The sequence below is a fragment of the Pseudomonas sp. G11 genome, assembly GCF_029457515.1.
GTDB lineage: Bacteria > Pseudomonadota > Gammaproteobacteria > Pseudomonadales > Pseudomonadaceae > Aquipseudomonas > Aquipseudomonas gorinensis.
Map to the genome: position 1 here is coordinate 6,698,626 of NZ_CP120377.1, position 55,417 is coordinate 6,754,042.

Sequence of the window (55,417 nt, forward strand, 5' to 3'; positions counted from 1 at the left end):
GGCAAGCGCTATATCGACTTCGTCGGCGGCATCGGCGTGCTCAACCTCGGTCATTGCCATCCGGCGGTGGTAGAGGCCATTCGCGACCAGGCAACGCAGCTGACCCACTACGCCTTCAACGCCGCGCCCCATAGGCCCTACATTGAATTGATGGATCGACTGACGGCCTTCATTCCGGTGGACTACCCGGTCAGCGGCATGCTGACCAACAGCGGCGCAGAAGCGGCGGAGAATGCCTTGAAGATCGTCAGGGGCGCCACCGGCCGCAGCGCCGTCATCGCTTTTGACGGAGCCTTCCACGGGCGCACCCTGGCCACCTTGAACCTCAACGGCAAGGTCGCGCCTTACAAACAAAAGGTCGGTGTCTTGCCCGGCCCGGTGTATCACCTGCCCTACCCCAGCGCCGACAACGGTGTGACTTGCGCCGAAGCACTCAAGGCCATGGACCGTCTGTTCAGCGTGGAAATCGACGTCAACGACGTGGCCTGTTTCATTATCGAACCGGTGCAGGGCGAAGGCGGTTTCCTGGCCCTGGATATCGAGTTCGCCCAGGCCCTTCGGCGTTTTTGCGATGAGAAAAATATCCTGCTGATTGCCGATGAGATCCAGTCCGGCTTCGGTCGCACCGGCCAGCGCTTCGCCTTCTCGCGCCTGGGTATCGAACCGGACCTGATCCTGCTCGGCAAAAGCATCGCCGGCGGCGTGCCGCTGGGGGCAGTGGTCGGGCGCCAGGCGCTGATGGACAACCTGCCCAAGGGCGGCCTCGGCGGCACCTACTCCGGCAACCCGATCGCCTGTGCCGCGGCGCTGGCCACCCTTGAAGTCATGACGGACGCACATTTACAGGTGTGGGGTGCACAGCAGGAAGCCGCGATCATCAGCCGCTATGAGCGCTGGCGCGCGCAGCGCCTGTCACCCTACCTGGGCCGTCTGACCGGCGTCGGCGCGATGCGCGGCATCGAACTGGCGCAAGCCGACGGCACGCCTGCGCCCCAGCAACTGACACAGCTGCTGGGCCTGGCACGCGCCGCCGGCTTACTGCTGATGCCCAGCGGCAAATCGCGACACATCATCCGCCTGCTCGCACCGTTGACCATTGAGCCGGCAGTGCTGGAGGAAGGCCTGGATATCCTCCAGGCCTGCCTCAAGCAACTGGACTAGTCGGGCGCATCCGCCGGATTGCCACCGTTGGGCCAGTCCTTGACCTTGTCCGGGAAGCCCGGACGCGGTTGGCCCGAGCAGTATGCGGCCACGTCCACAGCGGCCTGGTCCGACAACCCGCCCTGCCCGAGCGGGAAGTTCTCATGGAGGCCATCGGCATAACCACTTTTCAGCCCCTGACAAATCTCCCTGTGGCGAGCGGGCTTGTCCCGCGTTGGGCTGCGAAGCAGCACCAAAACCAGCCTCTACAGAGTGTCTGATACACCGCGTTCTTCTTTACTGGGGCTGCTACGCAGCCCAACGCGGGACAAGCCCGCTCGCCACAGGCCCGCTTGCCACAACACCGCTCGCCACAACAGCCCTATCTGCCGGACGTTCAGCGTTGAGTCAAAGTTGTGTAGATACCTGCCCATCAGCCGGAACCTGCCTTGACCTGATCCCCTGCCCCCCTGAAAATGCGCGACGCTTTTTTGTTCCGCTTACTGAAGTAGTGAAATTTCAATGTCCGATTCCTACACCGCAGAATCCGCCGAAGAATCCGTAGTCGCCTTGCAATCCAAAGCTGAATACGAAAACGCCATCAATCTTTCACAGCACCTGCCTGCGGCCAAGATCATCAGCGAGATGGTGCTGGACGCGTTCCACACCTCCAAGGAAAGCGACCAGATCCGCGAACTGCGCGTGGCGATCCGCCAGGCTCACGATGCCTTCGACGACGACAAAGCCTACGACCTGATGGGCCAGCTCAAGCAACTCAAGGACGCCGAGGCCGCCGATAACGCCGCCCTGGAAAACCTGAGCAGCCAGTTCTCGATCAGCCGCATCCTGTCCAGCTTCAAGGACGACCCGGAGTTCCAGGAGCTGGTCTACGGACTGGCCCTCAAGGTGCTGAACCAGTCCCACCAGGCCATCAGCAACCCAAGCGCCGGCAAGGGCAAGGCCGCACGGCCCAAGAAAGAAGCCGAAGTGTTTGTGATCAGCAAGGACGGCATCAGCGTCACCCTGCCACTGCGCACGCCACGCTCCAAACTGAATGTCGACCGGGCCGCGTTCGAGTTCCTGGGCTTCAGCTTTGTGGGTGAAGGCGATGAGGCCGAACTGGAGGTTGAGAGCTTTGTGGATAACTCCGGCGCCGAACAGCCGCTGAGCCGCAAGAGCGTGATCACCGCATTGCAGCAGCAGACAGCGTTTGATGGGTACAGCATCGCGCAGCAGTAGTACCACTGAACCCAATGTGGGAATAAACCCCGTCCCACATTGGTTTTGTGCTGGGTTAAGCGCTGCGCTGGACCTGCGCCGCAAACACCTCACGAAACCGCGCCATCTCGCGCTTGCTCCCCACCGTGACGCGTACCCACTGCGGCCAGTTCTTCCACACCCGTCCAATCAGCACACCTTGCCCGGCCAGCTTCTCGATCACCTGCTCGGCCGGTTGCTTCACATCGATCATAAAGCAGTTGCTCTGGGACGCCGTGCAGGTGAACCCACGGGCCTTGAGCCAGGTAATGGTCTCCTCACGCAGTTGGGCATTGAGCGCCTTGCGTTGCGGCAACAGCTTGACGTCTTCCAGGCTGGCGCGCGCGCCGAGCAAGCCGGTGCCTGCCGGTACGTTGTCGCCGCCGAACACCGCGAGGCGCTCCAGCAGCGCCGGGGCACCGATTGCCAGGCCAACGCGGGCGCCGGCCATGCCGTAGATTTTCGAGAAGGTGCGCAACACCAGCAGGTCGTCGTGTTCCTTGACCCAACTCACGCAGCTGGGGGCGTCGGAGAAATCGATGTAGGCCTCATCCACCACCAACACACTGCCTTTGGGCTTGTCCGCCAGCGCCTGGCGGATGGCGTCGGTCGGGGTCATGGTGCCGGTCGGGTTGTTGGGATTACACACGTAGAGCATACCGGCCTGGGGATCGGCGGCGAGCATGGCGGGGATATCGTGGGCGTGCTCGGTATTGAGGTCCACCTCGCGCACCGGTGCCTTGCGCGACTCGGCCGCCTGGCGCGGCACCTCGTAGGACGGCGTGGCCATCACCAGGCCGCGGGTTTCACCGGTAAACGCCAGGACGGCATAGCGTAGCGCCGCCATGGAGCCGGAAAACACCGCGACCTGTTCTTCGGCAATCCCCTGCTGCTGGGCGAACAGCGCGGCCAGGCCGTACATGTGGCCGTAGGGATAGCGTCCGGCAGTGGCAATCGCCTCTCGCATCGCTTCGCGGGCAGCACCTGAAGGGCCGTAGGGGCTTTCGTTGTAGTTGAGCCGCACCTTGTCCGCCTTGGCCGGCGGCGGGCTGGCAACCGCCCAATCCAGGCGCCCCAACAAGGGCAGGGCCGCGCCCAGGGCGAGAAGGGAGCGACGACTGACGCTGACCATGGTGACAACTCCTTGTACGCGGGTAATGGATTCGCACGGCTCATACAGTGAGGTATGACGAGAAAGCCGCCAGCCGATTTAACCCGCGCCCAAGAAAAAGCCCCGCGCTTCTCACGAAGGCGGGGCTTGTTCACTGCTTGGAACCACTCAGGGCGCGTAGGTCAGCAACAACTCTCTCGGCACCTGGAAATCCAGGGACATCATCACGCTGAGCGCGGTGATGGTGAAGATCGAGAACACGAACAGCTTGCGTGCCCAGACGGTGTCGTCCACCGCCTTGTAGCCGGTCCAGGCCATGTACAACCAGTACATGCCCATGGCGGCGGCGACAGCGAGGTAGCTCATGCCGGCGTAGCCACTGAAGGTCAACATCAAGGTCGCCACGAGGAAGGCCAGGATGTAGAGCAGGATGTGTTTCTTGGCCACCTGGATGCCGCGCTTGACCGGAAGAACCGGAATCGACGCAGCCAGGTAGTCGTTGAAACGGAAGATCGCGATGGCATAGGAATGCGGCATCTGCCACAGGCTGAACATCACCAGCAGCACCAGCGCGGCCATGTCGAAGCTATTGGTCACAGCTACATAACCAATCACCGGCGGCATCGCCCCCGACAGACTGCCCACCAGCGTGCCGTGAACCGACTTGCGCTTGAGGTACAGGCTGTAGAGGCCGACGTAGATGACGAAGCCGATCACGGCAAACAGCGCCGCCAGCGGGTTGGCCACCTTGTACAACAACACCACGCCGGCAACACCCAGGACGGTCGCGAAGATCAGTGCCAGTTTCAGGGAGATAAGCCCCTGGACCAGCACGCGATTCTTGGTGCGTTCCATCTTGATATCGATGTCGCGGTCGATGCAGTTGTTGAACACACAACCGGAAGCTACCACCAGGGACGTACCGATCATTGCAGCCAGGAAGATGGCCAGATCGACATGTCCCTTGGAGGCCAGGAAGAAACCGCCTGCCACAGAAAGCACGTTACCGAAAATGATCCCCGGTTTGGTGATTTGGATAAAGTGCTTAAGCGACATCGGGTCTTACCTCACTTCGCCATCATGTAGGTGTGGATGCTGAACATGATCCACAGCGACAGACCAACCAGCAGAACGATCACCAGGCCTGCGAACACGAACGCAATCACGTTCTCACGCTGGGCCTCGGAGCGGTCCAGGTGCAGGAAGTACACCAGGTGAACCAGGACCTGAATGACCGCGAACGCCAGGACGATCATCAACGTGATCGACTTCGGCAGGGTTGGGTACATCACCAGGCCGAACGGGATCAGGGTCAGGATGACCGACAGGATGAAGCCGATAGCGTAAGACTTTACGCTGCCGTGGCTCGCATCATGGCTGTCATGGGAGTGTGCATTAGCCATTACAGAGTCCCCATCAAGTAGACGACGGTGAATACGCAGATCCAGACTACGTCCAGGAAGTGCCAGAACAGGCTCAGGCAGCTCAGGCGAGTCTTGTTGGTGTTGGTCAGGCCGTGCTTATTGACCTGATACATCATCACCGCCATCCACAGCAGGCCAGCCGAAACGTGCAGGCCGTGGGTGCCTACCAGCGTGAAGAACGCCGACAGGAAACCACTGCGGTGCGGGCCGTAGCCTTCGGAGATCAGCAGGTGGAACTCGTTGATCTCCATGCCGATGAAGCCCAGGCCGAACAGGAAGGTCAGTGCCAACCAGCTCAGTACGCCCTTCTTGTTGCCCTTGTAGAAGGCCAACATGGCGAAGCCGTAGGTGATCGAACTGAACAACAGCAAGGCGGTTTCGCCGAGCACGTAAGGCAGTTCGAAGATGTCGTGGCCCGACGGGCCACCCGCTACGTTGTTTACCAGTACCGCGTACACCGCGAAGATCGACGCAAACAAGATGCAGTCGGTCATCAGGTAGAGCCAGAAACCGAAGACGGTCATTGGCCCCGAGTCGTGGTGATGGTCATCGTGCCCATGGTCATCGACATGGGCGTGTCCAGCATTGGTCACTAAGTTCGACATGGTTTAAGCCTGTTCCAACGAGGTTTCGACACGGTTGGCCGGGATTTTCTTCTCGGCGACCAGACGAGCGTGCTGCTCGGCTTCGATGCGCTCGATCGTTTCGACCGGCACCATGTAGCCTTGATCATCACGTGCAGCGTGGACAATGAAGTAGCCGATGGTGCCCACCAGGCTCACGATTGCCAGCCACCAGATGTGCCAGATCATCGCGAAACCGAACACGGTCAACAGCGCGCCCATCACCACGCCAGTGGCGGTGTTGCTTGGCATGTGGATCGGTTCGTAGTGCTTAGGTTGCTGGTACGCAGTACCGTCTTCCTTGGCTTCGGTGAACGCATCGATGGTGGTCGCAGTAGGAATCACAGCGAAGTTGTAGAACGGTGGTGGCGACGAGGTCGACCATTCCAGGGTGTGGCCGTTCCATGGATCGCCCGACTCGCACATGTTCTGCTTGCGATCACGCACGCTGACATACAGCTGGATCAGCTGGCAGGCGATACCGACCGCGATCATCAGCGCACCGAACATGGCGACGTACAGGTACGGCACCCACTCAGGGTTGGTGGTGGCGTTCAGACGACGGGTCATGCCCATGAAGCCCAGTGCATAGAGCGGCATGAACGCGACGAAGAAGCCCGAGATCCAGAACCAGAATGCAGCCTTGCCCCAGCCTTCGTGCAGCTTGAAGCCGAACGCTTTCGGGAAGTAGAAGCTGAAGCCAGCGATGTAACCGAATACCGCACCGCCGATGATCACGTTGTGGAAGTGCGCGATCACGAACAGGCTGTTGTGCAGCACGAAGTCAGCACCCGGGATGGCCAGCAGTACGCCGGTCATGCCGCCGATGGCGAAGGTCACCATGAAGCCCAGGGTCCACAGAACCTGGCTGGTGATACGCAGACGGCCGTGGTAGATGGTGAACAGCCAGTTGAATAGCTTCACCCCCGTCGGGATGGAAATCAGCATCGTCGCCAGGCCGAAGAAGGCGTTGACGCTGGCCCCCGAACCCATGGTGAAGAAGTGGTGCAGCCACACCATGAAGCCCAGTACCGAGATCGCGCCAGAGGCGTAGACCATCGAGTGGTGACCGAACAGGCGCTTGCCGGTAAAGGTCGAGATCACTTCGGAGAAGATACCGAACGCTGGCAGGATCAGGATGTACACCTCAGGGTGACCCCATGCCCAGAACAGGTTCACGTACATCATTGGATTGCCACCAAGTTCATTGGTGAAAATGTGGAAATCCAGGTAACGGTCAAGCGACAGCAGCGCCATGGTAGCGGCCAGGATCGGGAACGAAGCCACGATCAGTACGTTTGCCCAGGTGCAGGTCCAGGTGAAGATCGGCATGTCCATCAGTTTCATGCCAGGGGCGCGCATTTTCAGGACGGTGGCCAGGAAGTTGACCCCCGTCAGCGTCGTCCCCAGTCCTGATAACTGTAGCGCCCAGATGTAGTAGTCCACACCCACGCCCGGACTGTACTGAATGCCCGACAATGGCGGATACGCAACCCAACCGGTCTTGGCGAATTCGCCAACGCCCAGGGAAACGTTGATCAGCACCACGCCGGAAACCAGCAGCCAGAAGCTCAGGGAGTTCAGGAACGGGTAGGCAACGTCACGCGCGCCGATCTGCAGCGGCACTGCAAGGTTCATCAGGCCGGTGAAGAATGGCATCGCCATGAAGATGATCATGATCACACCGTGAGCGGTGAAGATCTGGTCATAGTGTTCAGGTGGCAGGTAGCCAGGCGAACCCTCGGTGGCCATGGCCAACTGGGTACGCATCATGATGGCGTCGGCAAAACCACGCAGCAGCATGACCATGGCAACGATGATGTACATCACGCCGATTTTCTTGTGGTCGACCGACGTCAGCCACTCGGTCCACAGGTAGGTCCACTTCTTGAAATAAGTGATTGCTGCAAACAGTGCCAGACCACCCAGCGCGATCATGGCGATGGTAATCATCACAATCGGCTCGTGGAACGGGACCGCATCCCAACTTAATTTACCAAACATCGTTTACTCCTCTGCCCCAGCAGTTGAATGCGAGCCCGTGTCAGAACCTTCAACCGCAGCCACTTCTTTCTTCTCGTGCTTGACCGGCTTGCCTGGTTTCATGCCTTCGTACTTGTCGACGATCTTCTGAAACAGGTCAGGCGTGTAAGCGGAGTACAGCGCGACAGGGTTGTTCTGGCTTGGTTTGGCAAGGGCTTCGTATTCAGCTTGATCAAGCTGTTTAGGTGCGGCCTTGACTTCGGCTACCCAGGCGTCGAAATCTTCCTGGCTCGTCGAGATCGCTTTGAATTTCATGCCGGTGAAGCCAGCGCCGCTGTAGTTGGCGGAGATGCCTTCCATTTCAGCTTTCTGGTTGGCGATCAGGTGCAGCTTGGTCTGCATACCTGCCATCGCGTAGATCTGGCCGCCCAGGGCTGGGATGAAGAACGAGTTCATCACGGCGTCGGAGGTGATCTTGAAGTTCAGCGGGGTGTGCTCCGGGAACCGGATCTGGTTGACGGTGGCGATACCCAGGTCCGGGTAGATGAACAGCCACTTCCAATCCAGCGCGACCACTTCGATATTGATCGGCTTGGCGTCCGATTCCAGCGGACGGTATGGGTCCAGCGCATGGGTGGACTTGTAGGTCACATAACCCAGGGCAATGATGATGAGGATCGGGACCAACCACACCGCGATTTCGATCTTGGTGGAGTGCGACCACTTCGGCGCGTAGGTGGCGCTGGTGTTCGACGCGCGGTATTTCCAGGCGAAGGCGAAGGTCATGATGATCACGGGGACCACGACCAGCAGCATCAGCAGGGTGGCGGTGATGATCAGGTTTCGTTCATCCAGACCGACCTGTCCTTTTGGGTCGAGCAAGGTCCACTTGCAGCCTCCCAGCATTAACATCATGCCAAGCAGCGGCAAAAAGCCTAGTAATCGGGGGTACCTGTTTTTACTCATCTCACGACCTCTAAAGCAGCTTGCGCAATGCAGTTGGGTTTTGATCGCCAACACTTCACCCTGCCAAGGGTTGGCATTTCTCTTCGATTGAATAAGAGCCTGCCCGCGCGCCCTAATCGGACGTGTCACGGACCTGCGGTGAGTTCTTATTCGATTTCGTGGTTAAAGGCCTTGTTACAGACCAATTCCATTTGGTGCGGATAGTTGAAAGGCTGCCGGAACCTGGGGTCGCACAGAGCCATCCATCTGCCCCTCGACCGCTCCAATGCTCAAAGTTTGAACAGCACCGGACATTCAGTGCGGGCGATTGTAGTTAGCTAGCGATGTATAAACCATGTCTTATAAAGAAATAATTTTTATTGATTCCAGCAACAATCCTTCACCAATATCGCAAAGGTTCGCGATCTTATCGCGTTCGATTCTCAACAAAAACCACAAAAATTGCCGTGTTATTGGGCAAAGCGCCACACCCCTCCGCCTCCACAAAGGCCTGCAAATCGCATCCAAGTCCCCATAAAACAAGGCATTCACAGAGCCCTCAAAGGCTTGGACGGCGCGACATTCGTGGGGTCGCCCAGACGACGAACTGACAGCATAAATTGACCGCCTGGCGCAAATTTATGCGACGGTTCAACGCGTCAGAAATGTCCTGCGACAGCTTCTGTGTGACAACATGTCGCACGCTGCCCGCCGTCAAAATTGTCCGGCGTCACTGTCCTTTCACAAATCCCTACACACAAAAACGCCCCGGCCTTCTTTCAAAAGGACCGGGGCGTTTTGGTCGATAGGCTCAGGCTGCGCGCTTGCGGTTCCGGTATATGCCCAGGGGCACCAGGATTACCGTCAGCACGAACGCCACCAGCGCCCATTGCGCCAGGGACAGGCCAAGGATCGGCGGGTAAGGCGTGCTGCAGAAGCCGTCGACCTGGAAGCCCAGGGGGAAGACCTTGGCCAGGGGCAGGTCGTCGACGATCGGTTGCAGCACATCGACGCCACAGCTGACTTGCGGGAAAAATTGGGTGTACACATGATGGCCAGCCGCCGCCACCCCACCGAGGGCGCTGAGTACCACCAGGCCTTCAAACAGCGTGATCGCGCCCTTGGTGCGCATCGCCGCGCCGATAAACGCAAAAATCGCAATCAACAGCAAGGCGTAGCGTTGCAGGATACACAGCGGGCAAGGCGCCTCGCCCAACACCACTTGCATGTATAACGCGCCGCCGATCAGCGCCAGGCAGATGATGCCCAGCAACACCAGAAAGCGCCGCTCCCTGCCCAAACGCATTTCGTCACTCATCTCCGTATCCCTTTGCCTGATTGTGGTTGGCCTGATGGCCGCAAGTTTACACACAGAGAGTGGTTTAAACAGAGAGGGGTTAACGGGGGATTAATCGGGAGGAATGGAGAACTGAATGTGGGAGGGGGCAAGCCCCCTCCCACATCTTGAGCAGTGTTGCGCTGGAGATGTTATTCCAGGGCCGCCGCCGGGCCGAAGAATTCATAGCGGCTTTGTTGCTCAGGCACACCCAATGCCTTGAGGTGGCGCTTGATCGCCGCCATGAAGCCTTTAGGGCCGAGGAAGTAGGCATCCAGGTCGCGCTGCTCGGGCAACCACGCCGCCAGTTGCTCCTGGCTGAGCAGGCCGACCTTGTCCGCCGCCGGGCTCACGCCATCGTCCTCGTCATAACAGTAGAAGCGCTTGAGCTGCGGGTGCTTGACCGCCAAGGCGTCCACCCACTCCCGAAACGCATGCACCCCGCCGTTACGCGCGCAGTGGATAAAGTGCACCGGGCGCTCGGTGGCCAGGGCGGCCTCGAGCATGGGCAGCGTTGGCGTGATGCCCACCCCGCCACTGATAAGCACCAGTGGTTTATCACTGGCGGCCAGGGTGAACTCACCGGATGGCGGGAACAGGTCAAGGGTCGCCCCCACCTGCAACTGGTCGTGCAGGTAGTTGGACACCCGGCCACCGGCTTCGCGCTTGACGCTGATACGGTACTGGCCGGCATCGCTCAAGGCCGACAGGGAGTAATTGCGGCGCACTTCCTCGCCATCCAGGTGTAACGTCATGCCGATGTATTGGCCTGGCGCGGCCGCGAGAATCGGGGCGTTGTCCAGCGGCGCAAAATAGAACGACGTGATCTCGGCGCTCTCGTCCACGCGCTTGACCAGCTTGAACGGCCGCGCACCGCGCCAGCCGCCCGGCGCCTGGGCTTTCTCTTCGTAAATGGCCGCTTCGGCGCCAATCAGGATATCCGCCAACTGGCCGTACGCAGCGCCCCAGGCACTCATGACCTCAGGGGTGGCAATTTCGCTGCCCAGTATTTCGGAAATGGCACGCAGCAGGCACGCGCCAACAATCGGGTAGTGTTCCGGCAGGATCTGCAAAGCCACGTGCTTGTTGATGATCTTGGCAACCAGGTCGCCCAACTGATCCAACTGGTCGATATGCCGCGCGTACATCAATACGCCGTTGGCCAGAGCGCGAGGCTGGTCGCCGCTGGCCTGGTGGGCCTGGTTGAACAGCGGGCGAACCTGCGGGTACTCGGAGAGCATCATGCGGTAAAAATGGGTGATCAGCGCTTCGCCGCCGCTTTCCAGCAAGGGCACGGTAGATTTGACGATGGCACGGTCTTGGGCACTAAGCATGGAGCCTCCTGGGCTTCTTTACTGATTGCCATGGAGTACTCAGTATTCGTGCCAACTAATAAAACGTTTAAATTCAATAGCTTAAATTACACGTAGTCAGTATGACCTCCTACACCTTATAGTCATAAGGACTACAAGGAGTCATTATGACTGCGCAATCGCTGCTCACCACCCTGCTCCCCCTCGTCGCCGACCTGTCCCGCGAACTCCCCGAAGGCGAGCGTTACCGTCGCCTGTTGCAAGCCATGCGCGCCTTGCTGCCCTGCGACGCCGCCGCTCTGTTGCGCCTGGACGGTGAGTCGCTGGTACCGCTGGCGGTAGACGGCTTGAGCGCCGATACCCTGGGCCGACGCTTCAAGGTCAGCGAACACCCGCGTTTCGCCGTGCTGCTCGGCAGCCCCGGCCCGACGCGTTTCGACAGCGACAGCGAATTGCCCGACCCCTACGATGGCCTGGTGGACGGCCTGCACGGGCACCTCGAAGTTCACGACTGCATGGGCTGCCCGCTGTTTGTCGATGATCGCCCTTGGGGCCTGCTGACCCTGGACGCCCTCGACACGGAGCGCTTCGAGCGGGTCGAGCTCGACGCCCTGCAAGCCTTTGCCAGCCTCGCCGCCGCCACGGTCAACGTTGCCGAGCGCATCGAACGCCTGGCCCTGCGCGTGGAAGACGAACAGCAGCGCGCCGAAATCTACCGCCAGGCCAGCGGCCAGCAGCACAAGGAAATGATCGGTCAGAGCAAGACCCACAAGCGCCTGGTGGAAGAGATCAACCTGGTGGGCGGCAGTGACCTGACGGTGCTGATCACCGGCGAAACCGGGGTCGGCAAGGAGCTGGTGGCCCAGGCGATCCACGCGGCATCGTCCCGCGCCGACAAACCACTGATCAGCCTCAACTGTGCAGCACTGCCGGAAACCCTGGTGGAGAGCGAGCTGTTCGGCCATGTACGCGGCGCCTTTACCGGCGCATTGAACGAGCGCCGGGGCAAGTTCGAACTGGCCAACGGCGGCACCTTGTTCCTGGATGAAGTCGGCGAGTTGTCGCTGAGCGTGCAGGCCAAGTTGCTGCGCGTGCTGCAAAGCGGCCAGTTGCAGCGGCTGGGCTCGGACAAGGAACATCAAGTGGATGTGCGCCTGATCGCCGCCACCAACCGCGACCTGGCCGAAGAGGTCCGCAACGGCCGCTACCGCGCCGATTTCTACCACCGCCTGAGTGTGTACCCACTGCAAGTGCCAGCCCTGCGCGAGCGCGGGCGTGATGTGTTACTGCTGGCCGGCTTCTTCCTGGAGCAGAACCGCTCACGCATGGGCCTGGGCAGCTTGCGCCTGACCAGCGACGCCCAGGCGGCGTTGCTGGCTTATAACTGGCCGGGCAATGTCCGGGAGCTGGAACACTTGATCGGGCGCAGCGCGCTGAAGGCCCTGGGTAACTGTCGCGAGCGTCCGAAGATTTTGAGCCTGAGCGCCCAGGACCTGGACTTGCCAGGCGTCAGCGCGCCCCAGGTCGAAGCGCCAGCCGATGCCGCCCCCCTCGTCAGCGGCGACCTGCGCCAGGCCACCGAGCACTACCAGCGTCAAGTCATCAACGCCTGCCTGGAACGCCACCAGCACAATTGGGCCAGCGCCGCCCGTGAACTGGGGCTGGACCGCGCCAACCTCGGGCGAATGGCCAAGCGCCTTGGAATAAAATAGCCAGGTCAACGTTTATCAAATGCAAAATAACTTATTGATTAATAAGGATTAAAATCTTTATCAAACGACCGAACTGTGTGGCAAGCAAGCTGCTGTGGCGAGCGGGCTTGCCACAATGCCAGTCAGTGAAGGCTTTTTTTGTAGGAGCGAGCTTGCTCGCGAAGAACTCACAGGCGCCGCGTTCATTCAGGAAGCACGCATTATCGTTGACGTTTTTCGCGAGCAAGCTCGCTCCTACAGAAGGCAACGCACGCTTAACTGACTGGCATTCGGGCAAGCCCGCTCGCCACGTTAGCGGGACCGCCTACATTGTTAGACGGCGTTCGCCTTGAGGGCAGGGCTCACAGGCCTGGGCTTACGGAACACCAGCACATTCCCCAGCATCACCAGCACCAACCCCGCCAACGCCGGCAAGGTCCACTGATACCCCTCGGCAAAGGCCGACACATTCAGCGCCACCACCGGGAACAACACCGTGCAATACGCCGCACGCTCCGGCCCCATGCGCCCCACCAACGTGAGATAGGCGGTAAAGCCGATCACCGACCCTGGGATCACCAGGTACCACAACGCGCCGATATACCGCGCACTCCAGTCCATTTCGAACGGAATGCCGCGCACCAGGCAGTAGGTCGCCAGCATCAAAGAACCATACAACATGCCCCAGGCATTGGTGGTCAACGGCCTGAGCCCGGCCTTCTGTTGCAGGCTCGACAGCATATTGCCGGCCGAGAAACACATCGTGCCGAGCAGCGCCAGGCCCAGGCCAAGCAATGTCTGTGGGCTGGCGGTATGCCCCACCAGTTCCGGCCAGAACAACAGGCCCAGCCCCAGCAAGCCAAGGGCACCGCCCATCAAGACATTGCGCGCCACGCGCTGGCCAAAGAACACCCGGGCATTCAGGGCGTTCCACAGCGTAGCCGTGGAAAACACCACCGCCACCAACCCGCTGGGGATCCATTGGCTGGCGGTCAGGAAACACATGAAGTTGACGCAAAAAAGGCACAGCCCCTGGGCCAGGCAGATCAGGTGCCCGCGCCGGTTCATCACCTGCAACTTACGGCTGAGCAGCAACAGGGCAAACAGCACCAGCGCCGCCAGGCCGAAGCGATAGACGATCGACACGGGGATCGCGACAACGCCCAATTGCCACTTGAGGGCGATCCAGGTGGTACCCCAGATCAGCACGGTGAGTAAATACAGGAAAAGGTTCATGGCGGGCTCCGGTGGTTGAGCCACAGTGTCACCTTCAACTACGCACGGGCACTTGCACAATCTTGCGCTTTTGTCGGCCCGAGTGATCACAGCGCCAGCCCGGCGGAGTAGGATGCAAGGCGTCGGAGAGTACACACCATGCCAGCACTGGAATCCCTGCACGTCTTTCAAGCCCTCAACCGCTCGCCCAACGCACGCCTCGAAGCCTGCGCCGAGCTGGGTGACGGCGTGTCTGCGGCCCTGTGGAGCAACCATCACGACGCCCAGGACTACCAGGCGCCCAGTCATCACACACTGTCCTGCTACATCGGCGGCGGCACTGGCACCTTTCGCCGCGAGCAGCCGGGCACCAAGGGTGGGCCGGACAAGTTGTGCATCCTGCCGGCTGAGCACCAGTCGGCCTGGGTGATCAATGGTGAAATTCGCCTGGCCCATGTGTATTTCAGCCCGGAGCAATTTGCCCTCGGCTGCGTCACCCTGCTTGACCGCGAACCGCGCACATTGCAATTGCGGGAAAGCACCTTTCTCGAAGACCCCAGCCAGGCCCGGCGCTTTCACCAGTTGATTGCCCTCAACTGGCAAGAGCCTGCCGAGCGCCTGCTGACCAGCAGCCTGGCCCATGAAATGCTCAGCCACACCCTGCTCAGCCAGGTCGGCGTGCGCGATGGGCTGCACTTGAAGGGCGGCCTGGCGGCCCACCTGCGCCGACGCCTGGTGGAATACATCGAGCACCACCTGGAAGACCCGATCAGTCTCGGCCAATTGGCCGGGATGTGCGCCCTGTCGGAATATCACTTCGCGCGGATGTTTCGCCAAAGCTTCGGCTTGCCGCCCCATCAATACCTGCTGGCACGCCGCCTGGCCCGTGCGCAAACCCTGTTGCGCGGCGCCAGCCTGCCCCTGGGCGAAATTGCCTTGGCGTGCGGGTTCTCCAGCGCCAGCCACTTCACCCACCGCTTTCGCCAGGCCCTGGGCGCGACACCCGGGGAATATCGCCAGGCGTTCTGCGCCTAGGCCATCAAGCCCAACGTCTTGGCCTTGGCCACCGCCTGGGTGCGCCGCTCCACCCCCAGCTTGCTGTGGATACGCCGCGCGTGGGTCTTGACGGTATGCAGGGAGATAAACAGCCGATCGGCAATTTCCAGGTTGGAATTGCCCAGGGCGATCAGTTGCAGTACTTCCAGTTCGCGCTGGCTCAGGGGGTTGTCCGTCGCGCTTGTCGCAGATGCCTGTGGCTCCAGGCCCAGTTCACTGAGCAGGCCGGGCGAACGCAAACGCAGTTCACGGATCGCCTGCTGCACCTGGCAGCGCGCCGCCAGCTCCAGGCCCGCCTGCAACGAGCGACGGGCCAACGCTCCGTCACCGAGTTGCCAGGCCACCTCCCCCAACACCAGCTGCAATTCGGTTTCCAGGCACAGCATGCCGCGTTGTCGGGTGGTCTCCAGCAACGCATTGAGCCGCGCGACCGGTTGGTCGGCACCGCCCAGTTTCACTTCCGCCAGCACCAACAGGTACTCCAGGCGCGGGATCAATTCCAGGGTGGCCGGCGGCGCCTGCTTGGCATTCGGCCCGCGGAAGTGGCGCAGCACCCGGCGCACCGCTTGCGCCGTCAACTCGGCGCGGCCCTGCTGCAACCAGAAATGCCCGCTGACCAATAGCAACACCGCGCGATACACCGTGTCCGGTACCTGGCGTTGTTGCATCAGGCGCTCGGCCTCGCGCAGCTGGATAAAGGCCTGGGCGTAATCGCCGCGGTTGGCCGCCAGCAGCGCCAGGCCGAGGAAGCCGTACAACACGCGCTTGTCCTGGCTGTGCAGGCACATCGTCAAGCCTGTCTCGAAGCACTCGGCCGCCAACGCGTCCTGCCCCTGGCGCAACGCCAGGTGCCCACGGCGCAACGCGATGCGCCCCACCAACGGCCCAGCCTTGAGGTGTTGCTGCAGCAACATTGCCTGCACGCTCTCCAACAGGCTCTGCGCCCGGTACGGTGCACCGCGCTGTTCCAGCAACTGGGCGTGATCCAGCTCCAACAGCGCCTCCAGCAACAACGAGCCATGGGCGCGGGCCAGGCACAACGCTTCGCGATTCAGGGCCTGGGCCACGTCCAGCTCGCCGCGCAGCAAGGCTTGCTGGGTCAACCCCGACAGGCACATCAGGCGCGATGTCCATGCACTGTCGGGCAAGGCTTGCAGCGCCTCGAGGAAATGCTCGCGGGAGCGTTCGGCATCGCCCCCCAGGTGCAACAACCAACCCCATTGCGCCTGCCAGCGCGCCAGCAAGTGCCGCTGCGCCGCCGCCGTGGGTTGCGGGGCGAAACGCGCCAGTTGATCGATGCATAACGCCGCCTGGTCGAAACGCCCGGCAAACAGCAACGCCGCCGTGACCAGCCCCACCAATTGCGCGGAACACAGCATCAGTTCATCGCCATGCTGCTCATGCAGGCGTAACAGCAGCACGGCGTTCTGTTGGCGGAACAGGTCTTCGAAACTGAAGTGCTGCAACAGGCTGACCGCCACTTCGTACTCTTCGGCCAACAGCGCCTGTTCGAAGGCAGCTTGCCAGTCGCTCTGGGCGCTGAACCACTGACAGGCGCGCCGGTGCCAGGAGCGCTTGGCCGGCCAGGGCTCATCACGCAGCAATCGCGCCAGCGGCGCAAACACCTGCAGCCAGTCGGTGGCATCTTCACAGGGCTGGATAAACGCGCCGAGGGCCTGCAATTCGCGCAGGTAGTGCGCGCCATCACCAAAGCCGAACAGGTGCTCACACAAACTCACATTGAAGCGCGGCAGATGGGCCAGCACGCGCCAGGCTTCGGCCAGTTCCGCCGGCAAGGTGCTGAACAGTTCGTGTTGCAGGTAATCGAGCAAGGTCTTGTCGGGATGACCGTCGCCCAGCAGCGCGATACGCACCCCGGCGCACCAGCCGGCACTGAAGTGCAGCACGTTCTCGAGCGTCTGGCCGGGCGCCTGGCTGAGCAGTTGCTGGATCTCCTCGGCGTTGAACCCCAACTCGGCGCCGTTGCATTCCAACAGTTCATCATCGAGCAGCAGCCGGGGCCAGTTGCACGCCGGACGCCGCCGCGCGCCCAGCCACCAGGTCAGCGCCGGGCTACTGGCACTGAGCAGGCGGTCGAGCAAGGCGTCCAGTTCGGGGGCGGGCAGGCGGCAGAAATCATCCAGGAACAGCCACGCGGGCGTCTGCCAGCGGCTGAGGTCCAGCAGTAGCGTGGCTTCGTCGGTAAACCCCAGGCCAAGGTTTTGCGCCAGGCGCTGGCAGAGTTCGATGGGGCTGAGCACGACACCATTGAGCGCCATCCAGTAAACCTGGCACCCCGCCGGCGCCTGCAACGCGCACTCGGCGAACAGCGCGCTCTTGCCACTGCCACCCGGCGCACACAACAACTTGACCCGAACCTGCGCCGCCAGCAACGGCTCGGCCAGGCGTGGACGCAACAGATGGTGGGCGGACAGCCGTGGCATGAATCCAGGACGGTCCAGGCAGCGTGTCATGGCGGTCATTGCTGCATCCTGCGTTTTTATTGTTATGCAACTTGATCCCTACCCTAGTCCTGTGGGCGGCGGTTGTTGAAGAAGTATTCAGCACACTGATTAATAGCCATGCACAAAACCCAATGTGGGAGGGGGCTTGCCCCCGATAGCGGAGTGTCAGCTACAGATAGCTGACTGATACACCGCCATCGGGGGCAAGCCCCCTCCCACATTGGGATTGCATTTCAAACAGGCATCAGCGCACGCCTTCAGACCTCAAGGCCGCCGGTGTGTAATCCGCCGCCTTCGCCGCGAAGCCGAACACGAAGCTGCTCTTCTCCTCGTTCTTCATGCCCAGGGCGATGTAGCGCCCGGCGATGATGTCGTACAGGGTTTCCACGGTGTACGCCGGCACCTGATGGTCGTAGTAGAACTGCGCATGCCCCTCGGCGACGCGCCACAACTGGCCACGGCCGTCGTAGTGATCCACCAGCGCCACCTGCCAGCTGTCTTCGTCGATGTACATGTGGCGCTTGGCATAGATGTGCCGCTCGCTCGGCTTGACGGTGCCGACCACTTCCCACACACGGTGCAGCTCATAGCGGGTCAGGTCCTGGTTGATATGCCCGGCCTTGATGATGTCGTCGTACTTGAGGGTCGGCGAATCGAGCTTGTAGCTGTTGTAGGGGATATACATCTCTTTCTTGCCCACCAGTTTCCAGTCATAGCGGTCGGGGGCGCCGGAGAACATGTCGAAGTTGTCGGTGGTGCGCAGGCCGTCCGACGCCGTGCCCGGACCGTCATAGGACACTTGCGGCGCACGCCGCACACGGCGTTGGCCGGCGTTGTAGATCCAGGCCAGGCGCGGCTCCTTCACTTGGTCGAGGGTCTCGTGCACCAGCAGCACGTTGCCCGCCAACCGCGCCGGCGCCGTCACCGATTGCTTGAAGAAACTCAGTACGTTGGCCGCCTTGGCCGCGTCGATATCCGGGATCGCCTGGGGCACCGCCACTTCTTCCTCGAAGCGGATTGGCGTGTAGCTGCCGTTGGTCTGCGGGGTGGCCTGGGTGATGATGCGTCGCAGGTTACCGCCGTGGTAACGGGTGATGTGGTTCCACAGCACCTCCACGCCATTCTTCGGAATCGGGAAGGCGTAGTAACGGTTACCGGTGAAGTTTTCCAGGCCGTTGCCGTCGTTGATCGCATGCACGTTCAGCGCGCTGCGCTTGATCGACTCGTAGATGTCCGGCGGCAGGTTCACCGTGCGGTGGCTGGGGTACACCGGGATCTTGTAAGTCTCGGGGTAGCGCTTGAACATCGCCACCTGGCCATCGGAGAGTTTGTCCTTGTACTTGTCCACCGTCGCGGCGGTGATCACGAACAGCGGTTTTTCGTTGGCGAACGGGTCGGCGAGGAAGCCTTTGCTGTCCACGGCGCCGGCGTTTTTCGGGATACCGCCGGTCCAGGCCGGGATCGAGCCGTCGGCATTACCGGCTTTTTCCGCGCCGACGGGGGTAAGCGTGGTGCCGAGCTTGGCGGCTTCCTCGGGCGATACCGCGGCCATCACGTTGGCGGCCAGCAGGCTGAGGGCCAATACGCCACATTGCAGAATCATCTTGCGCATAAAGTCGTCCTTATCAAACCGTGATCAGAAGTTCGCGCCGACGCTGAGGGCGAGGAAGTCGCGGTCGGTCAGGGTGTTGTAGTGGCCACCGAAAAAGTCGGTGTAGCTCAGGCTGGCGGTGTAGGTGTTGCGGTAGTCGGCATCGACCCCAATGCTGACCGCCTTGGCCCCTTCGTTGAACAAGCCGTTGGGGCCATAACCCTTGACGTCATGGGACCACGACAGGTTGGGCTTGAGGTTGACCCCGGCGAATACGTTGCTGTAGTCAAGGATCGCGCGGGCGCGGTAGCCCCAAGAGGTCGCGGTGACAAAGCCATCATGATCGCCCTGGTAGCCGTAGACGCCGTAGACCGAGTCACGGCCATAACGCAGCTTGCTCTTGGCTTCCAGGCCCGCCACGTAGGTGACGCCGGCTTCGCCCACCAGCGTCAGGCGATCGGCGCCCATCACTTGGTCGAAGAACTGGGTCAATGTGGTTTGCGCCTGGGTGACTTGCTTGCGGCGGTAACCGGTGTTGTCTGCACCCGCCGAGGAACTGATCACTGAGGTGCCGGGAGCGGCCGGGTTGACCAGGGCCAGGGTCAGGTCAGTGGTGTTCAACTGCACCGGTGCATTCGGCCGGTAGCTGATCTCACCACTCCAGGCGGTGCCGGTGGGCAAGGTGGTCGAGAAGCTGGCGCCGTAGAGCCGAATGTCTTCCGGGTATTCGAGGTAGTACTGGCCACGGCCGAGCATCACGCTTGAAGCCAGCGAAGGACGCAGCGCGCCCGGCACCAGAGGCAGCATGCCGCCCAAAGCAGTAAGCGTGCTCTGCCCTGCACTGGTGGTGCCGACGGTCGGCGTACGGCTGTGGTAGTTCATGAAGTACACCGCGTACTCGGTGTCGTCCCCCAGCCAACGCAATGCTGCGCCCCATTGGCCGCTGTCCCGGGCATCGCGGTCCTTGCCGCGTTGCACCACGATGCCTTCCTGCGTCACCTGGTAGCCTTGCCCGAACGCATTGGCCAAAGGCTGGAAGCCCGCCGCCGCCGCGCTGCCAACGGTGTAGTTGTTGTTGCAGCCGTGGGCCACCACATCGTTACCAAAGAAGGTGCCGCAGTTATCCACCACGGTGTTTTCCCAGTTCAACTGGTAGAAACCTTCCACCGTCAATTGGTTGGTCAGGCTTTGGGAGGCGAACAGCATGTTCACCGGGATCAGCCCTTCCTTGATCTCCGCACCGGGGCGGCGGAAGGCCGAGACGTCGATGGGGTTGATGCTGTTGATGGAGTTGCCGATAAAGGTGCTCTCACCCCAGCTGACCACCTGCTTGCCCACGCGCACGTTGCCCGGCAGGTCGCCGATGGAATAGTTGTGATAGACGAACGCGTCCAGCAGCTCGTAGCCGGAAGAACGTGCGCCTTCGTCGCGATGGTGGTTACTGATCTGTTTGAACTCACGGTCTTCATCCTGCAGCTCGAAGTCGTACCAGTACTTGCCGCGCACGAACACACCGCTGTCGCCGTACTTGAGCTCCAGGTCATGAATGCCCTTGAAGATTTTCGAGAAGGTCTCGCCCTTCTTGAAGTTCAACCGTCCGTCATCCCCGGTCGACGCCTGGCCGGTACCGCCGTTGGCCACGCCCACCAGCTTCTTGTCGGCATCGCGCATGCCCCAGCTGGCACCGACCGACAGTGAGGAATCGAATTGCCCTTCGATCTCGCCAATATTGAACGAAACAGCCTGTGCCTGGGCGCAGCAGCCCAGTGCAACCGCTGCAGCCAGCGCCTGTGGCGTGAAGATGGCGCGCATTGTTGTTTTTGTCATGCGTCTTCCCCGGTGAGTGACAGAAGGCCTCACCCTACTGCCGCCCAACGGGAGCGATAAGCGCACCAAGGAGGTATTCGTGTTGTCGCTCGAAAGGATGAATGGGCGCTCTGGCCGGGGTTTGGGCGGGGCCATGGATTGGATGGATGGCGGGTTATCAGGGGAATGGATGGGCGGCTTGGCGGCAGGACGGGCACCGCGAAGGTACTGTTGCTGATTCAGTAACAGTCCTTGTCACGAAGCGGGATTACTCATTTTGTTACAAGCGACTATTCTTACCTGGCTTTCAGGGCAAACAGCCCACTCCCGCAACCGGGAGACAAGCCAGACTTCGATAGATTGGTGCCTGTTTTCAATCTGTTACCGCTGTTCACTGACGTTGATTTATCGCTCCTTGATCCAACGTCTTACTTCGGCCGCTGCTTTGCAGCGGCCTTTTTTATGCCCGCAATAAAACGAGGCGCCCTCAGCGCCCCGTAGTATTTAATAACGATCACGTAATGATCAAAGGCTGAATTTCTGCAAATTGGCCATCATCTCCTTCAACGCCTCGATATTGTCCTTGGGGTGAGCGGCGCCTTCGAAGTCACAGATCTGCTGCCAGTGCGCGGCCACATCGTCCGGCGAGAACCCGGCCTCCGGGTCGAAGCCCACACCCAGGCTGCGCTCCCAGCGGGTCTTGCCGATCCAGCCGCCGCCGACTTCGAACAGCCCGGCGGTTTCCTGGCATGCCTCGCTGCCCAGGTACACCACCAGTGGGCTGACCAGTTCCGGCTTGAGGCGCTCGAATACCTGCGGCGGGATCAAGCCTTCGGTCATGCGCGTGCCGCCGGTGGGCGCAATGGCATTGACCAGGATGTTGTTCTTGCGGCCTTCCAGGGCCAGGGTACGGGTCAGGCCATACAGGCCAAGCTTGGCCATGCCGTAGTTGGACTGCCCGAAATTGCCGTAGATGCCCGAGGTGGACGCCGTAAAGATCACCCGGCCATAGCTTTGCTCACGCAGATGAGCCCAGGCGGCGCGAGTGACTTTATAGGCGCCTTCGACATGCACGCGGTAAACCAGGTCCCAGTCGCTGTCGTCCATCTTGTGGAAGGTTTTGTCGCGCAGGATGCCCGCGTTATTGACCACCACGTCGACACGGCCGAAGACGTCCAAGGCGTTCTGGACGATTTTCTCGCCGTCGGTGACGGAATCATGGTTGGCTTCGGCAATGCCGCCAGCGTCGCGAATCTCGGCCACCACGCGGTCGGCCGCTGATGCGTTCGCCCCCTCGCCCTGGGTGGAACCGCCGAGGTCGTTGACCAGCACCCTGGCTCCGTGCCGCGCGAACAGCAGTGCATGGGCACGGCCCAACCCGCCGCCGGCGCCGGTGACGATCACGACCTTATCCTGGAACTGCACTGACTGACTCATACCAAACTCCAATGGGGACAATGGGAATGGGTCGAGTGTCAGGCACCGCGCTTGCAGTCACAATAAATACAGCCACGGCTGAATGGTGCGCGATAAGGCAGCAGGATGATCACCCGCTTTCCTGTAGGAGCGCCTCTCAGGAATAAGCCCTGCGCGGCGCCGCTTGCCCAATCCGCTCGCGAAAGGCCAGATAATGCTTGAGCACCTGCACCGGCGCCTCGATCTGCGGGTAGTGGCCGATATTGGCCAACAATACCGTGTCGGCGTGGGGCACCAATTGCTGGTAGCGCTCGACCATGTGGGCACCGGAGATCGGATCGATTTCCCCATCGATCACGCGCAACGGCACCTCGCCGCGCTGCATCGCCTCCACCCACCGCTCGCGCAGGCGCCGACGCTGGGGAATGTAGGCGATCAACTTGTGCAGGATGCGCGGGCCGTCGTTGCAGTTGATCAAGCTCCAGAAATCATCGAGGGCGCTTTCGCTGGGGAGGGTGTCGGGGCCGAAAATCTGGTTGAAGCTGTCGGACAAGGCGCTGCGCCCGAACGCGCGGCCGATCATCCAGCCCACGGGGCTGAGCAACAGTTTCTGTACCAACGCCGCGCGATGGGTTTCGGGGAACAACCCGCCGTTGAGAAACACACAACTGGCCATCTGAAACCGGCCTTCGTAGTGCCGCGCCAGCAACTCCTGGGCGACGCTGTCACCGTAGTCATGGGCCAACACGTGCACCGGCTGCTGCACGCCCAGGTGCTCGAGCAGCGCCTGTTGCACATCCGCCTGTTCCAACAGGCAATAGGTGTGGTCCAGCGGCTTGGCTGAATCGCCAAACCCGAGCATGTCGCAGGCGATCACCAGGTTACGCTGGGCCAGGGGCTGCCACAGGTAATGCCAGTCCCAACTGGCGGTCGGGAAGCCATGGATCAATAGCAACGGCTCGCCCTGCCCGGCCACCCAGTAACGAAGGGTACGGCCGCGAAAGACGAAATCCTGGCCACGCTTGCGCCAGGCTCTGAGCGGGATCTCGGCGAGTGGCATCAGCTTTTATACCCGGGGTCTTGAAGCTCGAGTTTGCGCAGCAGCGCCGGCCAGGCCAGCGCGCCTCCCATGCCTTGGGCACTCTTTGTGACCGCCGCCGCCATTGCCTTGGCACCGGCAAGGATCTGCGGCGCGATGGTAATCAGTTCAGCCCCGCCATTTTGCGCCAGCACCTGGATATCGCAGGCGCGCTGGAAGATGAACATCATCAGGAAGGTATCGGCGATGGTGCCGCCACACGTCAACAGACCGTGGTTGTGCAGCATCAGGAAGTTGTTTTCACCGAGGTCGGCCTGCAAGCGGGCCTTTTCCTCATGGTTCAGCGCCACGCCTTCGTAGGCGTGATAGGCCAGGCTCGACAGCACGAACAGTGACTGCTGGCTGATTGGCAATACGCCCTGCTTTTGCGCGGCCACCGCGACACCGGCGGCCGTGTGGGTATGCAGCACGCAGACCACGTCATGGCGCACTTCGTGGATCGCGCTGTGGATGGTGTAGCCCGCCGGGTTGATCTCGTAGGGACTGTCCATCCGTTTGTTACCGGCCTGATCGACCTTGACCAGGCTCGAAGCAGTGATCTCATGGAACATCAGCCCGTACGGGTTGATCAGGAAATCGTCGGTACCCGGCACCTTGGCCGAGATATGGGTGAAGATCAGGTCATCCCAACCATGCATCGCCACCAGGCGGTAGCAGGCGGCCAGGTCGACACGGGTTTGCCATTCGACGGCACTGACCTGGTCTTTGACGTTCTGTGGCAATGGTGCAGGGGCTAGGCTCACGGCAATGACCTCCTTGACACGTTTTTTATTATTTTTCTTGAGTGAAGGGCCAGTCTAGTCAGACCTCATGGCTGCCGTAGTTGCCTTGGCAGCCAGCTTGATGACCGAACGAGTCAGCACAGAGAATAGTTGAACTTTGTTTAATTCGCGTCAGAGAAGCGCCGCCAATAAAGGCGCGGCGAACAGGTTGAGCAACCCTGTCAACACCATCACCAGCCCCGCGACAGAGCCCTCTTCGCCGCCTACTTCATGGGCCCGGCTGACGCCCGCACCATGGGCGCCCACGCCAAATAACGCGCCGCGCGCCAGCGGTGTACGCAGCGGCAGCCACTTGAGCAACACGCCGCCGAGCATGGCGCCGAACACGCCGGTGAGCATCACGAACACCGCCGTCAGTTCCGGTACGCCGCCCAGGTCGGACGACACGGGCATGGCAAACGGTGTGGTGATGGAGCGCGGCACCAGGGACATTGTCACAGCGCTGTCCAGCGCCAGCGCTTTGGCCAGGCCGAACGAGGTGCCGATCGACGCCGCGCTGCCCGCGACCATGCCCAGCAACAGCGCCGGCCAATGCCGCGCCAGCAAGCGCCGCTGCTGCCAGATCGGCACGGCGAACGCCACGGTAACCGGGCCCAGCACCGCCATCAGCCAGTGGGTGTCGGTCGCGTATTCGGCGTAGGCGGTTTTCAGCGGTACGGCCACCGCCAGCAGCAGCACTGGCACCAGAATCAGCGGCGACAACAGGTAGCGACCGGTTCGCCGGTAAATCCAGCGACTGAAAACATAGGTGCCCAGGGTCAAGGCCAGCCAGAACACCGGCATCAGTTCAAGCTTCATGGCGCAGCCTCCAACGGCACACCCATTCCACGGTGAACGCCGTGACCAGCATCACCGCCAAGGTGCTCAGGCCAATGACCAACAAGATGCGCCAGCCTTCGTTGCGCAGCAGACCACCGTAGTCCAGCAGGCTCATCAAGGCCGGAATAAAGAACAGCAGCATCTCGGCCATCAACACGCCGGCACCCAATTGCAGGGCTGCCGGCTTGACCAGGCCCGTGGCGAAGGTCGCCAGCAACAGGCCCAGGCCAACCACGCCGCCGGGGACTGGCCACGCCAGCCAGACGGCCAACTGGGTGCCCAGCAGGTAAATGGCCAGCAGCACGACCAGTTCGGTGAGTAAACGGCTGAAATGTTTGAAGCGGAAACGTTTCATGGGCTTTGGATCCTCGCAGGCCTCCATTTTAGAGAAGCTTCCCCCATCCCCACAGCGAATTGTTAGACTGCCAGCCATTCCAAACTGGAATCATGACTGATGGAATTCAAACAGCTGCGCAGCTTTGTCGAAGTGATCCACCGGGGTGGTTTTACCCAGGCCGGGAAAACCCTGCATATCAGCCAGTCGGCCGTCAGCAAGCAGGTCGCGCAATTGGAACAAAGCCTCGGCACGCCGCTGCTGGACCGCATCGGCTCGCAGATCCGCCTGACCGCCGCCGGCCAGGTGGTGCTGCAACGTGCCGAAGCGATGCTGCGCCTGCAAACCGAGCTGCTCAGCGAGCTGGACGACATGCACCAACTGACCCGTGGCGAACTGCGCCTGGGCCTGCCGCTGCTGGGGGGCGATACGCTGTTCGCCGGACTGTTTGCCGAGTACCGGCGGCGTTATCCGAACGTGACGATCCAGTTGCTGGAGGGCGGCAGTCGCAATATCGAGCAGGCGATCCTCAATGGTGAACTGGAAGTCGGCGGGAGCTTGAAGCCCAATGACCCGGCATTCGCCTGGCAGGCTTTCTGCGATGAACCGCTGGACGCGTTGCTGCCGATTGATCATCCCCTGGCGGAAAACGCCCAGGTACGCCTGGAGGAACTGGCCGACACGCCGTTCCTGATGTACCAGCGCAGCTTTGTGCTCAACGACCGACTGATGCAGGCGTGCCGGCAACTGGGTTTTACCCCGAAGGAAATCGGCCGCAGCGGCCAGGCAGATTTTCTCGCGGCGCTGGTCGCCGCTGGCCAAGGAGTGGTGTTGTTGCCCAGCGTGGTCGCCCGTGGACTGGTGCGACCGGGGGTGGTACGCCTGACGCTCAAGGCGCCGGACTACCTACGCTGGGACATTGCCTTTATCTGGCGCGAGGGCGCCTATCTTTCGAGAGCCGCGCAGGCCTGGCTGGCATTGCTGCGCGAATTCCCGGTCAACCGCGCAGTGCAGTGACCAGCTCGGTCAGCCATGGCTCGGCGTCGGTTTCGGGGGTGACGCTTTCGCTGGCGTCCAGGCGCAACATCGGCAGCACCTCACGCAGGCCCAGTTCGGCGAACAACTCGCGCATTTGCTCGCCGCCACCACAGAAGGTGTCGCCGTAGCTGGCGTCACCCAGGCCGATCACCGCACCGGGCAAGCCACGCCAGGCAGCGGGCAACTGGTCGCAAATAGTCGAGTACAGCGGTTGCAGGTTGTCAGGCAGCTCGCCCATGCCGGTGGTGGAGGTCACCGCCAGAAACGCCTCAGGGGCAAATGCCTGCACGTCCGCCAGGGTGGCGCGCGGGTTGTGCCAGGCTTCGAAACCGGCCGCGTTGAGGATGCCGGCGGCGTGGCGGGCGACTTCTTCAGCCGTGCCGTACACCGAGCCGGAAAGGATGGCGACTTTCATCAATCTGATCCTGTGGTTGAGCGAAAGCCTGGGATATTAGCAGCTGGCGCAAAATTTTCGGCGCACGCCGTGCAACATTCAAGGCATGTCATAAACTGCCAGTTCCACCCACAAGCCATGGACCGCTCAATGATTAACGCCCGACTGATGCAAATGGTGATCAACGCTTCCAACGACGGCATCGTTGTCGCGGAGCGTGAAGGCAAGGACAAGCCACTTATCTACGTCAACCCGGCATTCGAACGCCTGACCGGCTACACCCTGGATGAAATCCTCTATCAGGACTGCCGCTTCCTGCAATCGGGCGACCGCGACCAACCGGCCCTGATAGCCATCCGCGATGCCCTGGAACAGGGCGGTACCTGCCGCGAAATCCTGCGCAACTACCGCAAGGACGGCAGCCACTTCTGGAACGAACTGTCGTTGTCGACGGTGTACAACGAGGCCGACAAGCAGACGTATTTCGTCGGTGTGCAAAAGGACGTGACCCTCCAGGTCAAGGCCCAGCAGCGCGTCGCGCAATTGGAAGCCGAACTGGCCAGCGTCAAGGCCGAGCTGGCGGCGCTCAAGGCGACGAGCGGATCTAACAAAATTTAGAAAATACGGTCATTAAAGCGGATAATGGCATTTTAATACTTCCCCCCGTGGGCATGACCGATGCAACGCGACACGCTTCTGACTCAGGACGAACTGGATTTCATCCAGAACATGCAGCACAACCCGCAGCTCAACCTGCGGGATCCGTCGTCGAGCCTGACTGTCAACGGCGGTGCGCAGCTTCGCGACTTGCTCACGCGACTGGCCGCTCACGACCACGTCACTCTCCAGGCGCAATTCGATAACCAGCAACTCACCTTTCCCCTGCACCTGGTGGAAGATGAGTTTCATGCGGTGCATTTGCGCCTGGGCGTACCCAGCATTTTCGAAGACGGGCCGATGATCCGCCCATGGCGCCTGGCCCTGGAAACACCGGTAGCACTGGAAAACATCAGGGGAACACCCAGCGCACTCTGGGTGCATGAGGTGTCTTTCAAAGGCGTGTTGGTGGAGATTCGTGGCCGGCTCAGGCCGCCGAAAACCTTTTCCCTGTGGTTCAGCCCCTCGGGCTATGAACGCATTGCCCTGCGCGGCACCTTCGAGCGGGAAACCGCACGAGGCCTGTTTGCCTATCGCCTGAGCCAAGGTGACGTGGATGAAACTGAGCGCCTGCGCCAATTCATCCTGCACCAGCACCGCCTGGTCCACCCACAAATGCACGCCTGATATCAGGTATCCAGCCCGCCGCTGAGAAACTGTTGCAAGCGGCGCCGCATCAGGCGACCTTCATTGCCAAGACAGCCAACGGACGTGCCGGCCAGGTTGTCCTGGGCAAGATCCGAAGCCGCACCGGCAAGAAACAGCGGGCAATCCAGGGTCAACGCCAAGCGGTTCAAGCGCCCGGCAAAGTCATGGTTATGCGAGTAATTGGAGAAGAGGATCAGCGCCTGTGGGCGAGTCTTCTCGCAGACCAGTGTCAACTCGTCAAACGGCTGCCCCATGCCCAGCACTTTCACGGCCAGGTCATCTCGACTCATCAAGAGCGCCGCCACCAGCAACTCCAACTTACGGCACTCGCCAGCCATGGCCGCCAGCAATACCCGCGGCACGGGTGAAGCACACGCCAATTGCAGGCGCTCCAAGGCACGTACGCGCAGGAAGTTGTCGAAGAACAACCATTCGCTCGCCTGGCCGAAACGCCCCTCATGACGCAACAGCTCATTCCACAGAGGCATCAGAATGTCCTGGAACACCACGTCGAGTGGGTAGGTAGCCAGAACCTGCCCATACAAACGTTCCAGTTGACGGTCGTCAAAGTCGCTGATGGCCTGTATCAGCCGCGCCTGCCACTGCGGCCATTCGCCCTCTTCGACGACATCGCGCTCCGCACGAACGGCCTTGGCCTGCTGATCGTCGCGAGCGAGAATCTTGCCCACTTTGCTCACGGCTACGCCGCGCTCGATCCAATCGAGAATACGATGGACTGTCTCTATATCGCCCTTGGAATAGAGGCGATGCCCACTTTCAGTGCGCGTGGGCTGGATCAAGCCGTAACGACGCTCCCAGGCACGCAAGGTGACCGGATTGATGCCTGTCAGTCTCGAGACTTCACGGATCGGAAACAGCTTATCGGAAACCGTTGAATCCAGATGCGAAGCACTATCATGCGGAGCAGTAATCACGGGCATTTTTGACCAAAAAACCAACGTTAACTGGGCGCTCATTTAACGCCTTTACACCTGTCTTTTTCAAGTTCTCCGATTTTCGGACCAATGTCGCTGGTGTATTTGGGTAAAACGGGAATAATCCTTGCCTGTTTTTTTGCGCAGCCGCAACACCCCGCGACTACGCCTGTGTGCCACCTACCCGGTTCCGCACACCCGAATATTGGAGATACACAATGTCTACCTCACCCGTCACCCTGATGGTTGCGCGCCGCGTGGCCAAAGGGCGCTATGAAGAACTGATGGCCTGGCTGCGCGAAGGCGAGCAATTGGCCACCGATTTCCCCGGTTACCTGGGCTCCGGCGTGCTGGCCCCACCGCCCGATGACGATGAATTCCAGATCATTTTCCGTTTCGCCGATGAAACCACCTTGCATGCCTGGGAGTTCTCCGCTTCACGCAGCGCGTGGTTGGGCCGCGGCAGCGAGCTGTTTGCCGACCCGTCCGAGCATCGCGTGCGTGGCATCGACGGTTGGTTTGGCGCCGCAGGTGCGCGACCGCCACGCTGGAAACAGGCGGTAGCGATCTGGCTGGCGTTTTTCCCGGTGTCGCTGCTGTTCAATTTCGTCCTGAACCCGCTGCTCAGCGAGCTGGAGCTGGCTCCGCGCGTGCTGGTCAGCACCCTGGCCCTTACGCCGCTGATGGTGTACTGGTTCATCCCGCTGTCGACACACCTGCTGGCGAACTGGTTGCATCCCACACCGCCACCGCGCAAGGCCACCGAAGCCGCAGCGTGAATACAGGGGCGGCCGGTCGCTGGTATAGTTCCAACCTGCCAGCGATTCGAGCCTCCCATGACCGCACCAAACGCCCCCATCCTGATCACCGGTGCCGGCCAGCGCGTCGGCCTGCATTGCGCCCAGCGCTTGCTGGATGAAGGGCAACCGGTCATTTTCAGTTACCGCAGTGAACGCCCCGGTGTACACGCCCTGCGCGAGCGTGGTGCGATCGGCCTGTTTGCCGATTTCTCCAGCGAGGCCGGCATCCTGGCCTTTATCGCTGAACTCAAGAGCCAAACTGATAGCCTGCGGGCCATCATCCACAACGCCTCGGCCTGGGTTGCAGAAACCCCTGGCGACGAAAGCCGTGCCTTGACCGACATGTTCAGTGTGCACATGCTTGCGCCGTACCTGATCAACCTGCATTGTTCACCCTTGCTGCAACGTTCTTCACCCGCCGACATCGTGCATATCAGCGATGATGTCGTGCGCAAAGGTAGCCGCCAGCACATCGCCTACTGCGCCACCAAGGCCGGGCTCGATAGCCTCACGCTTTCGTTTGCCGCGCAATTTGCGCCGCGGATCAAGGTCAACGGCATCGCCCCGGCGATGGTGATGTTCAACGAGGGCGATAACGCGGCCTACCGCGCCAAGGTCCTCGCCAAGTCGGCGCTGGGCATCGAGCCCGGGCCCGAGGTGATCTACCAGAGCGTGCGTTACCTGCTGGACAACCCCTATGTCACCGGTACCACCCTGACCGTCAACGGCGGGCGGCATATCAAGTAAGCCGTTTGTGAGGATGTTGTATGACCTTATCCCTGCCCCACCATTACCGCGAGATCCTCAAGGGCCTGGGCGAAGACCCGGAACGCGAAGGCTTGCTCGACACCCCCAAGCGCGCCGCCAAGGCCATGCAGTACCTGTGTCATGGCTACGAGCAGAACCTCGAAGAAATCGTCAACGGCGCGCTGTTCGCCTCCGACAATGACGAGATGGTGATCCTCAAGGACATCGAGTTGTACTCGCTGTGCGAGCACCACCTGCTGCCCTTCATTGGCAAGGCCCACGTGGCCTATATTCCGACCGGCAAGGTGCTGGGCCTGTCAAAGCTGGCGCGCATCGTCGACATGTTCGCGCGGCGCCTGCAGATCCAGGAAAACCTCACGCGGCAGATCGCCGACGCCATCCAGGAAGTGACCCAGGCCGCCGGCGTGGCCGTGGTGATCGAAGCCAAGCACATGTGCATGATGATGCGCGGCGTGGAAAAACAGAATTCAACCATGAACACCTCGGTGATGCTCGGCGCCTTTCGCGAGTCGAACACCACGCGCATGGAGTTCCTGCAACTGATTGGACGGAGCAAGTAGCAATGCCACAACTTCAACCAGGCATGGCGCGCATCCGGGTCAAGGACCTGTGCCTGCGCACCTTTATCGGCATCAACGAGGACGAAATCCTCAACAAGCAGGATGTGCTGATCAACCTGACCATCCTGTATGCCGCCCAGGAAGCCGTGCGTGACAACGATATCGACCACGCGCTGAACTACCGCACCATCACCAAGGCGATCATCGCCCATGTCGAAGGCAACCGCTTTGCCTTGCTCGAACGCCTGACCCAGGAACTGCTGGACCTGGTGATGAGCAACGAATCGGTGCTGTACGCCGAAGTCGAAGTGGACAAGCCCCATGCGCTGCGCTTTGCCGAGTCGGTGTCGATTACCCTGGCGGCCAGCCGCTAACCTCTTGAATCTGCGTGAGCCCTATGAACGACCAACAACGCCTCGAACTTGAAGCCGCCGCCTTTCGCCGGTTGGTGGCGCACCTGGACAGCCGCAAGGATGTGCAGAACATCGACCTGATGAACCTCGCCGGTTTCTGCCGTAACTGCCTGTCGAAGTGGTACAAGGCCGAGGCCGACGAGCGCCAGATCGAGCTGAGCCTCGATGACGCCCGCGAAGTGGTGTACGGCATGCCGTACGCCGAGTGGAAAGCCCAATACCAGAAAGAAGCCAGCGCCGAGCAACAGGCGGCGTTTGCCCAAGGAAAAACCCATGACTGATTTGAATACCCTGCGCGCCAGCCTCAACAGCGGCGAACATGCCTTTGCCGATACCCTGGCGTTCGTCACTGCCGGTTATGACTACCAGCCGCAGGCCTTTACCAATGGCACCGTGGAAAACGCCGCCGGGCAGAACGAAGGTTCATGCAAGACCCTGGGCCTGGCGCTGCTGGAAGGCTTGAGCGATCAGGAAGCACTGCTGGCCTTCGGCGAGCATTACCGCTCGGTGGTGGCGACGCCCGAGGGCAGCGACCATGGCAATATTCGGGCGTTGATTGCCCATGGGTTGGCAGGCGTGAAGTTCGCCGCTCAGCCACTGACCCGCAAATCCTGAGTCAGATGTCGATCAACATGTGGGAGGGGGCTTGCCCCCTCCCACATTTAAATCGCACTCACAAAAAAACCGGCCTCGCAGCCGGTTTTTTTGCTCAACGGATTTAGAGCGAAGCGTTGCCCAAACCGTCGAGGTAACGCTCGGCATCCAGCGCCGCCATGCAGCCGGCGCCGGCCGAGGTGATAGCCTGGCGATAGACGTGGTCGGCCACGTCACCGGCAGCGAAGATACCTTCGATGTTGGTCGCGGTGGCATTGCCCTCACGGCCGCCCTGTACCACCAGGTAACCGTCCTTGGCGTCCAGCACGCCTTCGAACAGCGAGGTGTTCGGGGTGTGGCCGATGGCGATGAACACGCCGTCGACTTTCAGTTCGTCGAAGCTGCCGTCGTTGTTTTTCAGGCGGGCACCGGTCACGCCCATGTTGTCGCCCAGGACCTCGTCCAGGGTGGCATTGAGCTTGAGGATGATCTTGCCTTCAGCGACACGGGCATGCAGTTTGTCGATCAGGATCTTCTCGGCGCGGAAGGTTTCGCGGCGGTGAACCAGGGTCACGGTGCTGGCGATGTTGGCCAGGTACAGCGCTTCTTCCACCGCGGTGTTGCCACCACCGACCACGGCGACCGGCTTGTTGCGGTAGAAGAAACCGTCGCAGGTCGCGCAGGCGGACACGCCCTTGCCCATGAACGCTTCCTCCGAAGGCAGGCCCAGGTAGCGGGCGCTGGCTCCGGTGGCGATGATCAGCGCATCACAGGTGTAGACGCCGCTGTCGCCGGTCAGGCTGTAAGGCTTTTTCGAGAAGTCGACGCTGTTGATGTGATCAAACACGATCTCGGTTTCAAAGCGCTCGGCGTGCTCTTTCATACGCTCCATCAGCACCGGACCGGTCAGGCCGTGGACATCGCCCGGCCAGTTGTCGACTTCAGTGGTGGTGGTCAACTGACCGCCCGCCTGCATGCCGGTGATCAGCAGAGGCTTGAGGTTGGCCCGGGCAGCGTAGACAGCAGCACTGTAACCGGCAGGGCCGGAACCGAGAATAATCACTCGCGAATGACGGGTATCAGACATGAATCACTCCTATCGACCGCCCGGACCACAAGACGGCTGGAATAAAAAAGGGACCACGAAGCACTTGGGGAAGGCTTTCACTCGCAGACCCTGAAAAATAATGGGTGCAGCGTATCGAGGGAGGCAAGATTAAGGAAATACGGAATAACAATCCAGCTCATAGGTGGTCTCTATGCTGTCGACCCGATTAATCGACGCCTTTGTTACCGTTGATGTCGTCATACCAGCCGCGCTTTCGCCCTGTCGGCAAAGCCGGTAAGGTCGGCGCGTTCGTCATCCTGTTCGGAGTCCTCCATGCCCGCCCCCGCTCTTTCCGGTCCGCAATATTTGCGCGAAGGCCTCAAACTGGTCCTCAGCCCTGGCCTGCGCCTGTTTGTGCTGCTGCCGCTGGCGATCAACCTGGTGCTGTTCGTCGGCTTGATCTATTTCGCCGGCCATCAGTTCAGCCTGTGGGTCGACACCTTGATGCCGACCCTGCCCGGCTGGTTGAGTTTCCTCAGCTATATCCTGTGGCCCTTGTTCGTGGTGCTGGTGGTGCTGATGGTGTTTTTCACCTTCACCATGCTCGCCAATATCATCGCGGCACCGTTCAATGGTTTTCTCGCCGAGAAGGTCGAGGTCGTGGTGCGCGGCACCGATGACTTCCCGCCGTTCAGTTGGGGCGAACTGGTGGCCATGGTCCCTCGCACACTGGCCCGGGAAATGCGCAAGCTGGGCTACTTCCTGCCACGGGCCATTGGCCTGTTTATCCTGTCATTCATTCCGGTGGTGAACCTGATCGCCGCGCCGCTGTGGCTGTTGTTCGGCGTGTGGATGATGGCAATCCAGTACATCGACTACCCGGCGGATAACCACAAGCTGGGCTGGAACGAAATGCTCGCCTGGCTGCGCCAGAAACGCTGGCAGAGCATGAGTTTCGGCGGCATCGTCTACCTGGTGTTGCTGGTGCCGGTGGTCAACCTGTTGATGATGCCGGCGGCAGTGGCCGGGGCCACATTGTTCTGGGTACGCGAGCAGGGCGCCGAGGCGATGGCCACGCCAAAGGCAATCAAGTCATAAATCCATCATCTCAATGACACAATGACGACATGGCCCACGGCGACACTGTGGGTCATGACGACAGCTTCGCTTCACATCACCCTGATCACCGAAACCTTCCCGCCAGAGATCAACGGGGTGGCCAATACCCTTGGCCGCCTGTGTGACGGTTTGCGCGCACGCGGCCATCAGGTCGAGCTGGTGCGCCCACGCCAAGGCACCGATCAGAGCCGGACCAGCGACGACCAGTTGTTGCTGTGCCGCGGCTGGCCGTTGCCTGGCTATCCAGGCCTGCAGTGGGGGCAGTCGTCAATGCACAAGCTGCTACGACGCTGGACACGCCAACGCCCGGACGTGCTGTACATCGCCACAGAAGGCCCGCTCGGGTTATCGGCGCTACGCGCCGCGCGTCGCCTCGGGATCAGCGTGGTCAGCGGCTTTCACACCAATTTCCAACAGTACTCGAACCAGTACGGCATGAGCCTGTTGAGCCGCGTGGTCACGCACTACCTGCGCTGGTTTCATAACCGCTCGACCTTGACCCTGGTTCCCAGCGCCAGCCAACGCCTGGAACTGGAACGCCGGCACTTCGAGCGCTTGGGGATGTTGTCGCGCGGGGTGGACAGCCAACTGTTCAACCCGGCCAAGCGCGATAACGCATTACGCGAGAGCTGGGGCCTGGGCAATGACGATATTGCGGTGCTGCATGTCGGGCGCCTGGCGCAGGAAAAGAATCTGGGCATGCTCAAGCGTTGCTTCGATACCCTGCGCGATACTTATCCACAGCGTCGCCTGCAACTGATCGTGGTCGGTGACGGGCCGCAACGTGCGCTGCTGGAGCACGACCTGCCGCAAGCCATATTCTGCGGTACCCGGCGCGGCGAAGAACTGGCGCGACACTACGCCTCGGGGGATCTGTTCCTGTTTCCCAGCCTGACGGAAACCTTCGGCAATGTGGTGCTGGAAGCCATGGCCTCCGGGCTCGCGGTGGTGGCATACGACCAAGCGGCCGCGACCCAGCACATCCGTCATGGTTACAACGGTGTGCTGGCGATGCCCGGCGATGAGGAAGCGTTCTGCGATGCGGCCAATTGGCTGCTGGAAGATCGTGAGCATTTACGCAGAGCACGCCTCAATGCCCGTCGGCATGCCAGTCACCAGGGCTGGCCGGCAATTATCGAGCAGTTCGAGAACCAGCTACGCGGTGTGTGCGGAGAACCTTTTGCTGTTCCCACCCTGCCTTACGTTCGTTGAACGATCGGCGAATGACGTCAGTCGGTTCGCCCTCCTGCCAGCCTAGCCCTTGAATAATGGCTTGCACGACATGACACCTACCAGATGAGGGGACTCCCCCCATGGAGCGCGCTCAAAAAAGAGGCAGGTCATTCATGATCGACAAACAATAGAGAGCCCGCTGGCAATCAGCGGGCGCCCAGCCTTTTACACCAGGCTCATCAACGCCTCACGGCTGAACGGCAGGATGTCACCCTCGCGGCCTTCGCGCACCTTCACCGCCCAATCCGGGTCCACCAGCAAGGCGCGGCCCACGGCGACCAGATCGAACTCATCATTGTTCAAACGCTCCAGCAGTTTTTCCAGACTGGCCGGTTGCGCAACCTTGTCGGTGTTGACCATAAATTGCAGGAACTCGCCATCCAGACCGACACTGCCGACCGTGATGGTCGGTTTACCGGTGAGCTGGCGAGTCCAGCCGGCGAGGTTGAGGTCGGAACCTTCAAATTCAGGTTCCCAGAAACGACGCGTGGAGCAGTGGAATATGTCCACGCCGGCGTCAGACAACGGCTTGAGAAATTCGCCCAGCGCCTCGGGGGTTTGCACCAGACGTGCGCTGTAGTCCTGCTGTTTCCACTGGGAGAAACGGAAGATGATCGGAAAGTCCGGGCCAACTGCGGCGCGGGTTGCCTGGATCAGCTCGATGGCAAAGCGCGAGCGGTTGGCCAGGCTGCCACCGTATTCGTCGGTACGCTGGTTGCTGCCTTCCCAAAAGAACTGGTCGACCAGATAGCCGTGGGCACCGTGGATTTCCACGCCGTCCATGCCGATGCGTTGGGCATCCTTGGCCGCCTGGGCGAAGGCGTTGATCACGTCTTTGATGTCTTGGGTGGTCATGCCGTGAACGACCACGTTGCCATCCTTGAGTTTTTCCATCGGGCCATACGCCGGCACGCTGGCATCAGGCTCAGTACCGATACGGCGCACGCTGCCCACATGCCACAACTGCGGGACGATCTTGCCGCCTTCGGCGTGCACGGCGTCGACCACCTTCTTCCAGCCGGCCAGCGCCGCTTCGCCATAGAAATGCGGAACATTCGGGTAGCCGTTGGAGGCCAGGTGACCGACCACGGTGCCTTCGGTGATGATCAAGCCCACACCTGCGGCGGCACGGCGGCGGTAGTACTCGATGACCTTGGCGTTAGGCACGCCACCTGGGGAAAAAGAACGGGTCATCGGCGCCATGACCACACGGGTCGACAGCTGCAGTGCACCGAGCTGGAACGGTTTGAACAAGGCTTGGACAGGCATGGGAGCACTCCACGGGAGACGGGGTTTATGATGCGGATAATATGAGGAGTGCGAAGGGCTGAGTAGCACTATTGATCTGGGTGATTAAGGGATAAAAGTAGAAGCCCGCCGGTTGTCACCAACCTGTGGCGAGCGTGCTGTTCAAGCCAGGGCTTTTTCGATGGCCTGGACGACCGTCGGATCTTCCGGCGCGGTACGCGGCGAAAAGCGCGCAAGCACCCGACCATCCTTGCCCAATAGGAATTTCTCGAAGTTCCAAGTGATATCCCCTGGAAACTCGGCCCCCTCGCCCGCCAGCAAACGGTACAACTGATGACGCTCAGGGCCGTTTACATCGAGTTTGCTGCCCAGGGGGAAGGTCACGCCGTAGTTCAGGTCGCAGAACTCGCGGATTTCCTCTTCGGTGCCAGGTTCCTGGCTTGCAAACTGGTTGCACGGCAGGCCAAGCACGGTAAAACCCTGGTTCTTGTATTGCTGGTAGAGGTTTTCCAACGCCGCATATTGCGGGGTCAAGCCACATTTGGAAGCCACGTTGACCACCAGCACAACTTGCCCCTTGAAGGGCGCCAGCGCCAGCTCTTGTCCGTCCAAAGCTTTGAGTTTCAGATCGTGGAAAGCACTCATGACGAACTCCAGATATCCCATGTTCTTAGCATTGCGGCTGTTCGAGATTACAACCCGCAAGTCTGCAATCATAGACGCCGATTACAAAACTCGCCTGCGAACTACTGAGCGGTCGGCCACGGCAAAATCGGTATCGCGGTGACTGCGTTCTGTGGGCTGCCTTCGATCAGGCGGTCGCTGTAGACCAGGTACACCAGGGTATTGCGCTTCTTGTCGAGGAAACGCACCACCTGCATGGTCTTGAACACCAGCGAGGTACGTTCCTTGAATACTTCGTCGCCATCCTTGAGTTCACCCTTGAAGCGGATCGGCCCGACCTGACGGCAGGCGATCGATGCCTCGGCACGGTCTTCGGCCAAGCCCAGCCCGCCTTTCACGCCGCCGGTCTTGGCGCGCGACAGGTAGCAGGTCACCCCGTCGACCTTGGGGTCATCGAACGCTTCGACCACGATCCGGTCGTTGGGGCCGACAAATTTGAACACCGTCGAAACCTGGCCAATCTCTTCGGCCGAGGCCAGCAATGGCATGGCCAACAGCAGGCCGAGCAATCCCTTCATCACGCGCATCGTGTATTCCTTTCGTTTAAACCAGGATCAGGTTGTCGCGGTGCACCAGTTCCGGTTCCGCCATGTAACCCAATAGACCGACAATCGCATCAGACGACTGCCCAATGATTTTCTGCGCTTCCAGGGCACTGTAATTGGCCAGGCCACGGGCGATTTCGCGTCCGTCCGACGCCACGCACACCACCATCTCGCCGCGGCGGAAGCTGCCCTGCACCAATTTGACGCCCACAGGCAACAGGCTCTTGTTGCCTTGGGACAGTGCCGATACGGCGCCATCATCCAGCACCAGGGTGCCACGGGTTTGCAGATGCCCGGCCAGCCACTGCTTGCGCGCCGCCAGCATGCCACGCTCGGGCGACAACAGCGTGCCGATGCGTTCACCGGCCTTGAGGCGATCCAGCACACGTTCCAGGCGCCCACCGACGATGATGGTATGGGCGCCGGAACGTGCAGCCAGGCGCGCGGCGCGCAGCTTGGTCTGCATGCCACCACGCCCCAGGGCGCCGCCAACGCTGCCAGCCACGGCGTCCAGCGCCGGGTCATCGGCGCGGGCTTCGTAGATCAGTTGGGCATCAGGGTTGTTGCGGGGGTCGGCGTCGAACATGCCGTCGCGGTCGGTAAGGATGACCAGCAAGTCGGCTTCCACCAGGTTGGCCACCAGGGCAGCCAGGGTGTCGTTGTCGCCGAAACGGATTTCGTCGGTGACCACCGTGTCGTTCTCGTTGATCACCGGGATGACCTTGAGCTCCACCAGGGCGCGCAAGGTACTGCGGGCGTTGAGGTAACGCTTGCGGTCTGACAGGTCGTCGTGGGTCAGCAGGATCTGCGCCGTATGGCGACCGTGCTCGGCAAAGCTGGACTCCCAGGCTTGCACCAGGCCCATCTGGCCGATAGCGGCGGCGGCTTGCAGTTCGTGCATCGCGCTGGGTCGCGCGGTCCAGCCGAGGCGGCTCATTCCGGCGGCAACCGCCCCGGACGAGACCAGTACCAACTCGACACCCGCCTCATGCAAGGCCACCATCTGCTCGACCCAGACGCTCATGGCTGCGCGATCGAGCCCCTTGCCATCCGCCGTCAACAGCGCACTTCCGATCTTTACGACCCAGCGCTGCGCACCTGTCACTTTGCTCCGCATCATCTTCAACCTTAGATAGAGGGCTGCACGCGACCCAGCGCCGCCCATAACGTTATTAGTGACTACAGGTATACCCAGATACCAAAACGCCGCTCCTGGGAGCGGCGTTCAAGTTTATCGCAACGGATCAGTCGCGCACGTAAATGATTTCCGGACCGTCTTCATCATCCACGTCTTCCTCGTCCCAATCATCGTCGCCGATGTCATGGACCGACTTCACGCCGCTGCGACGCAGGGCACGCTGGTCATCCAGAGCCTGCAGCTGGGCACGGGCTTCGTCTTCGATGCGCTGGTCGAGCTCGGCGAGTTCGGCCTTGAACACCGGGTCGGCCGCCAGGCGGTCGGCGCGGTCTTCCAGGTAGCGCATGATGTCGCGGGTCAGGCGCTCGGTGCCTTCTTTGGCGATGGCCGAGATCACGTAGACCGGACCTGTCCATTCCAGGCGATCGACGATTTCCTTGACGCGCTCCTCGTGCTCTTCTTCGAGGATCTGGTCGCATTTGTTCAGCACCAGCCAGCGATCCCGCTCAGCCAGGGACGGGCTGAACTTGGTCAGCTCGCTGACAATCACTTCGGCGGCGTCCGGTGCACTGGTGTCATCCAGCGGCGCCATGTCGACGAGGTGCAGCAGCAAACGGGTACGCGACAAATGCTTGAGGAAACGAATACCCAGACCAGCACCATCGGAAGCACCTTCGATCAGGCCGGGGATGTCAGCGATCACGAAGCTTTTCCAACGATCGACACTGACCACACCCAGGTTCGGCACCAAGGTGGTGAACGGGTAGTCGGCGACTTTCGGCTTGGCGGCAGAGACCGAGCGGATGAAGGTACTTTTGCCGGCGTTTGGCAGGCCCAGCAGGCCCACGTCGGCGAGGACTTTCATTTCCAGCTTGAGGTCACGCTGTTCGCCCGGCTTGCCCGGCGTGGTCTGGCGTGGCGCACGGTTGGTACTGGACTTGAATCGGGTGTTACCCAGACCGTGCCAGCCGCCCTGCACAACCATCAGCTTCTGGCCGGCCTTGGTCAGGTCCCCAATAACTTCCTGGGTGGCGGAGTCGATGATCGTGGTGCCGACCGGTACGCGCAGTACCAGGTCTTCGCCTTTTTTACCGGTGCAATCGGTGCTGCCACCGTTGGAGCCACGCTCGGCATCGAAGTGCCGGGTGTAACGGTAGTCCACCAGGGTGTTGAGGTTTTCGTCGGCCATCATGTAGATGGAACCGCCGTCACCGCCGTCACCGCCGTTGGGGCCACCGTTTTCGATGAATTTTTCGCGACGGAAACTCATGCAACCGTTACCGCCGTCGCCTGCTTTTACTCGGATGGAAACTTCATCAACGAACTTCATAACAAAACGCCTCTCGCCGCACGGACGAGCTTAAGAAACCAAGACATAAGACTCTTGCAAAAATGAGCGCAGCGACCTCAATCAACGACCGCAAATCCAGCGCTTGAGCCCATTACAAACAGCTTTGCAAGAGACTCACCCCACAAACGAAAAAGCCCCGTCGCGAGACAGGGCTTTTCCAGCAACTACGTAATTATGCCGCGACGACGTCAGTCTTCGGGACAATGCTCACGTAACGACGACCGAAGGCGCCTTTTACTTCGAACTTGATCACGCCTTCGACTTTAGCGAAGAGAGTGTGATCTTTACCCATGCCAACACCGTAACCGGCGTGGAATTGGGTGCCGCGCTGACGCACGATGATGTTGCCCGGGATGATTACCTGGCCGCCATACATCTTCACGCCAAGGCGTTTGGCTTCTGAGTCGCGACCGTTACGGGTACTACCACCAGCTTTTTTGTGTGCCATGAGTCAATTCTCCTAGTGAGGAATTAGGCTGAAATTAAGCCTGAATACCGGTGATTTTGATCTCGGTGTACCACTGGCGGTGGCCCATACGCTTCATGTGGTGCTTACGACGACGGAACTTGATGATGCGGACTTTATCGTGACGACCTTGGGAGATCACTTCAGCCACAACGGTAGCGCCAGCAACAACTGGAGCGCCGATGTTCACGTCATCGCCATTGGCGACCAACAGAACGCGATCAAAGGTAACGGAGTCGCCGGTAGCGAGTTCCAGTTTTTCGATCTTCAGGTATTCACCTGGGGCGACCTTGTATTGCTTGCCACCAGTAACAATTACTGCGTACGACATGGTATTTCTCCGATAATCCTGCTCACCCAGCGCTTTATAAGAAGAGGTATTGGCTGGCATGGCTGCATGGGATGGACGTCCCGAATGCAATTGCGTAAGGCAGGTGCTGCCCAGGAAGTTCAGGGTGCGCGATTGTACGCAAGCCTTTGACGCCTTGCAAGTGGCCGTCTATCGCGCCTTGACACTCGGGGGTCAGGGTCCTAGCATGCCGCGCAACCCTTCTGGAGCGACTGTCGCTGATGCAACCCCAAGCTTTCTACCGCGCGGTCGCGGACGATTTTAGCGCCGTCGACGGCATCATCAAGCAGCAGCTGACTTCTAAAGTGCCGCTGGTCTCCAAAATTGGCGACTATATTACGTCGGCGGGCGGCAAGCGCCTGCGTCCTTTATTAGTGTTGCTGTGTGGCAAGGCCCTGGGCCGCGAAGGCGATGACCTGCGCCTGCTGGCCGCCACCATCGAATTCCTGCACACCGCCACCCTGCTGCATGACGACGTGGTCGACATGTCCGGCATGCGCCGTGGCCGTGAAACTGCCAATGCCATGTGGGGCAATGCGCCCAGCGTGCTGGTCGGCGACTTCCTGTACTCGCGCTCATTCGAAATGATGGTCGAACTGGGTTCGATGCCGGTGATGAAGATTCTTTCACAGGCCACGCGCATCATCGCCGAAGGCGAAGTGCTGCAGCTGTCGAAGGTTCGCGACGCCAGCACCACCGAAGAAACCTACATGGAAGTGATTCGCGGCAAGACCGCGATGCTCTTCGAAGCCTCGACCCACAGCGCCGCAGCCCTGTGCGAAGCGACTGCCGAACAGGCCGAAGCCCTGCGTACCTTTGGCGACCACCTGGGCGTGGCGTTCCAACTGGTGGACGACTTGCTCGACTACCGTGGTGACGCCGAAACCCTGGGCAAGAACGTCGGTGACGACCTGGCCGAGGGCAAACCGACCTTGCCGCTGATCTACACCATGCGCGAAGGTACGCCGGAACAGGCGGCCCTGGTGCGCAAGGCGATCCAGAAAGGCGGGATCGAAGACCTGGAAAGCATCCGCGCCGCCGTGGAAGCCTCGGGCTCGCTGGAATACACCGCACAACTGGCACGCGACTACGTGGCCCGTGCGATCAAGTGCCTGGAAGCCCTTCCAGCCAGCGAATACCGGGACGCCCTGGTGGAGCTGAGTGAGTTTGCGGTCGCGCGCACGCACTGACACCTGCAGACTCGGGCCAATGTGGGAGGGGGCTTGCTCCCTCCCACACTTAGTTTGTACTCCCCATCCAAGAGCGCGCCCTGCCTCGCTGCAATTCCCTATATAATGTGCGACTTTTAGCCATCCTGACCTTTAAGGAGCTTTAGTGAGCACGTTGCCACCCTGCCCGAAATGCAATTCCGAATACACCTACGAAGACGGCGCACAACTGATCTGCCCGGAATGCGCCCATGAGTGGTCCGCCACAGGCGAGGCCGAAGCGGCCGGCGATGAAACCGTGAAGAAAGACTCTGTGGGCAACGTCCTGCAGGACGGCGACACCATCACCGTGATCAAGGACCTCAAGGTCAAGGGCACGTCCCTGGTGGTCAAGGTCGGCACCAAGGTCAAGAATATTCGCCTGTGCGACGGCGACCACGATATCGACTGCAAGATCGACGGTATCGGCCCGATGAAACTCAAGTCCGAGTTCGTTCGCAAAGTCTGATCCTGTTGCCTCCATCCCGCGCCCGCCGCGGGATGGCGTTTCGCCCTCCGCGTTGATCGAACGCAATACCCACACAGAAAAATCCACAAACCGCCAATAGGCACTTGCTATTCCACGAATAAGAATTATTCTCATTGAAACCCATCAAGGAGAACGACCATGACTTATTTGATAGATGCCTGGCTGGACCGTCCCCACCCTTACCTGCGAATCCTTCATCGGGAAACCGGAGAAGTCTGTGCCGTGCTGGAGGAGGAAGCGTTGAACGAACTGCAGGACCAAGGCGACCTGGACGTGAATGGCCTGAGTTCCAGTGAACCCGGTGTACTGAAGGAAGTGGTGCGTAACCTGTTTCTATTCTGCTATGCCCGGGCATTGCGCCCGACGACAGAGCTCAATGGCAAGTTTCATCCATGAGCAACCCTGCAAAATCCTGTAGGAGCGAGCGTGCTCGCGAAGAACGCACAAGCAACGCGTTCATCCAGGATGCCCGCGTCATCGTTGACGTGTTTCGCGAGCAAGCTGGCTCCTACAGGTAATCAAAAGCAGGTCTTACAGAACGTCGAGCAGCTCGACGTCGAATACCAGAACGCTGTGCGGCGGGATGCTGCCAACGCCTTGAGCGCCGTAAGCCAGCTCGCTCGGCACGTACAGGCGCCATTTGCTGCCAGCATTCATCAGTTGCAGCGCTTCGGTCCAACCGGCAATCACGCCGCCAACCGGGAATTCTGCTGGCTGGCCACGCTCGTAGGAGCTGTCGAACACAGTGCCGTCGATCAGGGTGCCGTGGTAGTGCGTACGCACCTGGTCTTCACGGGTCGGCTTGGCGCCATCACCGGCAGTTAGTACTTCAAATTGCAGGCCGGAAGCCAGAGTGGTGATGCCATCACGCTTGGCGTTTTCAGCCAGGAAAGCCAGGCCAGCGCCAGCAGCGGCTTCAGCCTTGGCAGCGGCTTCGGCTTGCATGATTTCGCGGATGACCTTGAAGCTGGCGGCCATTTGCTCTTGGTCAACACGGCTCGGTTTGCCGGCGAACGCGTCGGTCAGGCCCGCCAGGATCGCGTCAAGGCTTACACCGGGTGGTGGGTTGTCGCGCAGTTGGTCGCCCAACTGACGGCCGATGCCGTAGCTGACGCGGGTTTCGTCGGTGGACAGATTAACTTCGGACATGAAGAGGCTCCGCTGTAGGGCAGCTGGTTTCCCGTACTACCCAGAACTAAAAGGGCCAGCAGACTAGCACAGAAAATGAGTGCGGGATGAGAGCCGCCGTCATGCCTGCCTGGGGCCGGCGCTCGGTTATACCGGGCTCCACGCGTCGGTTTGCAAATTAATCGTTTCAGTTTCCCGCCCCCCCGCCGATATGGCCTGAACACCTTGGCTGGCTCAAACAACAACACCGTCCAGCAGACAGACATCAACTTTGCGGAGCATTAGATGAACAGCTGGTTCGGTAACATCAGCGTCAACCTCAAACTGGGCCTGGGCTTCGGCCTGGTGCTTGTCCTCACCTCGATCCTGGCGCTGACCGGCTGGACCAGCCTGGGCAGCCTGATCGACCGTAGCAACTGGATGAGCGATATCACCCAGCTCAACGCCTCCCTGACCAAGCTGCGCATCGTGCGCCTGCAATACATGCTGGCCAACGGCGATGAAGCCGTTGCACAAAACGTACAGACCAGCCTGGACGCGTTCGCCGCCCAGCAGCAAAAGCTCCTGGACAGCTTCAAGAGCCCGGAGAACGTCAAGCTGCTCAATGAGCAAAAGGCTATCATCACGGCATATCAGCAGTCCCTGAACAAGATGCGCGAGGCCTACCGCAACGGCAACGCCGCACGCCAGGTAATGGGCGATAAGGCCGATATAGCCAACGCACAGATCGACGCACTGGACACCAACGTGCAACAGATGCCCGAAAGCCCGGAACGTTTCACTCAGTTCCAGGCCGTGACCCATGCCAAGCAAGAGTTCCAGTTGGCCCGCTACGAAGTGCGCGGCTATACCGGTAACGTCAACGCCGATACCGAAGCCCGCGCAGCGGCACAAATCGAAAAAGCCATCAGCGGCCTCAAGGGCCTTGGCGCAGCGTTCGGTACCAGCCAACAGAGTGCGCTCAGCGCACTGGAAAGCGCCCTCGGTGCCTATCGCAGCGCCGTGCAGAACTACAAGGCAGCCAATGCCAATATCGTCTCGGCACGCGCTGAAATGACCACCCAAGGTGCCGATATCGTCACCATCAGCGACAAGCTCTACGACATCCAGCTGGCTCGTCGTGACGCTGAAAGCGCCCAGGCCCGCAGCCTGCAATTGATCAGCACCTTGCTCGCCCTGCTGGTGGGCATCATCGCCGCCCTGGTTATCACCCGCCAGATCACCCGCCCGATCCAGGAAACCCTGGCCGTGGTGGAACGCATTGCTTCCGGCGACCTGAGCCACAATATCCAGGTCACCCGCCGCGATGAACTGGGCGTATTGCAACAAGGCATCCAGCGCATGGGCACGACCCTGCGTGAGCTGATCAGCGGCATTCGCGACGGCGTAACCCAGATCGCCAGCGCCGCCGAAGAGTTATCGGCCGTCACCGAGCAGACCAGTGCCGGTGTGAACAGCCAGAAGATCGAGACCGATCAGGTCGCCACGGCGATGCACGAAATGACCGCCACCGTGCAGGAAGTTGCACGCAACGCCGAACAAGCCTCCCTGGCCGCAGCCGATGCCGATGGCCAGGCCCGCGCAGGCGACAAAGTGGTGGCCGAGGCCATCGCCCAGATCGAACGCCTGGCCGCCGAAGTGGCGCGCTCCACCGACGCCATGGCGCATCTGCAACAAGAGAGCAACAAAATCGGCAGCGTGATGGACGTGATCAAGGCCGTGGCCGAGCAAACCAACCTGCTGGCCCTCAACGCGGCGATTGAAGCGGCGCGTGCCGGTGAAGCCGGTCGCGGGTTTGCCGTGGTCGCCGACGAAGTACGTGGCCTGGCCCAGCGCACACAGAAATCCACCGAGGAAATCGAAGGCCTGGTGGCCGGTTTGCAGAACGGCACCCAGCAAGTGGCCAACGTGATGAACAACAGCCGCAGCCTCACCGACAGCAGCGTCGAACTGACGCGCAAGGCCGGTGTGTCGCTGGAGAACATCACCCGGACGGTGTCGAACATCCAGTCGATGAACCAGCAGATCGCCGCCGCCGCCGAACAGCAAAGCGCCGTGGCCGAAGAGATCAGCCGCAGTATCGTCAATGTGCGTGATGTGTCGGAACAGACCGCCACCGCGAGCGAAGAAACGGCCAAGTCGAGTGTGGAACTGGCGCGCCTGGGTAGCCAGTTGCAGCAGATGGTCAGCCACTTCCGGGTGTAAGAAACCAAAAAGCCGCTTCGGTATTAACCGAAGCGGCTCCACTTCTCAGACCTTACAGGTCATCGAAGCTGTCCCGCAGGAATGTCCACACGTGATAAACACGTACGGCATTCACTACGAGGTTCCATGTACGTCGTGCAAACCTAGACATACTCGGCCCTCCGTGAGTTGGGCCTTACCTCCAGCACACTTACCGGAACACGTGAGCCTTTGGATGCACGTCAGTGCTCCTGTGAGGCGGCTGGGTTGATGGTCCTCCCGCATTAATCCGGCACGGATTGCAAGCCCGTGGCAGTCGGTCCAAAATTTGCGCGCGAACCCAGCCAACCTTCCTCACGATGAACGCAGAACGGGGGTGATGCTAGCTCAGCCACCTACGCCAAGGTGTTGCAAGTAACAGTTGATCACCCTCAAAAGTTGTTGCTGTTCTTTGCAATTAAAAGCCAACAAAACCAGTTATCGTCAGCCCTTGTATAAAACCTTAAAGCAGCAGTAGTATCTCCAACACGTCAGTGCTCCTGTGAGACAGCAACCCCAGCCGCAAACTGGGATTGCAAAAAAAAACCGCCTACCAAGGCGGTTTTTTATTACCTGCGATTTGCCTCTCAGCCCTCGCCTTCCTCAACAAACACCAGCCGATTCCCAAACGGATCCTTGATGCTCATCTCCCGCGAGCCCCAAGGCGTTTGCTCCACCCCAGGCTTGGCATACCGGTAGCCCTTGCCCACCAACTGCTGCTGGTACGCGTCCACCCCTTGCGCCTGAATCCGCACCGCCGCGCCCGGCGAAGCATCGCCATGATGCTCGGACAAATGCAGCACACACTCGCCCAATGACACCTGCAGGTACAACGGAAAATTCGCCTCGAAGCGATGCTGCCAGTCGACCTTGAACCCGAGGAAATCGACATAGAATTCCAACGCCTTGGCCTCATCGAAAATCCGCAGGATGGGAATGACTTTTCCTAAGTGCATGGCAACCGCTCCGTGTATAAGAGCGCCCACTATAGAGTCGAAAACCCACCCCGCAAATCCCCGCTGCGCGCCAAAAAGCGGCCCGGTCGCTGACCATTCGCCTGCCCCTCGCGGTAGCTCAACACGCCATTGACCCACACACCGTCAATGCCCTCGGCGGCGCGTTGCGGTTGCTTGAAGTCCGCCACATCGCGTATGCGCAGCGGGTCGAACAACACCAGGTCGGCCCAATGCCCTTCACGTATTTCACCCCGTTCGGACAAGCCAAATCGCGCCGCCGACAACCCGGTCATTTTATGTACCGCCGTGTGCAGCGGGAACAAGCCGACATCGCGGCTGAAATGTCCCAACACCCGTGGGAATGCGCCCCACAAACGCGGATGCGGGAACGGATCTTCAGGCAAACCATCCGAGCCGACCATCGACAACGGGTGCGCCAGGATCCGCCGCACATCCGCCTCATCCATGCCGTAATACACCGCGCCGGCCGGTTGCAGGCGCCGCGCCGCGTCCATCAGCGAGACGCCCCACTCACCCGCAATGTCCTGCAAGTCACGCCCGCCCATGCCAGGGTGCGGCGTCGACCAGGTAATCGTGATACGGAACGCATCGGTCACCTGCTTGAGATCCAGGGTCGATGAACTCGCCGCATAGGGATAACAATCACACGCCACCGGGTGGGTTTTCGCCGCCGACTCCAACGCTGCCAACAGCTGTGGACTACGTCCCCAGTTCCCGGCTCCTGCACATTTGAGGTGGGAAATAATCACCGGTATCCGTGCATGCCGGCCGATCAGAAAAGCCTCGTCCATCGCCTCCAGCACCGGTTCGAATTCGCTACGCAGATGGGTGGTGTATACCGCACCGTAGGCCGTCAGTTCTTCACTCAGTTGCAGCACTTCATCGGTCTCGGCATTGAACGCGCTGGCATAGGCCAGGCCGGTGGATAACCCCAGTGCACCGGCGTCGAGACTGTCCTTCAACTGCACACGCATCGCGGCGATTTCACCAGCAGTGGCGGTGCGATGCAGATCATCCATGTGGTTGCTGCGCAGTGCCGTATGACCGATCAGCGCTGCCACGTTGACCGCCGGATGGGCGTTTTCCACTGCGCGGCGGTAATCGCTGAAACGCGGATAGGCGAACGCCTCGCGCTGCCCCAGCAGGTTCATCGGGTCCGGCGGATCACCGCGCAAACAGACCGGAGAAGCACTGATCCCACAGTTACCGACGATCACCGTGGTCACCCCCTGGCTCAGCTTGGGCAACATCTGCGGATGACGGATCACCACCGTGTCATCGTGAGTGTGTACGTCAATAAAGCCCGGTGCCAATACGCGGCCGGCGGCATCGAATTCATGCTCGCCATGGGCCGCTGACAAATCGCCAATCGCCGCAATACGCCCGTCGCGCATCCCCACATCCGCAACGTAGCCAGGGCTGTTGCTGCCATCGATGATCAACGCCTGGCGAATCAGCGTGTCGTACTTCATATCAGTCTCCAAGCGGCAGGCTGTCAGGGCCGCCGCGGTAATCGTCCAGGGCCAGCTTGATGCGGCGCAGGCGCTCCTGGTTGTCGTCCGGCATGGCCAGTGCCAGCTCGGTGGCGAGCAGGTCGATGGCCAGCAGCATGCCGTAGCGCGCCGCCGTGGGTTTGTAGATGAAGCTGGTTTCGGCCGGTTGCAGCGGCAGCAACACATCGGCCAACTGCGCCAACGGTGAATCCGCCAGGGTGATGGCGATGATGCGCGCGTCGTAGCTGCGCGCCAGCGTCACCACGTCGAGCAATTCGGGGGTCAGGCCAGTGAGCGAACAGACGATCAGCGCATGTTCGGCCCCCAATGTTGCCGCCGTGACGCGCATCATCACCGGGTCATGGCACGCGGCAATCGGATACCCCAGGCGTACCAACCGTACCTGCAACTCCTCGCTGCACAGGCTTGAGGGGCCGCCCATGCCGAAGGCGTGGATCATCCGCACCTTGCCCAGCAGGTTGACCGCATCGACAAAGCTGGCTTGATTGAACCCCGACAAGTGCTGGCGCAACGTCGCCTCGATATCGCCGAGGATCTGGCGGTGAAACGCCGACTGTTCCGGCAAGCCCGCCGGGTCCAGGAAGCGGCTGCCGACACCGCTGGCCTGGGCCAATTGCAGGCGCAGGTCGCGCAAGTCCCGACAGCCGACACTGCGGGCAAACCGTGACAGGGTCGCGGTGCTGACCTCGGCCCGTTGGGACAACGCTTCCAGGCTGGCCGATGCAGCGAAGCCCACGTCATCCAGCATCAGCTTGGCGATACGGCCTTCGCCGGCGCTGAAGGAGGCCTGGCGGGCGCGGATCTGGTAGAGGATGTCCATGGGGGCTCCGGGTTACAAAATACAGGACAGGCCGTACGTCAGACCGAAGGCGACCACTGAAATCAGGGTCTCCAGCACGGTCCAGGTCTTGAAGGTCTGGATTACCGTCATATTGAAGTATTCCTTGATCAGCCAGAAGCCGCCGTCGTTGACGTGGGAAAAGATCACCGAGCCAGCACCGGTGGCCAGCACCAGCAATTCCGGGTGTGGATAACCCAGGCCCAGGGCGACCGGTGCCACCACACCCGACGCCGTGGTCATGGCCACCGTGGCCGAGCCCGTGGCAACCCGCATCAGCGCGGCGAACAACCAGCCCATCACCAGCGGCGACAAGTTAAAGGCATTGGCCAGGCCGAGGATCTCATGGGTGACGCCGGCATCCACCAGGATGCGGTTCAAACCACCACCGGCGCCCACCAGCAAGGTGATGCTGGCGGTCGGCGCCAGGCACTCATTGGTGAACTTGAGAATCGACTCGCGGTTGAAGCCCTGCGCCAGGCCCAGGGTCCAGAAACTCACCAGGGTCGCCACCAACAGGGCGATCACCGAGTTGCCGATAAACAACAGGAACTGGTTGAACGCAGTGCCCGGCGTGGACAGCAGGTTGGCCCAGCCGCCGATCATCATCAGCACCACCGGCAACAGGATGGTGCCCATGGTCAGGGCGAAGCTCGGCAAGCGAGTGCGCGGTTCGCGGTCGATAAACTGGCGTTCCAACGGGTTTTCCGCCGGTAAGTGGATGCGCGGCACGATGAACCTGGCGTACAGCGGGCCGGCGATGATCGCCGTCGGGATACCGATCAGGATCGCATAGAGCACGGTCTGCCCGACCGATGCGTTATACGCCAGCACCGCCATCATCGCCGCCGGGTGCGGCGGCACCAGCGCATGCACCACCGACAAGCCGGCCACCATGGGCAAGCCGACCATCAGGATCGACACCCCGACGCGCCGCGCCACGGTAAAGGCGATCGGCACCAGCAACACAAAACCGACCTCGAAAAACAAGGGCAGCCCCACCAGGAAGGCAATGCATACCATCGCCCAGTGCGCATTGCGCTCGCCGAACCGGTTGATCAGCGTACGCGCCACCTGCTCGGCGCCGCCGGACTCGGCCATCATCTTGCCGAGCATGGTGCCCAGCGCCACCACCAGGGCGATATGCCCCAGGGTCTTGCCGACGCCCGCTTCGTAGGACCCCATGATGGCATCCGCCGGCATCCCGGCCATCAGTGCCAAGCCGATGGACACCAGGGTGATGACGATAAACGGGTTGAGTCGGTAGCGTGCTATCAGCACGATCAAAGCAATGATGGCGATGGCAGCGTATGCCAATAGCCCGAAGCCCGGTGATGCGGCCATGCGGTACTCCTCGGAAAGGGTCACGTCGAATAGGTTGTGAAACTCATAAATCATTACCAGGGCTGACTTTCAATTTTTATGAAAGTAATTTTCGCGCAGGGATAAGCGCCGTCGCATAGGGACATGCCCAGCGCCAGTGCATGAAAATTCGGGAGGTGTTCTTACATGAAGATCAGACAACGCCGGAAACTCACCGAGCGCCATCGAGTCATAGAATGCGCACTCACTCATGCCCAGGAACCGACCATGATTCGCACCTCACTCGCCGCCAGCGCCGTGCTTCTCGCCCTGTGCGGCAGCGCTTCAGCCGCCGACAACGCCGCACTGAAGAAATGCATGGACAGCGCCAATACGACCGTAGACATGGTCAATTGCAACGCCAAGGAAGCCAAGGTGCAGGATGAGCGCCTGAACCGCGCCTACAAGACCGCCCTCGCCGCCCAGGAAGGCGCGCGTAAGCAACAATTGCAGGACGTGCAGCGCCTGTGGATCAAATACCGCGACGCCAATTGCGCCTTTGCGGGCAGCGCCACTGGCGGCACCATTGACCAGGTCAATGGCTCCGGCTGTGTGCTGGACATGACCCAGACCCGCGCCCAGGAATTGGAAGACCTGGTCGGGCCGTAACACACACCCGACCTCTGTAGGAGCGAGCTTGCTCGCGAAAAACTCACAGGCGCCGCGTTGATTCAGGAAACACGCGTTATCGTTGACGTTTTTCGCGAGCAAGCTCGCTCCTACAGGTGTGTGTGATCAATCGTGATGAACCTTGGCACGCTTGAGCAGCTTCTTGCAGCGCTCGGACAAATGCAGCACCCGCAGATGCTTGCCGGCCTTGCTGTAGCGCTCGCGCAGGGTCATCAGCGCGGCAATCGCCGAGTAGTCGACAAAGCTCAGGTGGCGGCAATCCAGGGTCACGTGCGCCGGGTCGTTGGCGGGGTCGAACTGGTTCAGGAACGGCGTGGTCGAGGCAAAGAACAACGTGCCATGCAGGCGGTAGAGCTTGCTGCCGTCGTTTTCCAGGTGTTCATCCGCATACAACTCCCGCGCCTGTTGCCAGGCGAAGTTCAGCGCTGCGATCAGAATGCCGCAGAGCACCGCCGTGGCCAGGTCGGTGAACACGGTGATCACGGTCACCGCGAGAATCACCAGCACATCATTGAGCGGCACCTTGTTGATCACCCGCAGCGACGCCCAGGCAAAGGTCTGCTGCGACACCACGAACATCACGCCCACCAGCGCCGCCAGCGGGATGCGTTCAATCAGCGGTGACAGAAACAGAATGAACAACAGGATCATTACCCCGGCAAACACGCCGGAGAAACGCCCGCGCCCGCCGGAACTGAGGTTGATCACGGTTTGCCCGATCATCGCGCAACCGCCCATGCCGCCGAACAGGCCCGAGACCATATTCGCCGCGCCCAGGGCCACGCTTTCGCGGTCCGGGTAGCCACGGGTCTCGGTGATTTCGTCGGTAAGGTTGAGGGTCAGCAGGGTTTCCAGCAGGCCGACCATGGCCATCAGGAACGCGTAAGGCGCGATGATGCCGAGGGTGTCCAGCGACCAGGGTATCTGCGGCAGCGCGAAGGTGGGCAGGCCACCGGCGATGTGGGCCATGTCGCCCAGCGTGCGTGTTGGCAAGCCCAGCAGGTACACCGCCAGGCCCACGCCAAGAATCGCCACCAGCGCAGGCGGCACGGCACGGGTGACGCGCGGCAGCAGGTAGACGATGGCCATGGTCACCAGCACCAGGCCGGTCATCACATACAGCGGCGTGCCGCTGAGCCAGCGTTCACCGCTCTTGAAATGCTCCAGTTGCGCCAAGGCAATGATGATCGCCAAACCGTTGACGAACCCCAACATCACCGGGTAGGGCACCATGCGCACCAGTTTGCCCAGGCGTAGCAGGCCGAACGCAACCATGATCAGCCCGCCCAACAACACCGTCGCCAGCAAATACTCCACGCCGTGTTGCACCACCAGCGCAACGATCACCACCGCCATCGACCCCGCCGCCCCGGAGACCATGCCCGGCCGGCCGCCGAACAACGCGGTGAGGGTGCAGATGATGAAAGCGCCGTAGAGTCCCATCAGCGGGTTGAGGTGAGCCACCAAGGCAAAGGCGATGCATTCGGGCAGCAACGCGAAAGACGTGGTGAGGCCGGCCAGTGCATCGGCGCGCAGTCGGGTGAGGTTCATGAGGTACCAGGGCATTGCGGGAGATAAGGCGGGGAATGGTACGGAATTGAGCGCGACGGGACCAGATTTTTAAGGCAGGCAACCCCCTGTGGCAAGTGGGCTTGTTGCAATGCCAGTCAGTTAAGGAGCAACACTGTCACTGTGGCGAGCGGGCTTGCCCCGCGTTGGGCTGCGAAGCAGCCCCAAAACCATTCACTGCATTTCTGTCTGGATGCATGCGGTAGCTTACAGGGGCTGCTGCGCAGCCCAACGCGGGGCAAGCCCGCTCGCCACAAAAAGCCTGCTGCCACAGTAAGCCTGCTGCCACAACAAGCCTGCTTGCCACAGTAAGCCTGCTGCCACAACAAATCCGCTTGCCATCAGTGAATCGCAGAAAACCTAGACCATCTCGTGGCGAATCCACTCCACCACCGACGTGCGCTTCGGTGCCCAGCCCAGCAACTCGCGGGCATGCTTGCCGCGCACGCGGCTGTTGGAGCCCAGGCCATAGTTGGCCATTTCATAGCCCCATTCGGCTTCAGCCTCGGCCAGTGGCCAATCCTGCGGCTTACCCAGGTTCAGGGCTTGGGCGATCGCGGTGGTCATGTCGATAAACGAGGCCTCGCCGCTTTCCACAAAGTAGAACGTCCCCGGCACATTCTTCTTCAGCGCCAGCAGGTACAGCGCCACCACGTCTTCAATGTGCACGTTGGACCAAATGTTTTGCCCCGTCCCCACATGGCGTACCACCCCACTCTTGCGCGCCTGCTTGAGCAAGCGCGGCAATTGCACGCTGTCACGCTTCACGCCCAGGCTGTGGCCGTAGATCAGGGTGTTGCAGATCACGGCCGAATTCACGCCGTCGCGGGCAGCCGCCAGGACCAGGTTGTCGATGGCCACGCGTGCAGCCTTGTCGACAGTCGGCTCCGGCAGGTTGTCTTCGAAATAGATGACATCACTGGCCTTGCCGCCCGACGCATCGCCCACAATGCTCGAACCGCTGGTATGCAGGAATGGCTTGTTCGAGCCTTTCAGCGCGGCCAGCAGGGTTTCCACCGCGGCACGGTGGTCGCTGCTCGCGGCATTGATCACCGCATCGGCTTTGTGCGCCTGTGCGGTCAATACGGCGGCGTCATCGAGGGTGCCAATCACCGGGGTGATGCCCAGGGCGGTCATTTCAGCCGCTTGCCCGGCGCTGCGTACCAGACCGGTAACCGTGTGGCCGGCCTTGACCAGGCCAGTGGCGATGGAACCGCCGATAAAACCGGCTGCGCCGGTAATGAATACGTTCATGGAGAGTGCTCCTGACGGGGTAAGTGATGGGTCCATTGTTACGGACTCATCCCCGCCGAATAAGCCCGCAGCGCCCAATTCACTCTTGCGTGACGATCACGAATCAGCAGGCATACCGCGCCAGCTTGGCTTGGATGAAGTCCAGGAAGCATTGGATGCGTAAGGCCAACTGCGAATTGCGGTAGAACACCGCATGGATCGGCTGGCGATAGCCACTGTTGAATGCATCCAGCACCGGCACCAGGCGCCCGGCATTGATGTCGTCGACGGTCATGAAGTTGGACAGGCAGCAAATGCCCTGCCCTTCCAGCGCCAGCTGCCGCAAGGTTTCACCGCTGGACGCAGCAATGCCGGGCTGGATCAGCCAGCGGTCACCTTCCACATGGCGCAGGGGCCAATGGTTGAGGGTTTCGGTCTGGGTGAAGCCGAGCAAGGTGTGGTCGGCCAGTTCGGCAACCGTCGTCGGCGCACCATGCTGCTTGAGGTAGGCGGGGCTGGCGAGGATATGCAGCGGCGACCAGCCGAGGGAGCGAGCATGCAGGGTGGAGTCGGCCAGGGCGCCAATGCGAATGGCAATGTCGGTGCTTTGCTCCAGCAGATCGATGATCAAATCATCGCTGTTCAGCTCCAGCTGGATGTCCGGGTACAGGCTGCGAAACTCAGCGATGTACGGCACGATCCCATGCAGCATGAACGGCACGGCGGCGTTGATACGCAGGCGCCCGGCCGGATTTTTCTGGCGGGACGACAGGCGCTCCTCCAGCTCGTCCATCTGCGCCAGGATCAGCTTGGCCTGCTCGAAGAAGTACTTGCCCTCCTCGGTCAGGTCC

56 protein-coding genes and 2 pseudogenes (2 of these 58 running past the window's edge) are annotated in these 55,417 nt (G+C 60.9%); 21 read left to right on the forward strand and 37 right to left on the reverse strand.

Annotated features, from left to right (window positions below):
- Nucleotides 1-1,161 carry the 3' portion of an aspartate aminotransferase family protein gene (locus P2T68_RS30890; RefSeq protein ID WP_024077330.1) on the forward strand. 90 nt of this gene lie to the left of the window's left edge, so 1,161 of the gene's 1,251 nt are visible here — the last part of the coding sequence; its start codon lies beyond the left edge, outside the window; it ends in the stop codon at nt 1,159-1,161.
- Here the strand turns inward: P2T68_RS30890 and P2T68_RS30895 are convergent.
- A pseudogene (locus tag P2T68_RS30895) lies at nt 1,158-1,304 on the reverse strand (hypothetical protein); the annotation flags it as partial. The gene P2T68_RS30890 and the pseudogene P2T68_RS30895 sit on opposite strands and share 4 nt — an antisense overlap.
- Nucleotides 1,305-1,662: 358 nt before the next feature.
- On the opposite strand from P2T68_RS30895, the gene P2T68_RS30900 reads away from it, so the two are divergent.
- Entirely contained in the window at nt 1,663-2,379 is a 717-nt protein-coding gene (locus P2T68_RS30900; RefSeq protein ID WP_024077332.1) for a hypothetical protein, read from the forward strand.
- A gap of 55 nt (nt 2,380-2,434) precedes the next feature.
- Here P2T68_RS30900 and P2T68_RS30905 read toward each other — a convergent pair whose 3' ends face one another.
- The 6 genes from P2T68_RS30905 to cyoA form a co-directional block, all read right to left on the reverse strand.
- Complete coding sequence (locus P2T68_RS30905) at nt 2,435-3,529, reverse strand: pyridoxal phosphate-dependent aminotransferase (protein ID WP_277378712.1); 1,095 nt, start codon at nt 3,527-3,529, stop codon at nt 2,435-2,437.
- Between the two features lie 147 nt (nt 3,530-3,676).
- A complete protein-coding gene (gene cyoE / locus P2T68_RS30910; RefSeq protein WP_024077336.1) occupies nt 3,677-4,564 on the reverse strand; it encodes a heme o synthase in 888 nt (295 codons plus the stop codon).
- 11 nt (nt 4,565-4,575) lie between these two features.
- A complete protein-coding gene (cyoD, locus tag P2T68_RS30915; protein ID WP_003176003.1) occupies nt 4,576-4,911 on the reverse strand; it encodes a cytochrome o ubiquinol oxidase subunit IV in 336 nt (111 codons plus the stop codon).
- Entirely contained in the window at nt 4,911-5,537 is a 627-nt protein-coding gene (locus tag P2T68_RS30920; protein ID WP_024077337.1) for a cytochrome o ubiquinol oxidase subunit III, read from the reverse strand. Before P2T68_RS30920 ends, cyoD begins: the two co-directional genes overlap by 1 nt.
- Nucleotides 5,538-5,540: 3 nt before the next feature.
- Nucleotides 5,541-7,559 (reverse strand): cytochrome o ubiquinol oxidase subunit I, encoded by a 2,019-nt coding sequence (gene cyoB / locus P2T68_RS30925; protein WP_024077338.1) that lies wholly within the window; start codon nt 7,557-7,559, stop codon nt 5,541-5,543.
- A 3-nt stretch (nt 7,560-7,562) separates the two neighbouring features.
- Nucleotides 7,563-8,504, reverse strand: coding sequence for a ubiquinol oxidase subunit II (gene cyoA, locus P2T68_RS30930; RefSeq protein ID WP_041161019.1), 942 nt, complete (start codon nt 8,502-8,504; stop codon nt 7,563-7,565).
- Nucleotides 8,505-8,531: 27 nt separating this feature from the next.
- Here cyoA and P2T68_RS35205 point away from each other — a divergent pair.
- Nucleotides 8,532-8,821 (forward strand): annotated as a pseudogene (locus P2T68_RS35205) (hypothetical protein).
- Between the two features lie 473 nt (nt 8,822-9,294).
- Here the strand turns inward: P2T68_RS35205 and P2T68_RS30935 are convergent.
- Together P2T68_RS30935 and hmpA are read right to left on the reverse strand one after the other, a co-directional pair.
- Entirely contained in the window at nt 9,295-9,801 is a 507-nt protein-coding gene (locus tag P2T68_RS30935; protein ID WP_024077340.1) for a disulfide bond formation protein B, read from the reverse strand.
- 170 nt (nt 9,802-9,971) lie between these two features.
- Nucleotides 9,972-11,153, reverse strand: coding sequence for an NO-inducible flavohemoprotein (gene hmpA, locus P2T68_RS30940; protein ID WP_277378713.1), 1,182 nt, complete (start codon nt 11,151-11,153; stop codon nt 9,972-9,974).
- A 146-nt stretch (nt 11,154-11,299) separates the two neighbouring features.
- Between hmpA and norR the strand changes: the two genes are divergently transcribed.
- Nucleotides 11,300-12,844 (forward strand): nitric oxide reductase transcriptional regulator NorR, encoded by a 1,545-nt coding sequence (gene norR, locus P2T68_RS30945; protein WP_024077342.1) that lies wholly within the window; start codon nt 11,300-11,302, stop codon nt 12,842-12,844.
- A gap of 31 nt (nt 12,845-12,875) precedes the next feature.
- Here the strand turns inward: norR and P2T68_RS30950 are convergent, their stop codons facing one another.
- Both P2T68_RS30950 and P2T68_RS30955 read right to left on the reverse strand, forming a co-directional pair.
- Complete coding sequence (locus P2T68_RS30950) at nt 12,876-13,070, reverse strand: hypothetical protein (protein WP_069076994.1); 195 nt, start codon at nt 13,068-13,070, stop codon at nt 12,876-12,878.
- Between the two features lie 86 nt (nt 13,071-13,156).
- Nucleotides 13,157-14,059 carry a DMT family transporter gene (locus P2T68_RS30955; RefSeq protein ID WP_277378715.1) on the reverse strand — a complete coding sequence of 301 codons (903 nt, stop codon included), beginning with the start codon at nt 14,057-14,059 and terminating at the stop codon, nt 13,157-13,159.
- 138 nt (nt 14,060-14,197) lie between these two features.
- On the opposite strand from P2T68_RS30955, the gene P2T68_RS30960 reads away from it, so the two are divergent.
- Nucleotides 14,198-15,073 (forward strand): AraC family transcriptional regulator, encoded by an 876-nt coding sequence (locus P2T68_RS30960; RefSeq protein ID WP_024077344.1) that lies wholly within the window; start codon nt 14,198-14,200, stop codon nt 15,071-15,073.
- Here P2T68_RS30960 and P2T68_RS30965 read toward each other — a convergent pair.
- The 8 genes from P2T68_RS30965 to P2T68_RS31000 form a co-directional block, all read right to left on the reverse strand.
- Entirely contained in the window at nt 15,070-17,577 is a 2,508-nt protein-coding gene (locus tag P2T68_RS30965) for a LuxR C-terminal-related transcriptional regulator (protein WP_150056069.1), read from the reverse strand. The two genes, P2T68_RS30960 and P2T68_RS30965, sit on opposite strands and share 4 nt — an antisense overlap.
- A gap of 226 nt (nt 17,578-17,803) precedes the next feature.
- Nucleotides 17,804-19,171 (reverse strand): DUF1329 domain-containing protein, encoded by a 1,368-nt coding sequence (locus tag P2T68_RS30970; RefSeq protein ID WP_024077346.1) that lies wholly within the window; start codon nt 19,169-19,171, stop codon nt 17,804-17,806.
- 24 nt (nt 19,172-19,195) lie between these two features.
- Nucleotides 19,196-20,962, reverse strand: a complete 1,767-nt coding sequence (locus P2T68_RS30975) for a DUF1302 domain-containing protein (RefSeq protein WP_024077347.1) — start codon at nt 20,960-20,962, stop codon at nt 19,196-19,198.
- Nucleotides 20,963-21,481: 519 nt separating this feature from the next.
- Nucleotides 21,482-22,393 carry an SDR family oxidoreductase gene (locus P2T68_RS30980; RefSeq protein WP_102624121.1) on the reverse strand — a complete coding sequence of 304 codons (912 nt, stop codon included), beginning with the start codon at nt 22,391-22,393 and terminating at the stop codon, nt 21,482-21,484.
- Between the two features lie 136 nt (nt 22,394-22,529).
- Nucleotides 22,530-23,432 (reverse strand): alpha/beta hydrolase, encoded by a 903-nt coding sequence (locus P2T68_RS30985; RefSeq protein WP_069076991.1) that lies wholly within the window; start codon nt 23,430-23,432, stop codon nt 22,530-22,532.
- Entirely contained in the window at nt 23,432-24,214 is a 783-nt protein-coding gene (locus tag P2T68_RS30990; protein ID WP_277378718.1) for a class II aldolase/adducin family protein, read from the reverse strand. The genes P2T68_RS30985 and P2T68_RS30990 overlap by 1 nt, the downstream gene beginning before the upstream one ends.
- A gap of 150 nt (nt 24,215-24,364) precedes the next feature.
- Nucleotides 24,365-25,051: an LrgB family protein gene (locus P2T68_RS30995; protein ID WP_024077351.1), complete on the reverse strand. Its 687-nt coding sequence runs from the start codon at nt 25,049-25,051 to the stop codon at nt 24,365-24,367.
- Complete coding sequence (locus P2T68_RS31000; protein ID WP_024077352.1) at nt 25,041-25,427, reverse strand: CidA/LrgA family protein; 387 nt, start codon at nt 25,425-25,427, stop codon at nt 25,041-25,043. The genes P2T68_RS30995 and P2T68_RS31000 overlap by 11 nt, the downstream gene beginning before the upstream one ends.
- A 99-nt stretch (nt 25,428-25,526) precedes the next feature.
- Between P2T68_RS31000 and P2T68_RS31005 the strand changes: the two genes are divergently transcribed.
- A complete protein-coding gene (locus P2T68_RS31005) occupies nt 25,527-26,423 on the forward strand; it encodes a LysR family transcriptional regulator (RefSeq protein ID WP_024077353.1) in 897 nt (298 codons plus the stop codon).
- On the opposite strand, the gene P2T68_RS31010 is transcribed toward P2T68_RS31005, so the two are convergent.
- Complete coding sequence (locus P2T68_RS31010; protein ID WP_277378719.1) at nt 26,404-26,859, reverse strand: flavodoxin; 456 nt, start codon at nt 26,857-26,859, stop codon at nt 26,404-26,406. The two genes, P2T68_RS31005 and P2T68_RS31010, sit on opposite strands and share 20 nt — an antisense overlap.
- Nucleotides 26,860-26,988: 129 nt before the next feature.
- Between P2T68_RS31010 and P2T68_RS31015 the strand changes: the two genes are divergently transcribed.
- A complete protein-coding gene (locus tag P2T68_RS31015) occupies nt 26,989-27,456 on the forward strand; it encodes a PAS domain-containing protein (RefSeq protein WP_024077355.1) in 468 nt (155 codons plus the stop codon).
- A gap of 60 nt (nt 27,457-27,516) precedes the next feature.
- The gene (locus tag P2T68_RS31020; protein WP_024077356.1) at nt 27,517-28,122 is read left to right on the forward strand and encodes a hypothetical protein; all 606 of its coding nucleotides are present in this window, start codon (nt 27,517-27,519) and stop codon (nt 28,120-28,122) included.
- Between the two features lie 2 nt (nt 28,123-28,124).
- Here P2T68_RS31020 and P2T68_RS31025 read toward each other — a convergent pair whose 3' ends face one another.
- Nucleotides 28,125-29,084 (reverse strand): MerR family transcriptional regulator, encoded by a 960-nt coding sequence (locus P2T68_RS31025; RefSeq protein ID WP_024077357.1) that lies wholly within the window; start codon nt 29,082-29,084, stop codon nt 28,125-28,127.
- A gap of 212 nt (nt 29,085-29,296) precedes the next feature.
- Between P2T68_RS31025 and P2T68_RS31030 the strand changes: the two genes are divergently transcribed.
- Genes P2T68_RS31030 through P2T68_RS31055 form a run of 6 tightly spaced genes read left to right on the forward strand, consistent with a single transcriptional unit; the run spans nt 29,297 to nt 32,234 of the window.
- The gene (locus tag P2T68_RS31030; RefSeq protein WP_024077358.1) at nt 29,297-29,857 is read left to right on the forward strand and encodes an antibiotic biosynthesis monooxygenase; all 561 of its coding nucleotides are present in this window, start codon (nt 29,297-29,299) and stop codon (nt 29,855-29,857) included.
- A gap of 57 nt (nt 29,858-29,914) precedes the next feature.
- The gene (folM, locus tag P2T68_RS31035) at nt 29,915-30,625 is read left to right on the forward strand and encodes a dihydromonapterin reductase (protein WP_024077359.1); all 711 of its coding nucleotides are present in this window, start codon (nt 29,915-29,917) and stop codon (nt 30,623-30,625) included.
- Between the two features lie 20 nt (nt 30,626-30,645).
- Nucleotides 30,646-31,206 (forward strand): GTP cyclohydrolase I FolE, encoded by a 561-nt coding sequence (gene folE, locus P2T68_RS31040; RefSeq protein WP_024077360.1) that lies wholly within the window; start codon nt 30,646-30,648, stop codon nt 31,204-31,206.
- A 2-nt stretch (nt 31,207-31,208) separates the two neighbouring features.
- A complete protein-coding gene (gene folX, locus P2T68_RS31045) occupies nt 31,209-31,580 on the forward strand; it encodes a dihydroneopterin triphosphate 2'-epimerase (protein WP_003194073.1) in 372 nt (123 codons plus the stop codon).
- A gap of 23 nt (nt 31,581-31,603) precedes the next feature.
- Nucleotides 31,604-31,900, forward strand: a complete 297-nt coding sequence (locus P2T68_RS31050) for a DUF1244 domain-containing protein (RefSeq protein WP_024077361.1) — start codon at nt 31,604-31,606, stop codon at nt 31,898-31,900.
- On the forward strand, nt 31,893-32,234 hold the full coding sequence (locus tag P2T68_RS31055) for a HopJ type III effector protein (protein ID WP_024077362.1): 342 nt from the start codon (nt 31,893-31,895) through the stop codon (nt 32,232-32,234). The genes P2T68_RS31050 and P2T68_RS31055 overlap by 8 nt, the downstream gene beginning before the upstream one ends.
- 103 nt (nt 32,235-32,337) lie before the next feature.
- Here the strand turns inward: P2T68_RS31055 and trxB are convergent, their stop codons facing one another.
- Nucleotides 32,338-33,300: a thioredoxin-disulfide reductase gene (gene trxB, locus P2T68_RS31060; RefSeq protein ID WP_024077363.1), complete on the reverse strand. Its 963-nt coding sequence runs from the start codon at nt 33,298-33,300 to the stop codon at nt 32,338-32,340.
- Nucleotides 33,301-33,594: 294 nt separating this feature from the next.
- Between trxB and cysZ the strand changes: the two genes are divergently transcribed.
- Nucleotides 33,595-34,359: a sulfate transporter CysZ gene (cysZ, locus tag P2T68_RS31065; protein WP_024077364.1), complete on the forward strand. Its 765-nt coding sequence runs from the start codon at nt 33,595-33,597 to the stop codon at nt 34,357-34,359.
- 54 nt (nt 34,360-34,413) lie between these two features.
- Complete coding sequence (locus P2T68_RS31070) at nt 34,414-35,592, forward strand: glycosyltransferase family 1 protein (protein WP_041161021.1); 1,179 nt, start codon at nt 34,414-34,416, stop codon at nt 35,590-35,592.
- A gap of 186 nt (nt 35,593-35,778) precedes the next feature.
- Here the strand turns inward: P2T68_RS31070 and P2T68_RS31075 are convergent, their stop codons facing one another.
- The 7 genes from P2T68_RS31075 to rplU all read right to left on the reverse strand — a co-directional run bounded on the left by P2T68_RS31075 (nt 35,779) and on the right by rplU (nt 41,376).
- Nucleotides 35,779-36,882 carry an NADH:flavin oxidoreductase gene (locus P2T68_RS31075; protein ID WP_024077366.1) on the reverse strand — a complete coding sequence of 368 codons (1,104 nt, stop codon included), beginning with the start codon at nt 36,880-36,882 and terminating at the stop codon, nt 35,779-35,781.
- A gap of 141 nt (nt 36,883-37,023) precedes the next feature.
- Nucleotides 37,024-37,506, reverse strand: a complete 483-nt coding sequence (locus tag P2T68_RS31080; protein ID WP_024077367.1) for a glutathione peroxidase — start codon at nt 37,504-37,506, stop codon at nt 37,024-37,026.
- A 101-nt stretch (nt 37,507-37,607) separates the two neighbouring features.
- Complete coding sequence (locus P2T68_RS31085) at nt 37,608-38,072, reverse strand: CreA family protein (protein WP_015885841.1); 465 nt, start codon at nt 38,070-38,072, stop codon at nt 37,608-37,610.
- Between the two features lie 16 nt (nt 38,073-38,088).
- Nucleotides 38,089-39,207, reverse strand: a complete 1,119-nt coding sequence (gene proB / locus P2T68_RS31090) for a glutamate 5-kinase (RefSeq protein WP_041161022.1) — start codon at nt 39,205-39,207, stop codon at nt 38,089-38,091.
- 127 nt (nt 39,208-39,334) lie between these two features.
- Complete coding sequence (gene cgtA / locus P2T68_RS31095) at nt 39,335-40,558, reverse strand: Obg family GTPase CgtA (protein ID WP_024077369.1); 1,224 nt, start codon at nt 40,556-40,558, stop codon at nt 39,335-39,337.
- 193 nt (nt 40,559-40,751) lie between these two features.
- Nucleotides 40,752-41,027 (reverse strand): 50S ribosomal protein L27, encoded by a 276-nt coding sequence (rpmA, locus tag P2T68_RS31100; RefSeq protein ID WP_024077370.1) that lies wholly within the window; start codon nt 41,025-41,027, stop codon nt 40,752-40,754.
- Nucleotides 41,028-41,061: 34 nt separating this feature from the next.
- On the reverse strand, nt 41,062-41,376 hold the full coding sequence (rplU, locus tag P2T68_RS31105) for a 50S ribosomal protein L21 (protein WP_017847748.1): 315 nt from the start codon (nt 41,374-41,376) through the stop codon (nt 41,062-41,064).
- A gap of 239 nt (nt 41,377-41,615) precedes the next feature.
- On the opposite strand from rplU, the gene P2T68_RS31110 reads away from it, so the two are divergent.
- The 3 genes from P2T68_RS31110 (at nt 41,616) to P2T68_RS31120 (ending at nt 43,488) form a co-directional block, all read left to right on the forward strand.
- Nucleotides 41,616-42,584, forward strand: coding sequence for a polyprenyl synthetase family protein (locus P2T68_RS31110; protein WP_024077372.1), 969 nt, complete (start codon nt 41,616-41,618; stop codon nt 42,582-42,584).
- Between the two features lie 145 nt (nt 42,585-42,729).
- Entirely contained in the window at nt 42,730-43,071 is a 342-nt protein-coding gene (locus P2T68_RS31115) for a zinc ribbon domain-containing protein YjdM (protein ID WP_024077373.1), read from the forward strand.
- A 159-nt stretch (nt 43,072-43,230) separates the two neighbouring features.
- Entirely contained in the window at nt 43,231-43,488 is a 258-nt protein-coding gene (locus tag P2T68_RS31120; protein WP_024077374.1) for a hypothetical protein, read from the forward strand.
- Between the two features lie 135 nt (nt 43,489-43,623).
- On the opposite strand, the gene P2T68_RS31125 is transcribed toward P2T68_RS31120, so the two are convergent.
- Nucleotides 43,624-44,241, reverse strand: coding sequence for an FKBP-type peptidyl-prolyl cis-trans isomerase (locus P2T68_RS31125; protein WP_003176055.1), 618 nt, complete (start codon nt 44,239-44,241; stop codon nt 43,624-43,626).
- Nucleotides 44,242-44,505: 264 nt separating this feature from the next.
- On the opposite strand from P2T68_RS31125, the gene P2T68_RS31130 reads away from it, so the two are divergent.
- A complete protein-coding gene (locus P2T68_RS31130; protein ID WP_024077375.1) occupies nt 44,506-46,425 on the forward strand; it encodes a methyl-accepting chemotaxis protein in 1,920 nt (639 codons plus the stop codon).
- Nucleotides 46,426-47,030: 605 nt separating this feature from the next.
- Here the strand turns inward: P2T68_RS31130 and P2T68_RS31135 are convergent.
- The 4 genes from P2T68_RS31135 to P2T68_RS31150 are packed head-to-tail and all read right to left on the reverse strand — an operon-like array spanning nt 47,031 to nt 51,170.
- Nucleotides 47,031-47,399: a glyoxalase superfamily protein gene (locus P2T68_RS31135; protein WP_069076985.1), complete on the reverse strand. Its 369-nt coding sequence runs from the start codon at nt 47,397-47,399 to the stop codon at nt 47,031-47,033.
- Between the two features lie 29 nt (nt 47,400-47,428).
- Nucleotides 47,429-48,892, reverse strand: coding sequence for a D-aminoacylase (locus P2T68_RS31140; protein ID WP_277378720.1), 1,464 nt, complete (start codon nt 48,890-48,892; stop codon nt 47,429-47,431).
- Nucleotide 48,893: 1 nt separating this feature from the next.
- Complete coding sequence (locus tag P2T68_RS31145) at nt 48,894-49,754, reverse strand: MurR/RpiR family transcriptional regulator (protein WP_150054709.1); 861 nt, start codon at nt 49,752-49,754, stop codon at nt 48,894-48,896.
- Nucleotides 49,755-49,766: 12 nt separating this feature from the next.
- Complete coding sequence (locus P2T68_RS31150) at nt 49,767-51,170, reverse strand: gluconate:H+ symporter (RefSeq protein ID WP_277378721.1); 1,404 nt, start codon at nt 51,168-51,170, stop codon at nt 49,767-49,769.
- Nucleotides 51,171-51,362: 192 nt separating this feature from the next.
- On the opposite strand from P2T68_RS31150, the gene P2T68_RS31155 reads away from it, so the two are divergent.
- Nucleotides 51,363-51,743, forward strand: coding sequence for a lysozyme inhibitor LprI family protein (locus P2T68_RS31155; RefSeq protein WP_277379783.1), 381 nt, complete (start codon nt 51,363-51,365; stop codon nt 51,741-51,743).
- Nucleotides 51,744-51,869: 126 nt separating this feature from the next.
- Here P2T68_RS31155 and P2T68_RS31160 read toward each other — a convergent pair whose 3' ends face one another.
- The 3 genes from P2T68_RS31160 to P2T68_RS31170 all read right to left on the reverse strand — a co-directional run.
- Entirely contained in the window at nt 51,870-53,315 is a 1,446-nt protein-coding gene (locus tag P2T68_RS31160; RefSeq protein WP_277378722.1) for a SulP family inorganic anion transporter, read from the reverse strand.
- 378 nt (nt 53,316-53,693) lie between these two features.
- A complete protein-coding gene (locus tag P2T68_RS31165) occupies nt 53,694-54,587 on the reverse strand; it encodes an NAD-dependent epimerase/dehydratase family protein (protein WP_277378723.1) in 894 nt (297 codons plus the stop codon).
- Between the two features lie 103 nt (nt 54,588-54,690).
- Nucleotides 54,691-55,417, reverse strand: the 3' portion of a protein-coding gene (locus P2T68_RS31170; protein WP_277378724.1) for a LysR family transcriptional regulator. The gene runs 170 nt beyond the window's last position; the window shows 727 of its 897 coding nt (coding positions 171-897); the start codon falls outside the window, past its right edge; its stop codon occupies nt 54,691-54,693.

Excerpts from the sequence above, each read along its gene's own strand:
- P2T68_RS30900 (WP_024077332.1), top strand. The coding sequence starts at position 1,663 with ATGTCCGATTCCTACACCGCAGAATCCGCCGAAGAATCCGTAGTCGCC.
- P2T68_RS30905 (WP_277378712.1), bottom strand. The coding sequence starts at position 3,529 with ATGGTCAGCGTCAGTCGTCGCTCCCTTCTCGCCCTGGGCGCGGCCCTG.
- cyoE (WP_024077336.1), bottom strand. The coding sequence starts at position 4,564 with ATGTCGCTTAAGCACTTTATCCAAATCACCAAACCGGGGATCATTTTC.
- cyoD (WP_003176003.1), bottom strand. The coding sequence starts at position 4,911 with ATGGCTAATGCACACTCCCATGACAGCCATGATGCGAGCCACGGCAGC.
- P2T68_RS30920 (WP_024077337.1), bottom strand. The coding sequence starts at position 5,537 with ATGTCGAACTTAGTGACCAATGCTGGACACGCCCATGTCGATGACCAT.
- cyoB (WP_024077338.1), bottom strand. The coding sequence starts at position 7,559 with ATGTTTGGTAAATTAAGTTGGGATGCGGTCCCGTTCCACGAGCCGATT.
- cyoA (WP_041161019.1), bottom strand. The coding sequence starts at position 8,504 with ATGAGTAAAAACAGGTACCCCCGATTACTAGGCTTTTTGCCGCTGCTT.
- P2T68_RS30935 (WP_024077340.1), bottom strand. The coding sequence starts at position 9,801 with ATGAGTGACGAAATGCGTTTGGGCAGGGAGCGGCGCTTTCTGGTGTTG.
- hmpA (WP_277378713.1), bottom strand. The coding sequence starts at position 11,153 with ATGCTTAGTGCCCAAGACCGTGCCATCGTCAAATCTACCGTGCCCTTG.
- norR (WP_024077342.1), top strand. The coding sequence starts at position 11,300 with ATGACTGCGCAATCGCTGCTCACCACCCTGCTCCCCCTCGTCGCCGAC.
- P2T68_RS30955 (WP_277378715.1), bottom strand. The coding sequence starts at position 14,059 with ATGAACCTTTTCCTGTATTTACTCACCGTGCTGATCTGGGGTACCACC.
- P2T68_RS30960 (WP_024077344.1), top strand. The coding sequence starts at position 14,198 with ATGCCAGCACTGGAATCCCTGCACGTCTTTCAAGCCCTCAACCGCTCG.
- P2T68_RS30965 (WP_150056069.1), bottom strand. The coding sequence starts at position 17,577 with ATGACCGCCATGACACGCTGCCTGGACCGTCCTGGATTCATGCCACGG.
- P2T68_RS30970 (WP_024077346.1), bottom strand. The coding sequence starts at position 19,171 with ATGCGCAAGATGATTCTGCAATGTGGCGTATTGGCCCTCAGCCTGCTG.
- P2T68_RS30975 (WP_024077347.1), bottom strand. The coding sequence starts at position 20,962 with ATGCGCGCCATCTTCACGCCACAGGCGCTGGCTGCAGCGGTTGCACTG.
- P2T68_RS30980 (WP_102624121.1), bottom strand. The coding sequence starts at position 22,393 with ATGAGTCAGTCAGTGCAGTTCCAGGATAAGGTCGTGATCGTCACCGGC.
- P2T68_RS30985 (WP_069076991.1), bottom strand. The coding sequence starts at position 23,432 with ATGCCACTCGCCGAGATCCCGCTCAGAGCCTGGCGCAAGCGTGGCCAG.
- P2T68_RS30995 (WP_024077351.1), bottom strand. The coding sequence starts at position 25,051 with ATGAAGCTTGAACTGATGCCGGTGTTCTGGCTGGCCTTGACCCTGGGC.
- P2T68_RS31000 (WP_024077352.1), bottom strand. The coding sequence starts at position 25,427 with ATGAAACGTTTCCGCTTCAAACATTTCAGCCGTTTACTCACCGAACTG.
- P2T68_RS31005 (WP_024077353.1), top strand. The coding sequence starts at position 25,527 with ATGGAATTCAAACAGCTGCGCAGCTTTGTCGAAGTGATCCACCGGGGT.
- P2T68_RS31010 (WP_277378719.1), bottom strand. The coding sequence starts at position 26,859 with ATGAAAGTCGCCATCCTTTCCGGCTCGGTGTACGGCACGGCTGAAGAA.
- P2T68_RS31015 (WP_024077355.1), top strand. The coding sequence starts at position 26,989 with ATGATTAACGCCCGACTGATGCAAATGGTGATCAACGCTTCCAACGAC.
- P2T68_RS31020 (WP_024077356.1), top strand. The coding sequence starts at position 27,517 with ATGCAACGCGACACGCTTCTGACTCAGGACGAACTGGATTTCATCCAG.
- P2T68_RS31025 (WP_024077357.1), bottom strand. The coding sequence starts at position 29,084 with ATGCCCGTGATTACTGCTCCGCATGATAGTGCTTCGCATCTGGATTCA.
- P2T68_RS31030 (WP_024077358.1), top strand. The coding sequence starts at position 29,297 with ATGTCTACCTCACCCGTCACCCTGATGGTTGCGCGCCGCGTGGCCAAA.
- folM (WP_024077359.1), top strand. The coding sequence starts at position 29,915 with ATGACCGCACCAAACGCCCCCATCCTGATCACCGGTGCCGGCCAGCGC.
- folE (WP_024077360.1), top strand. The coding sequence starts at position 30,646 with ATGACCTTATCCCTGCCCCACCATTACCGCGAGATCCTCAAGGGCCTG.
- folX (WP_003194073.1), top strand. The coding sequence starts at position 31,209 with ATGCCACAACTTCAACCAGGCATGGCGCGCATCCGGGTCAAGGACCTG.
- P2T68_RS31050 (WP_024077361.1), top strand. The coding sequence starts at position 31,604 with ATGAACGACCAACAACGCCTCGAACTTGAAGCCGCCGCCTTTCGCCGG.
- P2T68_RS31055 (WP_024077362.1), top strand. The coding sequence starts at position 31,893 with ATGACTGATTTGAATACCCTGCGCGCCAGCCTCAACAGCGGCGAACAT.
- trxB (WP_024077363.1), bottom strand. The coding sequence starts at position 33,300 with ATGTCTGATACCCGTCATTCGCGAGTGATTATTCTCGGTTCCGGCCCT.
- cysZ (WP_024077364.1), top strand. The coding sequence starts at position 33,595 with ATGCCCGCCCCCGCTCTTTCCGGTCCGCAATATTTGCGCGAAGGCCTC.
- P2T68_RS31070 (WP_041161021.1), top strand. The coding sequence starts at position 34,414 with ATGACGACAGCTTCGCTTCACATCACCCTGATCACCGAAACCTTCCCG.
- P2T68_RS31075 (WP_024077366.1), bottom strand. The coding sequence starts at position 36,882 with ATGCCTGTCCAAGCCTTGTTCAAACCGTTCCAGCTCGGTGCACTGCAG.
- P2T68_RS31080 (WP_024077367.1), bottom strand. The coding sequence starts at position 37,506 with ATGAGTGCTTTCCACGATCTGAAACTCAAAGCTTTGGACGGACAAGAG.
- P2T68_RS31085 (WP_015885841.1), bottom strand. The coding sequence starts at position 38,072 with ATGCGCGTGATGAAGGGATTGCTCGGCCTGCTGTTGGCCATGCCATTG.
- proB (WP_041161022.1), bottom strand. The coding sequence starts at position 39,207 with ATGCGGAGCAAAGTGACAGGTGCGCAGCGCTGGGTCGTAAAGATCGGA.
- cgtA (WP_024077369.1), bottom strand. The coding sequence starts at position 40,558 with ATGAAGTTCGTTGATGAAGTTTCCATCCGAGTAAAAGCAGGCGACGGC.
- rpmA (WP_024077370.1), bottom strand. The coding sequence starts at position 41,027 with ATGGCACACAAAAAAGCTGGTGGTAGTACCCGTAACGGTCGCGACTCA.
- rplU (WP_017847748.1), bottom strand. The coding sequence starts at position 41,376 with ATGTCGTACGCAGTAATTGTTACTGGTGGCAAGCAATACAAGGTCGCC.
- P2T68_RS31110 (WP_024077372.1), top strand. The coding sequence starts at position 41,616 with ATGCAACCCCAAGCTTTCTACCGCGCGGTCGCGGACGATTTTAGCGCC.
- P2T68_RS31120 (WP_024077374.1), top strand. The coding sequence starts at position 43,231 with ATGACTTATTTGATAGATGCCTGGCTGGACCGTCCCCACCCTTACCTG.
- P2T68_RS31125 (WP_003176055.1), bottom strand. The coding sequence starts at position 44,241 with ATGTCCGAAGTTAATCTGTCCACCGACGAAACCCGCGTCAGCTACGGC.
- P2T68_RS31130 (WP_024077375.1), top strand. The coding sequence starts at position 44,506 with ATGAACAGCTGGTTCGGTAACATCAGCGTCAACCTCAAACTGGGCCTG.
- P2T68_RS31135 (WP_069076985.1), bottom strand. The coding sequence starts at position 47,399 with ATGCACTTAGGAAAAGTCATTCCCATCCTGCGGATTTTCGATGAGGCC.
- P2T68_RS31140 (WP_277378720.1), bottom strand. The coding sequence starts at position 48,892 with ATGAAGTACGACACGCTGATTCGCCAGGCGTTGATCATCGATGGCAGC.
- P2T68_RS31145 (WP_150054709.1), bottom strand. The coding sequence starts at position 49,754 with ATGGACATCCTCTACCAGATCCGCGCCCGCCAGGCCTCCTTCAGCGCC.
- P2T68_RS31150 (WP_277378721.1), bottom strand. The coding sequence starts at position 51,170 with ATGATTTATGAGTTTCACAACCTATTCGACGTGACCCTTTCCGAGGAG.
- P2T68_RS31155 (WP_277379783.1), top strand. The coding sequence starts at position 51,363 with ATGATTCGCACCTCACTCGCCGCCAGCGCCGTGCTTCTCGCCCTGTGC.
- P2T68_RS31160 (WP_277378722.1), bottom strand. The coding sequence starts at position 53,315 with ATGAACCTCACCCGACTGCGCGCCGATGCACTGGCCGGCCTCACCACG.
- P2T68_RS31165 (WP_277378723.1), bottom strand. The coding sequence starts at position 54,587 with ATGAACGTATTCATTACCGGCGCAGCCGGTTTTATCGGCGGTTCCATC.